General features: G+C 73.4%; 51 protein-coding genes and 2 pseudogenes (1 of these 53 only partly in view). 23 read left to right on the forward strand and 30 right to left on the reverse strand.

Going from position 1 to position 56,355, the window contains the following annotated elements:
• Positions 1–256: 256 nt before the first annotated feature.
• The 4 genes from ABD946_RS32330 to ABD946_RS32345 all read right to left on the reverse strand — a co-directional run bounded on the left by ABD946_RS32330 (position 257) and on the right by ABD946_RS32345 (position 2,499).
• On the reverse strand, positions 257–355 hold the full coding sequence (locus ABD946_RS32330) for a hypothetical protein (protein ID WP_345289188.1): 99 nt from the start codon (positions 353–355) through the stop codon (positions 257–259).
• 96 nt (positions 356–451) lie between these two features.
• Positions 452–694, reverse strand: coding sequence for a hypothetical protein (locus tag ABD946_RS32335; protein WP_345289189.1), 243 nt, complete (start codon positions 692–694; stop codon positions 452–454).
• A gap of 478 nt (positions 695–1,172) precedes the next feature.
• Complete coding sequence (locus ABD946_RS32340; protein WP_345289190.1) at positions 1,173–1,421, reverse strand: YciI family protein; 249 nt, start codon at positions 1,419–1,421, stop codon at positions 1,173–1,175.
• Positions 1,422–1,647: 226 nt separating this feature from the next.
• On the reverse strand, positions 1,648–2,499 hold the full coding sequence (locus ABD946_RS32345; protein ID WP_345289191.1) for a GlxA family transcriptional regulator: 852 nt from the start codon (positions 2,497–2,499) through the stop codon (positions 1,648–1,650).
• 91 nt (positions 2,500–2,590) lie between these two features.
• On the opposite strand from ABD946_RS32345, the gene ABD946_RS32350 reads away from it, so the two are divergent.
• Complete coding sequence (locus ABD946_RS32350) at positions 2,591–3,187, forward strand: MBL fold metallo-hydrolase (RefSeq protein ID WP_345289193.1); 597 nt, start codon at positions 2,591–2,593, stop codon at positions 3,185–3,187.
• Between the two features lie 348 nt (positions 3,188–3,535).
• Here ABD946_RS32350 and ABD946_RS32355 read toward each other — a convergent pair.
• Together ABD946_RS32355 and ABD946_RS32360 are read right to left on the reverse strand one after the other, a co-directional pair.
• Positions 3,536–4,456, reverse strand: a pseudogene (locus ABD946_RS32355) (S8 family peptidase); the annotation flags it as partial.
• Between the two features lie 324 nt (positions 4,457–4,780).
• Complete coding sequence (locus ABD946_RS32360) at positions 4,781–5,641, reverse strand: hypothetical protein (RefSeq protein ID WP_345289194.1); 861 nt, start codon at positions 5,639–5,641, stop codon at positions 4,781–4,783.
• Between the two features lie 237 nt (positions 5,642–5,878).
• Between ABD946_RS32360 and ABD946_RS32365 the strand changes: the two genes are divergently transcribed.
• Positions 5,879–6,775, forward strand: a complete 897-nt coding sequence (locus ABD946_RS32365) for an HhH-GPD family protein (protein WP_345289195.1) — start codon at positions 5,879–5,881, stop codon at positions 6,773–6,775.
• Between the two features lie 71 nt (positions 6,776–6,846).
• Here ABD946_RS32365 and ABD946_RS32370 read toward each other — a convergent pair whose 3' ends face one another.
• Complete coding sequence (locus tag ABD946_RS32370) at positions 6,847–8,415, reverse strand: MDR family MFS transporter (RefSeq protein WP_380149568.1); 1,569 nt, start codon at positions 8,413–8,415, stop codon at positions 6,847–6,849.
• A gap of 133 nt (positions 8,416–8,548) precedes the next feature.
• On the opposite strand from ABD946_RS32370, the gene ABD946_RS32375 reads away from it, so the two are divergent.
• Positions 8,549–9,163 carry a TetR/AcrR family transcriptional regulator gene (locus ABD946_RS32375; protein WP_345289196.1) on the forward strand — a complete coding sequence of 205 codons (615 nt, stop codon included), beginning with the start codon at positions 8,549–8,551 and terminating at the stop codon, positions 9,161–9,163.
• Positions 9,164–9,197: 34 nt separating this feature from the next.
• Here ABD946_RS32375 and ABD946_RS32380 read toward each other — a convergent pair whose 3' ends face one another.
• Positions 9,198–10,001, reverse strand: a complete 804-nt coding sequence (locus tag ABD946_RS32380) for a M23 family metallopeptidase (RefSeq protein ID WP_345289197.1) — start codon at positions 9,999–10,001, stop codon at positions 9,198–9,200.
• A 391-nt stretch (positions 10,002–10,392) separates the two neighbouring features.
• Here ABD946_RS32380 and ABD946_RS32385 point away from each other — a divergent pair, with 391 nt between their 5' ends.
• Positions 10,393–10,914 carry a hypothetical protein gene (locus ABD946_RS32385; RefSeq protein WP_345289198.1) on the forward strand — a complete coding sequence of 174 codons (522 nt, stop codon included), beginning with the start codon at positions 10,393–10,395 and terminating at the stop codon, positions 10,912–10,914.
• A gap of 58 nt (positions 10,915–10,972) precedes the next feature.
• Entirely contained in the window at positions 10,973–12,091 is a 1,119-nt protein-coding gene (locus ABD946_RS32390) for a threonine aldolase family protein (RefSeq protein WP_345289199.1), read from the forward strand.
• 84 nt (positions 12,092–12,175) lie between these two features.
• Here the strand turns inward: ABD946_RS32390 and ABD946_RS32395 are convergent, their stop codons facing one another.
• Both ABD946_RS32395 and ABD946_RS32400 read right to left on the reverse strand, forming a co-directional pair.
• Positions 12,176–14,533, reverse strand: a complete 2,358-nt coding sequence (locus ABD946_RS32395) for an immune inhibitor A domain-containing protein (RefSeq protein WP_345289200.1) — start codon at positions 14,531–14,533, stop codon at positions 12,176–12,178.
• A 361-nt stretch (positions 14,534–14,894) separates the two neighbouring features.
• On the reverse strand, positions 14,895–17,408 hold the full coding sequence (locus ABD946_RS32400; protein WP_345289202.1) for an ATP-dependent Clp protease ATP-binding subunit: 2,514 nt from the start codon (positions 17,406–17,408) through the stop codon (positions 14,895–14,897).
• Between the two features lie 451 nt (positions 17,409–17,859).
• On the opposite strand from ABD946_RS32400, the gene ABD946_RS32405 reads away from it, so the two are divergent.
• On the forward strand, positions 17,860–18,354 hold the full coding sequence (locus ABD946_RS32405; RefSeq protein WP_345289203.1) for a hypothetical protein: 495 nt from the start codon (positions 17,860–17,862) through the stop codon (positions 18,352–18,354).
• Between the two features lie 7 nt (positions 18,355–18,361).
• Here ABD946_RS32405 and ABD946_RS32410 read toward each other — a convergent pair whose 3' ends face one another.
• The 13 genes and pseudogenes from ABD946_RS32410 to ABD946_RS32470 form a co-directional block, all read right to left on the reverse strand.
• Positions 18,362–18,712, reverse strand: coding sequence for a histone-like nucleoid-structuring protein Lsr2 (locus ABD946_RS32410; RefSeq protein WP_345289204.1), 351 nt, complete (start codon positions 18,710–18,712; stop codon positions 18,362–18,364).
• 115 nt (positions 18,713–18,827) lie between these two features.
• Positions 18,828–19,355, reverse strand: a complete 528-nt coding sequence (locus ABD946_RS32415; protein WP_345289205.1) for an amino-acid N-acetyltransferase — start codon at positions 19,353–19,355, stop codon at positions 18,828–18,830.
• Between the two features lie 9 nt (positions 19,356–19,364).
• Positions 19,365–19,784 carry a BlaI/MecI/CopY family transcriptional regulator gene (locus ABD946_RS32420; protein ID WP_345289207.1) on the reverse strand — a complete coding sequence of 140 codons (420 nt, stop codon included), beginning with the start codon at positions 19,782–19,784 and terminating at the stop codon, positions 19,365–19,367.
• A gap of 103 nt (positions 19,785–19,887) precedes the next feature.
• On the reverse strand, positions 19,888–20,037 hold the full coding sequence (locus ABD946_RS32425; protein WP_345289208.1) for a hypothetical protein: 150 nt from the start codon (positions 20,035–20,037) through the stop codon (positions 19,888–19,890).
• Positions 20,038–20,041: 4 nt separating this feature from the next.
• Positions 20,042–21,604 (reverse strand): annotated as a pseudogene (lysX, locus tag ABD946_RS32430) (bifunctional lysylphosphatidylglycerol synthetase/lysine--tRNA ligase LysX); the annotation flags it as partial.
• A gap of 116 nt (positions 21,605–21,720) precedes the next feature.
• Positions 21,721–23,409, reverse strand: a complete 1,689-nt coding sequence (locus tag ABD946_RS32435) for a COG1361 family protein (protein WP_345289209.1) — start codon at positions 23,407–23,409, stop codon at positions 21,721–21,723.
• Between the two features lie 245 nt (positions 23,410–23,654).
• On the reverse strand, positions 23,655–24,329 hold the full coding sequence (locus tag ABD946_RS32440; protein ID WP_345289211.1) for a hypothetical protein: 675 nt from the start codon (positions 24,327–24,329) through the stop codon (positions 23,655–23,657).
• Positions 24,330–24,432: 103 nt separating this feature from the next.
• Positions 24,433–25,227: a type III pantothenate kinase gene (locus ABD946_RS32445; protein WP_345289212.1), complete on the reverse strand. Its 795-nt coding sequence runs from the start codon at positions 25,225–25,227 to the stop codon at positions 24,433–24,435.
• Between the two features lie 24 nt (positions 25,228–25,251).
• Entirely contained in the window at positions 25,252–26,238 is a 987-nt protein-coding gene (gene nadC, locus ABD946_RS32450; RefSeq protein ID WP_345289213.1) for a carboxylating nicotinate-nucleotide diphosphorylase, read from the reverse strand.
• Positions 26,239–26,270: 32 nt separating this feature from the next.
• Positions 26,271–27,932 carry an L-aspartate oxidase gene (locus ABD946_RS32455; RefSeq protein ID WP_345289214.1) on the reverse strand — a complete coding sequence of 554 codons (1,662 nt, stop codon included), beginning with the start codon at positions 27,930–27,932 and terminating at the stop codon, positions 26,271–26,273.
• A gap of 15 nt (positions 27,933–27,947) precedes the next feature.
• Positions 27,948–28,397, reverse strand: coding sequence for an aspartate 1-decarboxylase (gene panD, locus ABD946_RS32460; RefSeq protein ID WP_345289215.1), 450 nt, complete (start codon positions 28,395–28,397; stop codon positions 27,948–27,950).
• 51 nt (positions 28,398–28,448) lie between these two features.
• A complete protein-coding gene (gene panC, locus ABD946_RS32465) occupies positions 28,449–29,345 on the reverse strand; it encodes a pantoate--beta-alanine ligase (protein WP_345289216.1) in 897 nt (298 codons plus the stop codon).
• Complete coding sequence (locus ABD946_RS32470; RefSeq protein WP_380149569.1) at positions 29,345–30,292, reverse strand: Rossmann-like and DUF2520 domain-containing protein; 948 nt, start codon at positions 30,290–30,292, stop codon at positions 29,345–29,347. The genes panC and ABD946_RS32470 overlap by 1 nt, the downstream gene beginning before the upstream one ends.
• Before the next feature lie 153 nt (positions 30,293–30,445).
• Between ABD946_RS32470 and ABD946_RS32475 the strand changes: the two genes are divergently transcribed.
• Positions 30,446–30,670, forward strand: coding sequence for a hypothetical protein (locus tag ABD946_RS32475; protein WP_345289217.1), 225 nt, complete (start codon positions 30,446–30,448; stop codon positions 30,668–30,670).
• Positions 30,671–30,694: 24 nt separating this feature from the next.
• Here the strand turns inward: ABD946_RS32475 and ABD946_RS32480 are convergent, their stop codons facing one another.
• Positions 30,695–31,384, reverse strand: coding sequence for a response regulator (locus ABD946_RS32480; RefSeq protein ID WP_345289218.1), 690 nt, complete (start codon positions 31,382–31,384; stop codon positions 30,695–30,697).
• Between the two features lie 11 nt (positions 31,385–31,395).
• Entirely contained in the window at positions 31,396–32,580 is a 1,185-nt protein-coding gene (locus ABD946_RS32485) for a sensor histidine kinase (RefSeq protein ID WP_345289219.1), read from the reverse strand.
• A gap of 320 nt (positions 32,581–32,900) precedes the next feature.
• On the opposite strand from ABD946_RS32485, the gene ABD946_RS32490 reads away from it, so the two are divergent.
• Both ABD946_RS32490 and ABD946_RS32495 read left to right on the forward strand, forming a co-directional pair.
• The gene (locus tag ABD946_RS32490; RefSeq protein WP_345289220.1) at positions 32,901–33,902 is read left to right on the forward strand and encodes an SAM-dependent methyltransferase; all 1,002 of its coding nucleotides are present in this window, start codon (positions 32,901–32,903) and stop codon (positions 33,900–33,902) included.
• A complete protein-coding gene (locus ABD946_RS32495; protein WP_345289221.1) occupies positions 33,899–35,062 on the forward strand; it encodes an NADH-quinone oxidoreductase subunit D in 1,164 nt (387 codons plus the stop codon). Before ABD946_RS32490 ends, ABD946_RS32495 begins: the two co-directional genes overlap by 4 nt.
• A gap of 48 nt (positions 35,063–35,110) precedes the next feature.
• On the opposite strand, the gene ABD946_RS32500 is transcribed toward ABD946_RS32495, so the two are convergent.
• Entirely contained in the window at positions 35,111–35,896 is a 786-nt protein-coding gene (locus ABD946_RS32500; protein WP_345289300.1) for a DUF3109 family protein, read from the reverse strand.
• A gap of 240 nt (positions 35,897–36,136) precedes the next feature.
• Between ABD946_RS32500 and ABD946_RS32505 the strand changes: the two genes are divergently transcribed.
• From ABD946_RS32505 to ABD946_RS32520, 4 genes are all read left to right on the forward strand, one after another.
• Complete coding sequence (locus ABD946_RS32505; protein ID WP_345289222.1) at positions 36,137–36,496, forward strand: WXG100 family type VII secretion target; 360 nt, start codon at positions 36,137–36,139, stop codon at positions 36,494–36,496.
• A gap of 139 nt (positions 36,497–36,635) precedes the next feature.
• Positions 36,636–37,532 (forward strand): WXG100-like domain-containing protein, encoded by an 897-nt coding sequence (locus tag ABD946_RS32510; RefSeq protein WP_345289223.1) that lies wholly within the window; start codon positions 36,636–36,638, stop codon positions 37,530–37,532.
• Positions 37,477–39,648, forward strand: a complete 2,172-nt coding sequence (locus ABD946_RS32515) for a toxin glutamine deamidase domain-containing protein (protein WP_345289224.1) — start codon at positions 37,477–37,479, stop codon at positions 39,646–39,648. Before ABD946_RS32510 ends, ABD946_RS32515 begins: the two co-directional genes overlap by 56 nt.
• A gap of 43 nt (positions 39,649–39,691) precedes the next feature.
• The gene (locus tag ABD946_RS32520; RefSeq protein ID WP_345289225.1) at positions 39,692–40,960 is read left to right on the forward strand and encodes an SUKH-4 family immunity protein; all 1,269 of its coding nucleotides are present in this window, start codon (positions 39,692–39,694) and stop codon (positions 40,958–40,960) included.
• Positions 40,961–41,097: 137 nt separating this feature from the next.
• Here ABD946_RS32520 and ABD946_RS32525 read toward each other — a convergent pair whose 3' ends face one another.
• Positions 41,098–41,850 (reverse strand): alpha/beta fold hydrolase, encoded by a 753-nt coding sequence (locus ABD946_RS32525; RefSeq protein ID WP_345289226.1) that lies wholly within the window; start codon positions 41,848–41,850, stop codon positions 41,098–41,100.
• Positions 41,851–41,967: 117 nt separating this feature from the next.
• On the opposite strand from ABD946_RS32525, the gene ABD946_RS32530 reads away from it, so the two are divergent.
• From ABD946_RS32530 to ABD946_RS32550, 5 genes are all read left to right on the forward strand, one after another.
• Positions 41,968–42,924, forward strand: coding sequence for a Ppx/GppA family phosphatase (locus tag ABD946_RS32530; protein WP_345289227.1), 957 nt, complete (start codon positions 41,968–41,970; stop codon positions 42,922–42,924).
• Positions 42,925–43,346: 422 nt separating this feature from the next.
• Positions 43,347–44,144 carry a sugar phosphate isomerase/epimerase family protein gene (locus tag ABD946_RS32535; protein ID WP_345289301.1) on the forward strand — a complete coding sequence of 266 codons (798 nt, stop codon included), beginning with the start codon at positions 43,347–43,349 and terminating at the stop codon, positions 44,142–44,144.
• Between the two features lie 20 nt (positions 44,145–44,164).
• Complete coding sequence (locus ABD946_RS32540; RefSeq protein ID WP_345289228.1) at positions 44,165–44,929, forward strand: class I SAM-dependent methyltransferase; 765 nt, start codon at positions 44,165–44,167, stop codon at positions 44,927–44,929.
• 121 nt (positions 44,930–45,050) lie between these two features.
• Positions 45,051–46,895 carry a dihydroxy-acid dehydratase gene (gene ilvD, locus ABD946_RS32545; RefSeq protein WP_345289229.1) on the forward strand — a complete coding sequence of 615 codons (1,845 nt, stop codon included), beginning with the start codon at positions 45,051–45,053 and terminating at the stop codon, positions 46,893–46,895.
• An 83-nt stretch (positions 46,896–46,978) separates the two neighbouring features.
• Positions 46,979–47,485 carry a hypothetical protein gene (locus tag ABD946_RS32550; RefSeq protein WP_345289230.1) on the forward strand — a complete coding sequence of 169 codons (507 nt, stop codon included), beginning with the start codon at positions 46,979–46,981 and terminating at the stop codon, positions 47,483–47,485.
• A gap of 7 nt (positions 47,486–47,492) precedes the next feature.
• Here ABD946_RS32550 and ABD946_RS32555 read toward each other — a convergent pair whose 3' ends face one another.
• The 3 genes from ABD946_RS32555 to ABD946_RS32565 all read right to left on the reverse strand — a co-directional run bounded on the left by ABD946_RS32555 (position 47,493) and on the right by ABD946_RS32565 (position 51,551).
• Positions 47,493–47,945, reverse strand: coding sequence for an SCO2583/SCO2584 N-terminal domain-containing protein (locus tag ABD946_RS32555; RefSeq protein ID WP_345289231.1), 453 nt, complete (start codon positions 47,943–47,945; stop codon positions 47,493–47,495).
• A 58-nt stretch (positions 47,946–48,003) separates the two neighbouring features.
• Positions 48,004–49,818, reverse strand: a complete 1,815-nt coding sequence (locus ABD946_RS32560; RefSeq protein ID WP_345289232.1) for an SCO2583/SCO2584 N-terminal domain-containing protein — start codon at positions 49,816–49,818, stop codon at positions 48,004–48,006.
• A gap of 173 nt (positions 49,819–49,991) precedes the next feature.
• Positions 49,992–51,551, reverse strand: coding sequence for an extracellular catalytic domain type 1 short-chain-length polyhydroxyalkanoate depolymerase (locus tag ABD946_RS32565; RefSeq protein ID WP_345289233.1), 1,560 nt, complete (start codon positions 51,549–51,551; stop codon positions 49,992–49,994).
• Between the two features lie 202 nt (positions 51,552–51,753).
• On the opposite strand from ABD946_RS32565, the gene proC reads away from it, so the two are divergent.
• The 5 genes from proC to ABD946_RS32590 form a co-directional block, all read left to right on the forward strand.
• Positions 51,754–52,578 (forward strand): pyrroline-5-carboxylate reductase, encoded by an 825-nt coding sequence (proC, locus tag ABD946_RS32570; protein ID WP_345289234.1) that lies wholly within the window; start codon positions 51,754–51,756, stop codon positions 52,576–52,578.
• 10 nt (positions 52,579–52,588) lie between these two features.
• Positions 52,589–53,242, forward strand: a complete 654-nt coding sequence (locus ABD946_RS32575; RefSeq protein WP_345289235.1) for an HAD family hydrolase — start codon at positions 52,589–52,591, stop codon at positions 53,240–53,242.
• A gap of 103 nt (positions 53,243–53,345) precedes the next feature.
• The gene (locus ABD946_RS32580) at positions 53,346–53,849 is read left to right on the forward strand and encodes a SigE family RNA polymerase sigma factor (protein WP_345289236.1); all 504 of its coding nucleotides are present in this window, start codon (positions 53,346–53,348) and stop codon (positions 53,847–53,849) included.
• Positions 53,850–53,890: 41 nt separating this feature from the next.
• Positions 53,891–54,694, forward strand: coding sequence for a hypothetical protein (locus ABD946_RS32585; protein WP_345289237.1), 804 nt, complete (start codon positions 53,891–53,893; stop codon positions 54,692–54,694).
• A 43-nt stretch (positions 54,695–54,737) separates the two neighbouring features.
• Positions 54,738–56,355, forward strand: the 5' portion of a protein-coding gene (locus tag ABD946_RS32590; RefSeq protein WP_345289302.1) for a penicillin-binding transpeptidase domain-containing protein. The gene runs 29 nt beyond the window's last position; 1,618 of the gene's 1,647 nt are visible here — the first part of the coding sequence; its start codon is at positions 54,738–54,740; its stop codon lies beyond the right edge, outside the window.

A 56,355-nucleotide genomic window follows, 5' to 3' on the forward strand; every position in this document is an offset into this window, starting at 1 on the left:
CGGCGAGGGCGTCGAGTTCGGCGAGGGCGTGCCTCGGGGCCTGCCACCTCGGCGAGGGCCACGGTGCGGTTGAGGCTGACCATCGGGCCGGGGTCGACGCCGGGTCAGCAGGTCGTAGAGGACGAGGATCTGGGGCCAGTCGGTGGCGGCCACGTCGGCGCCTCGTCGTGCACGGCGGCGATCGCGGCCTGCACCTGGTACGGCCCGACCCGGCCGACGGCAGCGTGCCGGGCCAGGAGTTGGGTGCCCTCGGCGATCAGGGCGGGCGTCCACGGGAGCGGTCCTGATCGGTCAGCCGCACCAGTTCGTCGGCGGGGCCGGTGCGGGCCAGCCGGCGGGCCTCGGTGAGCAGCATCAGGGCCAGCAGCCCCGGCGGCCTCGGTCTCGTTCCGGGCCAGCCGTAGCAGCAGGCGGGTGAGCCGGATCGCTTCGGCCGAGAGGTCCGGCGCCGTCAGCTCCTCGCCCCCGGAGGCGGTGTAGCCTCGTTGAAGACCAGGTAGAGCACCGCAGGACCTCGCGAGCCGTTCGTCCGCTCGGCGGGGGTGGCACATCCGGAGCCGCGCGCCGCCGCTATCTCCCGGACGGCCTGTTTGGCCGGCTGATCCGCGTGGGCCATCGTCGCCTCGGGCACCAGGAAGGCGGCGGCGATCTGAGCGGTGGTCAGACCGCCGACCGCGCGCAGGGTGAGGGCCACCCGGCTGGGGCGGAGAGCGCGGGGTGGCAGCAGAGGAAGAGCAGGCGAGGGAGTCGTCCCGGCGGTGTCGCATCGGCGGCCGGGGCGAGCAGGCAGACTGCGGGGTGGCGAGCAGCACCCGGTCCTCGCGGTCGCGGCGTGCCCGTTCGCTGCGCACCAGGTCGACCAGCCGCCGGTTGGCGACGTGACCAGCAGCCGCGCGGATTCTCCGGCACGCCCTCGGGGGCCACTGGAGGGCGGCCGCGAGCAGGGCCTCCTGCACGGCGTCCTCGCAGCTGTCGAAGGCCCCGCCGTGGCGCGCAGCAGCGCGCCGAGGACCTGCGGCGCAGTTCGCGCAGCAGGTCCTTCGACGGTGGGGCAGGAGCGTCATGCCTCGGGCGCTGGGCTTCGTGCAGGATCGGCTACGAGCTCGACCGGTCTGTGGTCGGCGAACGCGCATGTCGGCCGCGATTGCTGGGCCCGCTCCAGGTCCTCCACGTCAGCAGGTAGAAGCTGGCCAGGTACTCCTTGGTCTCCAGGTACGGCCCGTCGGTGAGCGGCGGGCGCCGTCCTGACGGCGCACCAGCTGGGCGGAGGCCGCGTCGGCCAGACCGTAGGCGCCAATCAGCTCCCCGGTGGCTGGTACTTCGGTTGAACGCGTCCTGCGGGCGATCGCGGACGGCCACTCCTCGGCCGGGATGGCCTCCCACTTGGCCTGGTTGCCGTAGATCATCGCGACGTACTTCATCTCGGGTCCTCCTCGCTGCGGTGCACTGTCACCCTTCGTCGGAGCCGGCACGGGGGTCTCTACACGCCCGGCGGATTTCCTTCGAAGATCTTTTCAGGAGCTCGCGAAGGTGCGCCGGTAGACCGTCGGCGGGACGCCGCGACGCCTGACGAACTGTTCGCGCAGCACCGCCGCGCTGCGGTAGCCGACCAGGTGGGCGATCTCCTCGACCGCGAGGGCGGTGGTCTCAGCAGTTCCTCGGCGCGGGCGAGGCGCAGCTCCAGCAGCCAGGCGTGCGTGTGGTGCCGGTGGCGGCGGTGAAGCGGCGGGAGCGAAGGAGCGGCGGCTCATCAGGCGCGGCGGGCCAGCTCGCGACGGGGAGCGGCCGGTCGAGGTGGCGCGCGGCCCAGGCGAGCACCTCGGCGAGGCGTTCGTCCTCGGTGTCGGCGGGGACGGGGGCGGCCACGTACTGGGCCTGGCCGCCGGCCCGGTGCGGGGGGAGGACCAGGTCGCGCGCGATGGCGTTGGCGGTGGCGGCGCCGTACTCGCGGCGCAGCAGGTGCAGGCTGAGGTCGAAGCCGGCCGCCGCGCCCGCGCCGGTGACGATGCTGCCCTCGTCCACGTAGAGCGCCTCGGGCTGGACGGAGACCTCGGGGTGACGGTCGGTCAGGAGCCCGGCGAAGCGCCAGTGGGTGGTGGCCCGGCGGCCGTCCAGCAGACCGGCGGCGGCCAGCGCGAAGCTGCCGACGCAGTGCGCGCCGACCAGGGCGCCGCGGGCGTGGGCGGCGGTGAGGGCGGCCAGCACGGCGGGCGGCGGCGGGGTGCGGAAGTCGGACCAGGGGAGGAAGAGCACCAGGTCGGCGGTGGTGAGGCGGTCCAGTCCGTGCGTGACCTGGACGGGGACGCCGACGTCGGTGGGCACCGGGCCGGGCCGCTCGGTGCAGAGCGCGAAGTCGAACCGGGGCAGCCCGCCGCCGCGCTCGGCGAACACCTCGGCGATCACGCCGACGGCGAGCAGCCCGACCCCGGGCGGGGCGTAGGCGGCGACGGAGCGGAACGGCGTGGCGGGGGCTGGGGCTGGGGCGACGGGCGCGGGCATCCGGGCAGTGTGGCACGGTTGGCACGAAACCCGCGATCGGTGGCATCACGGCCACTCGTCGGGAAGCCGCAGGTCGGCGAGGCTCTACGGCATGACCACTGACGCACCCGCGGGCCGCAGCGCCTCCTTCACCGTCCTGACCACCGGCTACACCCTCTCCACCGGCCCGGGCGTGGCCGCCACCGTCTCGTACGTGACCGACGGCGGCCGGCACGTGGTGGTGGACCCGGGAATGGTGGCCCACCGCGACCGCATCCTCGGCCCGCTGGCGGAGCTCGGCCTGACGGCGGACCAGGTCACCGACGTGGTGCTGAGCCACCACCACCCGGACAACACCATGAACGTCGGCCTGTTCGGCGAGCGCGGCCGTCCACGACCACAAGGCCGAGTACCGGGGCCGACCAGTGGACCGACCGGGACGCCGCACGGTCACGAACTCACCCCCCTCCCTGCGCCTGATCGCGACCCCGGCCACAGTCCGGAGGACATCACCCTGCTGGCCGGCACCCGGACGGCGTGGTGGCCTTCGTCGGCGACCTCTGCGTGGCGCCCCAACGGCCCGGTCGAGGACCCGGTCTCCCCGGACCAGGCGGTCCTGCGGGCCTCCCGCGAACGCGTGCTGGCCGTCGCCGACCTCATCGTCCCGGGCCACGGCGCCCCCTTCCGGGCCGTGGACGCGCTGCTCTGAGCAGGCCACTGCCCGCCGCGGCGAGGAGGGCCGGGCGGGGCAGCGGGTGAGGGGCGTCAGCTGGTGACGCGGAGCAGCTTGTTGGGGCTGCCGGTGCCGATGCCCGTGAGGACGTTGGAGGTCGCCGCCGCGAGCAGCGGCCGAGGTGACCGCCGCCGGGGTGGCGGTGGTGTGGTACGAGAGGTAGACGGCGGGCGGCGCCGGCCACGTGGGGGGTGGCCATCGAGGTGCCGGAGATGGTGTTGGTGGCGGTGTGTCGCCGGTGCCCCAGGACCGAGGTGATGTTGGAGCCGGGGCGAAGAGGTCGACCCGGGTGCCGTAGTTGGAGAAGCTGGAGCGGGCGTCGGTGTTGGTGGTGGAGCCGACGGTGATGGCGGTCGGGACGCGGGCCGGGGAGTAGTTGTTGGCGTTGGCGTTGGAGTTCCCGGCGGCCACCGCGTAGGTGACGCCGGAGGCGATCGAGGCGGCCACCGCGTTGTCCAGGGTGGTGGAGGGGCTGCCGCCCAGGCTGAGGTTGGCCACGGCGGGCTTGACCGCGTTCTTGGTGACCCACTCGACGCCGGAGACCACCCCGGCGGTGGTGCCGGAGCCGTTGTTGTCGAGCACCCGGACGCCGACCACCTTGGCGGCCTTGGCCACGCCGTACTTGGTGCCGGCGATGGTGCCCGCCACGTGGGTGCCGTGGCCGTTGCCGTCCTGGGCGACGGCGTCGTTGTCGACGAAGTCCCAGCCGTTGGCGGCGCGCGGGGCCAGGTCGGTGTGGCTGATCCGGACGCCGGTGTCGATCACGTACGCGGTGACCCCGGCACCGGCCCGGTCCGGGTAGGTGTAGCTCTGGTTCAGCGGCAGCGCGGCCTGGTCGATCCGGTCCAGGCCCCAGGACGGCGGGTTGGCCTGGGTGGCGGTGACGGTGAAGACCTGGTTCTGCTCGACACCGGCCACCGACGGGTCGGCGGCCAGGCGGCGGGCCTGAACGGCCGTCAGGCCCTCGACCGCGTAGCCGTGCACGGCCTTGTCCCAGACCTGGGTGATCCGGCCGCCGCGCTGGACGGCCAGGCCCTGGGCCTTGGCCGAGGCGGGCGCCAGGCCGGAGCCGGGCTTGAGGGTCACCAGGTAGCTGCCCGGTATCGCCGAGGGGGAGCCGGCCTGGAGCACCACGCCCTCGGCGGGGGCCGCGAAGGCGGGGGCGGTGACGGCACCGGAGAGGGCCGCGGTGGCGACGGCGGCGGCCAGGACGGCGAGTGCGCGGCGGCGGGGGAGCTGTGCCATGAGAGGGGTCCTCCTCGTCGGTGGTGCGGGGTGAGTGAGGACCAGCCTGCGGGCTTGACGGTGCACCGACGAAGGGGCTTTCCCGTCGTCATGTCCCCGACATGCCACCGTGGTTCGGGGTTGGCCGGAGGCCGGGCGAATGCACTCCAAGCGGGCCGCCGGACGGGCCGCGGAAGGGCTCCGTTCACGGCGGCGTGACGCCGCGGACGCACGGCGGCGCCCCGTTCTGGCCGGAACCCGACGGAACGCGACGGAACCCGCCCCCGGGAACGGCGAGAGCCCCGCCGGACCGGGGTCCGACGGGGCTCAACGGAGCGCGAGCGGTCAGTTCTCCAGGCGGATCAGGGCGCGGGCCGAGACCGGGCCGCCGGCCGGGCCGGTCAGGGCGGCCTGCACCAGGTAGCGGCCGAGCGGTGCGGGCGTCGCGTCCGGGGTGGCGCACTGCTGCTTGGAGCGGCCGCGCTCCCAGGTGAAGGTCTCGGTCAGGCCGGTGCCCGCGCCGACCTGCACCCAGGTGTCCTGACGGTCCGTCGGGCAGTCGCCGGAGGACCAGACCCGCTCGTTGGACTCGGCCAGCGTCACGGTGACGGTCGAGGCCAGCCGGCCGAGGTTGACCCGGCACGCGCCGGTGGAGGTGTTGCGCACGGTGAGGGAGAGCCGGGGCTTCTCCTTGGCCTTGTACGTCTCCTGACTGCCCGCCAGCTCCAGCGAGAGCTGTCCGGCCGAGCAGACCTGGAGCGCCATCACCTCGGCGGTGTTCACCGGCAGGGGGCTGCCCGCGCCGCCGGTGCCGCCCGAGCCGCCGCCCGCGCCGCCGCCCGTTGCGCCGCCCGTACCGCCGCTGTCGGCACCGCCGGTGCCGCTGCCGCCGCCCGTGCCGGTGCCGCCGGTGGTCAGGCTGACCTCGCCGCCGCCGGAGCCGGAGACCCCGCCGCTGCCCGAGGAACCGCCCGAGCCACCGGTGCCACTGCCGCCGCCGGGGCGGCTGTCCACGGCCGGGCCGGTCGGCGAGGCACCCGGGGTGATCGACTGCACCGGTGCGGGCTGGGCGGTGCCCTGCTTGCCCGACTTCCCGTCGCCCCCGGATCCGGAGAACAGCCAGAAGACCAGCGCCGACACGACGGCGAGGGCTACGAGCACGACGATCCGCCGGCGCCAGTAGATCGAAGCCGGCAGCGGTCCCACGGGTTGACGCAGAGAAGGCACGGGCAAACTCTACGAGACCCGGAGGACCCGATGGTGCATCAACACCGGTCTGGCGTCGCTTCCTTCACATCATCCGTGTTTTGCTCCGGCCGGGTGAGGCCCCGGGGCCGCCCGGGTGACCCGTCGGCGCGCGCTCCCGCCCGCCGGTCCGGCTGCCGGGCACGGCCACCGGGCCGTTTGTCGGCCCGCCGAGCCCGGTGCGAGGATGGCCGGGCCATGGCTGCCACCACCACTGAGACCTCCGCCCCGCTGCTCCACTCGACCGTGCTCGACTGGTACGCGGCCAACGCCCGCGACCTTCCCTGGCGCACGCCCGAGGCGAGCCCCTGGGCCGTCCTGGTCAGCGAGTTCATGCTCCAGCAGACCCCGGTGAAGCGGGTGCTGCCCGCGTACGCCGCGTGGCTGGAGCGCTGGCCCACCCCCGCCGCGCTGGCCGCCGACGCACCGGGCGAGGCGGTCCGGATGTGGGGCCGGCTCGGCTACCCGCGCCGGGCGCTGCGGCTGCACGCCGCCGCCACCGCGATCACCGAGCAGCACGGCGGTGAGGTGCCCGAGGACCACGCCGCGCTGCTGGCGCTGCCCGGGGTCGGCGAGTACACCGCCGCGGCCGTCGCCTCCTTCGCCTTCAAGCAGCGCCACGTGGTGCTCGACACCAACGTCCGCCGGGTCTTCGCCCGCGCGGTCACCGGCGTCGAGTACCCGGCCCAGGCCACCACCGCGGCCGAGCGCCGCACCGCCACCGCACTGCTGCCCGAGGACACCGCCACGGCGGCGGTCTGGGCGGTCGCGGTGATGGAGCTCGGCGCGCTGGTCTGCACCGCGCGCGGCCCCGAGTGCGGGGCCTGCCCGCTGCGGCGGCGGTGCGCCTGGCAGGCGGCGGGACGCCCGCCGTACGAGGGCCCGGCCCGGCGCGGGCAGACGTACGAGGGGACGGACCGTCAGGTCCGGGGCAAGCTGCTGGCGGTGCTCCGCGAGGCGCACGGCGAGGTCCCGCAGGCCCGGCTGGACGAGGTCTGGCCGGACCACGTGCAGCGGGCCAGGGCGCTGGACGGGCTGGTCGCCGACGGGTTGGTCGAGCCGGTCGCGCAGGGCGTCTACCGGCTGCCGCAGTAGCCCGGTGGCCCGGTACGACGGAGGGCCCGGTCCGTACGGACCGGGCCCTCCGTCTCGCTGACGCGGCGTCACTACTCGGAGAGCACCGGCTCCCCGGCACCGCGCAGCGGCACCTCGCGCAGGAAGACCGAGGCGGCCACCGCGACCAGGCTGATCACCGCGCCCCAGATGAAGACGGTGTGGATGCCGTTGGCCACCGCGTGGTGGAAGGTGTCCTGCACCGGGGCGGGCAGCGCCCGGACGGCCTCCGGGCCGAGCTGGGCGATGTTGCCGTGGCCGCCGCCCTGACTGCCGCCCTGGGCACCGGCGGCGCCGGCCATGGTCGAGGTGACCCGGTCGTTGAAGAGGGCGCCGAACAGGGCCACGCCGAAGGAGCCGCCGATGGTGCGGAACAGGGTGGCGGTGGAGCTGGCCACGCCCATGTCCTTGAGCTCCACGCTGTTCTGCGCGACCAGCATGGTGACCTGCATCAGGAAGCCCATGCCCGCGCCGAGCACGACCATGTAGCAGGACGAGACGAAGCGGTCGGTGTCGGTGGAGAGGGTGGAGAGCAGCAGCGAACCGCCGGCCATCACCGCGGTGCCGATGATCGGGTAGATCCGGTACTTGCCGGTCTTGGTGATGGCCTGGCCGACCACCAGCGAGACCACCAGCATGCCGAACATCATCGGCATCAGCTGGAGGCCGGAGGAGGTGGCCGAGGCGCCCTGCACGTGCTGCTGGTACAGCGGCAGGAAGGTGACGGCGCCGAACATCGCGAAGCCGACGATGAAGCCGATCAGCGAGACCATGGTGAAGTTGCGGTTGCGGAACAGCTCCAGCGGGAGCATCGGCTCCTCGGCCTTCTGCTCCGCGTAGACGAAGGCGATCAGCGAGGCGACCGCGAGCGCGCCCAGGCCGAGGATCTGCTTCGAGGCCCACTCGTACTCCTGGCCGCCCCAGGTGGTGATGAGGACCAGCGAGGTGATGCCGACGGTGAGCAGTGCCGCGCCCAGGTAGTCGATCTTCGCCTTGGAGCGGACCGAGGGCAGCTTCAGGGTGATCACGATGAAGGCCAGCGCGACCACGCCGAGCGGCAGGTTGATGTAGAAGGTCCAGTGCCAGCTGAGGTGGTCGGTGATGAAGCCGCCGATCAGCGGGCCGCCGACGGTGGCCAGCGCCATCACGGCGGCGAACATGCCCTGGTACTTGCCGCGGTCGCGCGGCGCCACCAGCGCGCCCATGATCGACATGACGCCGACCATCAGACCGCCCGCGCCCAGGCCCTGCACCGCGCGGAAGGCGATCAGCTGGCCCATCGTCTGGGAGAGGCCGGAGAGCGCCGAGCCGAGCAGGAAGATCGCGATCGAGATGACGAAGGTGCCCTTGCGGCCGTAGAGGTCGCCGAGCTTGCCCCAGATCGGGGTGGAGGCGGCGGTCGCCAGGGTGTAGGCGGTCACCACCCAGGAGAGGTGCTCGGCGCCGCCGAGGTCGCCGACGATGGTCGGCATCGCGGTGCCGACGATGAGGTTGTCCAGCATCGCCAGCAGCATGGCGACCACCAGACCGATCATCACCAACCGGATCTCGCGCGGGCTGCGCGGGGTCGGGTCGGCGGCCGCTGCCGGCGGCTCCACGGTCTCGACCTGCTGTTTCGACATGGGTGGGGGCTCCCTGCACTACCGCTGCCGGGGAACTTACTTGCCGCCCGGCTAGTTGACTGACCTGTGGCACGGTAAGGTGTCCGTATCCTGGCGTCAAGCCGATTACTGACGGAGTCGAGGCCGCCCACCGATGAGCACGACGCAGAGCCCGCGCAGCGGCACCAGGGGGCGGATCGTCGAGGTCGCCCTGGAACTGTTCTCGGAGCAGGGGTACCAGGAGACCTCGCTGCGGGAGATCGCCGACCGGCTGGGTGTCACCAAGGCCGCGCTCTACTACCACTTCAAGACCAAGGACGACATCGTCCACGGCATCATCGAGCAGGCCGCGGCGCCGATCGACGAGGTGATCGCCTGGGGCGAGGGGAAGCCCTGGACGCCCGGGCTGCGGGACGAGCTGATCCGCCGCTTCGCGGCCGGCGCCGCCGACCGGGCCCCGCTGCTGCGCTTCTTCCACGAGAACCAGCCGGCCCTGCGGGACTCCTCGGCCGGGCTGGAGTTCAAGGAGCGCATGGTCTCCATGATCAAGCTCGTGCACGGCCCGGAGGCGGGCCCCGAGGACCGGCTCCGGGCGGCGATGGCGCTGTTCTCCTTCCACACCGCGCTCTTCCTGCTCAAGCAGGACCTGGCGGCCGGGCCGGAGGCGGCCTGCGCGACCGGCACGGTGACCAGCCTGGCGCAGGCGACGGAGGCGGCCCTGGTGGTCGCGCTGGAGATCGCCGAACGGATCGAGCCCCCGCGCGCCTGAGCGTCACGGGGGCCCGGTCGGGTCTGCCGGTGCGTCAGAAGCCGACGGCGCCGTGGCCCTTGAGGTACGCGAGCGGGTCGATCACGGCCGCGTAGCGGTTGGCCGAGCGGATCTCGAAGTGCAGGTGCGGACCGGTGGAGTTGCCGGTGGAGCCGGCCTTGCCGATCTGCTGGCCGGCCTTGACGGTCTGACCCGCCTTCACGCCGATCGAGGACAGGTGCGCGTACTCGGCGAACTTGCCGTCGGGCAGCTTCAGCACGACCTCGTTGCCGTACGCGCCGTCCGGGCCGGCCGAGACCACGGTGGCGTCGGCCACCGCGAGCAGCGGGGTGCCGGTGCTCACCGCGAAGTCGGTGCCGGTGTGGTAGCCGGCCGCGTAGCTGGCGTTCTTGCCGCCGTAGGGGTTGCTGATCCGGGCCCCGGGGGCGGGGGAGGTCCAGGACGGGGCGGGGGCCGGCTCGGGCTGCGCGGCGGGGGCCGGCGCCTCGGCCCGGGCCTCCGAGCGGTCGGCGGCGGGGGCGCTGTCGTGGGCCTCCGCCTCGGCCGGGGCCGGGCTCTGGGCGAGGTTGTCCGCGACCGAGACGGCGGCCTGCGCGGAGGCCGAGTGCGGCAGCTCGTACGTGCCCGGCCGGGTGACCTCGACGGAGGCGTTCTCGTCGGTGTAGGCCGCGGCGGTGAAGAGCGAGGAGCCGGGGGTGGTCGGGTGCACGGTCTGCGCGGCGGCGGTGCCGGGCACCAGCAGCGCGCCGGAGCCGATGGCCAGGGCGCCGGTCCAGAGCGCGACCGTGCGGTGGGTGGTGAGCCAGCTCTTGGCGGCGTGGCGGGCGGACGTCGTCATGGTGGCAGCACCTCGGGGCGGCAGGAACGGATGGGGACCAGTCAGGTCTAAACGGACACCGGTGGCCGCCCCAAACGGTGTGACGTACGACGGCGGGTAGTGCGTCGGCCGGGCCCTTGACGGATCCGCCGGGCCGGACGCGCCGCTGCGGGGCGGTCGCCGGCTACTACCACCGCTCGTAATCCCGTCCGGCCTGTGACGAGGCCCACCGCCCTACCCCCTCCGGCCGGAGCCCAATCGTGAGGGCGGTCACAGGGCTGACGGAGTCGTGCGGACTTTCCGGGCAAGCCGGACCGATGTGCGGAACTTGTGAACCCGTGTGCGAACCGCGCGATAGCCTCCGCGCACCCAGAGCTTCGGGACATCCCCCGACCGAGCCGGAACAGGTCGCATGAGACACCTCCGCACCGCCCTCCGCACCGCCTTCCTCGCGGTGGCCGTCACCGCCCTCGCCGCCTGCGGGCCGGGCACCGTCACCCCCGCCAAGGCCCCGACGAGCCCGGCCGCCGCCTCCAGCCCGGCCGCCACGCCGACGCCGACGGCCACTCCCTCGCCGACGCCGACGCCGACGCCGACGCCGACGCCGACCGTGACGGAGACGCCGACCCAGGCCCCCGCCGCGGTGACCCCGGCCGCCGCCCCGCCGGCCACCACCAAGGCGCCCACCACCAAGGCGGCCACGCCGAAGCCGGCCACCACCGCGCCCGCCGCGCCGAGGACCACCGCGCCCGCCGCGCCGAAGACCACGGCCCCCGCCGCGCAGGTCTGCGAGATCAAGTCCAACGCGGGCAACTGCTACAACGACGGCCAGTTCTGCCGGAAGGCCGACCTCGGGCGCTCCACCCACGACCGCAACGGCGAGTGGATCACCTGCAAGGTGGACGGTTCGGTCTACCGCTGGATCGCCGCCTGACGCCGTGCCCCCGCCGTGAGCCTGTCGCTCCGACCGGTGCTGAGGCAGCATCGTTCGTATGACCGATTCCTCGCTCGCGGCCCTGCGGGACCGCCGCTTCACCGCCTTCCGCCGCTGCGGGCGGCTGCTCTCGGGCAGCCGCCCGCTGTCGCTCCGGGAGCGCATGGCCACCCTGGCCGTCGAGGCCGAGACCGTCGGGGTCGACCTGGACGTCCGCCCCGACATGTACGGCGACGGCGTGGTCCGCGCCCTGGAGCAGCGGGTCGCCGAGCTGCTCGGCAAGCCCGACGCCGCCTTCTTCCCGACCGGCACGATGGCCCAGCAGATCGCCCTGCGGTACTGGGCCGACCGCACCGGCAGCTCCGTGGTGGCCATGCACCCGCTGGCCCACCCCGAGCGCTGGGAGCGCCGCGCCTACCAGCGCCTCACCGGCCTCTCCGCGGTCTGGCCCACCAAGGAGCCCCGGCTGCCCACGGCGGACGAACTCCTGTGCTGCGAGGAGCGGTTCGGCACCCTGATGCTCGAACTCCCGCTCCGCGACGCCGGGTTCGTGCTGCCGAGCTGGGAGGAGCTGACCGCCGCGGTCGGCGCGGTGGAGGGCGTGCGGGTGCACCTGGACGGAGCCCGGCTCTGGGAGTCGGTACCCCATCTGGGCCGCTCGCTGCCGGAGATCGCCGCCCTGGGCGACTCGGTGTACGTCTCCTTCTACAAGACCCTGGAGGGCATCAGCGGCGCCGCGCTGGCCGGGCCCGAGGACTTCGTGCGCGAGGCCAAGGTCTGGCGCCACCGCTACGGCGGCCAGCTCTTCCAGCAGTGGCCGGCGGCGCTGTCGGCACTGGCCGGGCTGGAGCGGGTGCTGCCCGAGCTGCCGGCCTACGTCGCGCACGCGAAGGTGGTGGCCGCCGCACTGGTGCGCGCGCCCGGGGCCAGAGTGGTGCCCGAGGTGCCGCACACCCACCAGTTCCAGCTCTGGCTGCCCTACGGGGCGGGGGAGTTGAACGAGGCCACGGTCCGGCTGGCGGAGGAGCAGGGCGTCGGGCTGTTCGGCCTGTGGATCGACGGGCCGGTGCCGGGCTGCGCGCTGACCGAGGTGACGGTCGCCGCCGAGGCGCTGGAGTGGACGGCCGAGGAGATCGAGGAGGCCCTCGCCGACCTGCTGGCGCTGCTGGGGAAGTGACCGGGCGCGGAAACACTCCGGCCCCGCCGGGACGAATCCCGGCGGGGCCGAAGTCACCTGCTTACCACGTCAGTTGAGCGAAGCTCACTTGCCGGGGCTGACCAGGACCAGGGTCTCGAGCTTGTTCCAGCTCTCGTAGAGGACCGAGATCGCGGTGTTGGTGTTCGGGACCTGGACGGAGGAGAACTGCGTCGAGGCGTCCCAGTACTTGTTCTTCGCGTCGTTGAAGGACGAGACGCCCTTCGAGGACGGGATGGTGGTGAGGACGTCCGCCTTGTGGAGCTTCAGGCCGTCGGTGCGGTCGAAGCCGAAGGTGGAGTCGTAACCCTGCAGACGCGGACGCATGGTGCTGCCGTCGGCCCACTTGAGCGGGGTCGGGTGCGAGTCGACCGGCAGGATGAGACCGGCGCCCGGGTGGTTGGTGACGTTGTTGTCGGTCTGCGACTCGTCCCACAGCCAGATCAGAAGACCGTTCTGGTTGGCGTAGTGGTCGACCCAGTCCGGCTTCACGGCGGAACCGAAGACGTACGGACCGGTCTTCAGCATCTCGTCGTAGGAGACGTACTGACGGTTCTCCACCAGGTAGTGCTGGGCGTAGTCCTTGGAGAACTTGCCGTTGATGCGGGAGAAGCCGTCGGCCTTCCAGCCGTTGTCGCCGTTCTCCACCGTGTCGGAGAAGACCGACGCGCCATCGGCGGTGATGCCGATGTTGTCGAGGGCCAGGCCCTTCTCGTGCACGCCACCGTCGGTGGTGTAGTGGAAGCGGACCTTGACGGCCTTGCCCACGTACGGGTTCAGGTCGTAGGCCAGGTCGCCCCACTGACCGCCCGAGTTGCCGGTCAGACCGGCCTTGTTGCCCGGGTTGAGCGGGATCGCCGTGCCGTTCCAGGTGCCGTTCAGGCCGACCCAGTTGGCGCCGCCGTCGGTCGAGACCTCGGCGTAGGCGTAGTCGTAGTCCTGCTCGATCTCGTACCAGCCCTTGGCCGTCAGCGAGGCCGAGGTCTTGCCGGTGAGGTCGACGTCGCGGGTGAGCGCGACGTTCAGGTCGTCGGCCGAGCCGCTCCACCACTCACCGCTGCCCTGGAAGGGGGTGTTGATCTCGGTGGTGATGGTCTTGCTCGGGAGGTCGACGACCAGGCCCTGCGGGCGCTTGTTGTTGTACTCGGCCGGGCCGAGGAGGTGGGCGGAGAACTTGCCCGCCTTGGCCTTCTCGAAGTCGAACCAGCCCAGCTTGAGCTTGGACCAGGCGTCCAGGTCGGCCGGCTTGTCGCCGATCGAGTCCTTGCCGGTGCCGAGCCAGGAACCGGACGACATCAGCGACCAGAAGCCGACCGAGTTGTCGTTGCCGGAGCCGGTGGTGTCGTAGAGGTCCGGCAGACCGAGGTCGTGGCCGTACTCGTGGGCGAAGACACCGAGGCCACCGTTCTCGGCCTGCATGGTGTAGTCGCCGACCCAGATGCCGGTGTCGCCGGCCTGGGTGCCACCGAGCTTGTTGTTCGCCGGGCCGGTCTGGCCCTGCAGCGCGCCGTAGGCGTATGAGCGGTGGGCCCAGAGCGCGTCGGTGCCCTGGGCACCGCCGCCGGCGGACTGGTCCTCACCGGCGTGCACGATCTGGAAGTGGTCGACGTAACCGTCGGGCTCGTTGAAGTTGCCGTCGTGGTCGAAGTCGTACCGGTCCCACTGGTCGTACTGCGCCAGGGTGGCCTTGATCTGGGCGTCCGTCTGGCCCTTGGCCTTCTGGTCGGCGACCCAGGCGTTGACGCCGTCGCGGATCAGGTCCTGGGCGTTGTTGCAGACGTGCTGGCCGCAGTAGTCCGAGCCGTAACGGGCCTCGTTCCACGGCACCTTGACCCAGTCGGTGACCTGACCGTCGACCGAGTAACGGCCGGAGGACTGGCGCTCGTAGTAGGTCTTGAGCGAGTCCTGGGTCTTGCTGAAGTACATGTCCTGGTAGTGCTGGCGGTTGTAGTCCGCCCGCCAGTCCGTGGAGTTGTCCTTCGTGCGGTCCGGCTGCGGGATCTGGTTCCGCTGCGGGCCCGGGGTGCCACCGTACTTGAGCTTGCCGTCGGGCAGCTTGGTGGTGTTGTCCACCTGGTCGGAGAACTCGACCAGGATGGTGAAGATCTTGTCCGTGCGCTCGCGGGCGAGCTCCACGTACTTGTCGCGGCCGAGCTTGATGCTGGTGCCGCCGTTGTGCTTCTCGATCTTCGCGGTGCCGGCGAGCAGCTGGTCCAGAGCGGCCTTCTGCTCGGCCTCGACCTTGGCGCTCAGCGGACCCTCAAGGTTGTGGTCCACGGACGCGAGCTGCACCGCGTCGGCCGGGTCGTTGCTGACCGGGACGACCGGGGCGGCCGTGGCGGAGGCCGGCAGGAGCCCCGCGCCGAGGGCGGTGATGACCGCCGCGGCCGCGGTCGCCGAGGCAACCTTCTTGGATATGTTCAACGTGGTGACGTCCTCCCCATACCGGCCAAGCTCTTGGCTCCGCCGGTGAACCAATGAAAGACAGGTGGACGTCATTTGATCCAAGCGTGGATGAAAAAGAAAGACCTTGACCATGACATGGTCACGGCGCTATGCTCCGGCGCCCCGATCACCTGATCATGTGTCAAATCCCGGGGCCACCCCGGCTGCTGGGGCCGTCCATCGCGTACGGAGTACCACCGCCACCCGTCGAACGGCGGGGATCGGCGTGCGGTTCATCACAGGAATTGTGACCTGGAGATGAAGCGGCGGGCATAACGAAAGGGCCCCCGCACCGGTGTTATGACCGGTGCGGGGGCCCTTTCGGAACGTGCAACAAACCTTACTTGGTGAGGTCCGGACCCGCCGTCACGGCGGCCGGGGAGTCGGCCACGGGGGACTTCTCCTCGCCGCGGAAGGTGAACTTCGCTTCCTTGCCCTCGCCCTCGACGCCGACGACCACGATGTGGCCGGCGCGCAGCTCGCCGAAGAGGATCTTCTCGGACAGGTGGTCCTCGATGTCGCGCTGGATGGTGCGGCGCAGCGGACGGGCACCCAGGATCGGGTCGTAACCGCGCTTCGCCAGCAGCTTCTTGGCCTCGACGCTGAGCTCCAGGCCCATGTCGCGGTCCTTGAGGCGGCCGTCCACCTTGTCGATCATCAGGTCGACGATCTGGATGATGTCGTCCTCGGACAGCTGGTGGAACACCACGATGTCGTCGACGCGGTTCAGGAACTCGGGGCGGAAGTGCTGCTTGAGCTCCTCGCCGACCTTCGCCTTCATCCGCTCGTACCCGGTGGTGCTGTCACCCGTGGCCGCGAAGCCGAGGTTGAAGCCCTTGGAGATGTCCCGGGTGCCGAGGTTGGTGGTCATGATGATGACGGTGTTCTTGAAGTCGACCACCCGGCCCTGGGAGTCGGTCAGGCGACCGTCCTCCAGGATCTGCAGCAGCGAGTTGAAGATGTCCGGGTGCGCCTTCTCGACCTCGTCGAAGAGGACGACGGAGAACGGCTTGCGCCGCACCTTCTCGGTGAGCTGGCCGCCCTCCTCGTACCCGACGTAGCCGGGCGGGGAGCCGAACAGCCGCGAGACGGTGTGCTTCTCCGAGAACTCCGACATGTCGAGCGAGATCAGCGCGTCCTCGTCGCCGAACAGGAACTCGGCCAGCGTCTTGGACAGCTCGGTCTTACCGACACCGGACGGGCCGGCGAAGATGAACGAACCGCCGGGACGCTTCGGGTCCTTGAGGCCCGCACGGGTGCGCCGGATCGCCTGGGAGAGCGCCTTGATGGCGTCCTTCTGGCCGATGACGCGCTTGTGCAGCTCGTCCTCCATGCGCAGCAGGCGGGAGGACTCCTCCTCGGTCAGCTTGAAGACCGGGATGCCGGTGGCGGTGGCCAGGACCTCGGCGATGAGCTCCTCGTCCACCTCCGCGACGACGTCCATGTCGCCGGCCTTCCACTCCTTCTCCCGCTTCGCCTTCGCGGTGAGGAGCTGCTTCTCGTCGTCGCGCAGCGAGGCGGCCTTCTCGAAGTCCTGCGCGTCGATCGCGCTCTCCTTCTCCCGGCGCACGTCGGCGATCTTCTCGTCGAACTCGCGCAGGTCCGGCGGCGCGGTCATCCGGCGGATGCGCATCCGGGAGCCGGCCTCGTCGATCAGGTCGATCGCCTTGTCCGGCAGGAAGCGGTCCGAGATGTACCGGTCGGCCAGGGTCGCGGCGGCGACCAGCGCGGCGTCGGTGATCGACACCCGGTGGTGCGCCTCGTAGCGGTCCCGCAGGCCCTTGAGGATCTCGATGGTGTGCGGCAGCGAGGGCTCGGCGACCTGGATCGGCTGGAAGCGGCGCTCCAGCGCGGCGTCCTTCTCCAGGTGCTTGCGGTACTCGTCCAGCGTGGTGGCACCGATGGTCTGGAGCTCACCGCGGGCCAGCATCGGCTTGAGGATCGACGCGGCGTCGATCGCGCCCTCGGCGGCGCCCGCGCCGACCAGGGTGTGCAGCTCGTCGATGAACAGGATGATGTCGCCGCGGGTGCGGATCTCCTTGAGCACCTTCTTCAGGCGCTCCTCGAAGTCACCGCGGTAGCGGGAGCCCGCGACCAGCGCGCCGAGGTCCAGGGTGTAGAGCTGCTTGTCCTTGAGCGTCTCGGGAACCTCGCCCTTGACGATGGCCTGGGCCAGGCCCTCGACCACGGCGGTCTTGCCGACGCCGGGCTCACCGATCAGCACGGGGTTGTTCTTGGTGCGGCGGGACAGCACCTGCATGACCCGCTCGATCTCCTTCTCGCGCCCGATGACCGGGTCGAGCTTGGCCTCGCGGGCGGCCTGGGTGAGGTTGCGCCCGAACTGGTCCAGGACCAGCGAGGTGGAGGGGGTGCCCTCGGCCGGGCCGCCGGCGGTCGCCGACTCCTTGCCGCCGGACTGGTAGCCGGAGAGCAGCTGGATGACCTGCTGGCGCACCCGGTTGAGGTCGGCGCCGAGCTTCACCAGGACCTGGGCGGCGACGCCCTCGCCCTCGCGGATGAGGCCGAGCAGGATGTGCTCGGTGCCGATGTAGTTGTGACCGAGCTGGAGGGCCTCGCGGAGCGAAAGCTCCAGCACCTTCTTCGCCCGCGGGGTGAAGGGGATGTGGCCGGACGGGGCCTGCTGGCCCTGGCCGATGATCTCCTCGACCTGCTGGCGGACGGCCTCCAGGGAGATCCCGAGGCTCTCCAGGGCCTTGGCGGCGACGCCCTCGCCCTCGTGGATCAGACCCAGGAGGATGTGCTCGGTGCCGATGTAGTTGTGGTTGAGCATCCGGGCTTCTTCCTGAGCCAGGACGACAACCCGCCGCGCGCGGTCGGTGAACCTCTCGAACATCGTTTATCGCTCCTCAGAGCGGTCGGGCAGTTCGGGGACTGTCCCCGCCCTGTCCTTCCGCATGCTAGTCCCGCTCAGCGGCGCGGCTCACGGATCGGCTCCACTCGCGTGGAGCCCTTATCAGCTGCGCGACCAGCCGACACCATTCCCAACCTGATGCTGGGTGACGGTGTTCCCACGGTCGGGCCCGATGCACCCGATTCCGCTACGCCAACGGCGAACAAGGTCCGTCGTGGACGCGTCGGTAGGCCCCGCGATCTGCTCGGCCGGGGCCCTCTGCCCCACCCACCTGCATTCATACCCGGTATTCCGGCGAGTTTCGCGCAGTTTCCCCGGTGGCGGTGTTCGCCTGGCGAGAAGTCCCCCCGGGGTGACGGGGGATCAGCTCGGGCCGGGGGCCGTCCGGGTGGTGCCCGCGTGACCGCCGTGCCCCTCCAGCGTTGCACAGCCCATGACCGTCCAGCCGGGCCGGACAGCGGCCGCCGCGGTGCTGCTCGGCTCGGACCGGGTCGAACTGGCCCGCCCCGCCGGGCTGGCCGCGCTCGGCCGGCTGGACCGGCTGGGGCGGCCCACCGGGCCGGTGCTGGCCCGCGGCCGCCGGGCCGTCTTCCTGCTCGCCCCGGGCACCGCCGAGCAGGTGCCGGAGCTCCTGGACTGGCTGGGCTGGGGCCCCGGGCTCGGCCTCGACCTGGTGCCGCTGACGGCCGGGGAGCCCAGGGTGCCGCCGCCCAGGCCGCCGCGGGCGGACCGCCCCGGTCCGCCCCGGGCCGGGGTACGGCCGCGGGGCGCGGAGGAGGACCCTCCGCGCCCCGATGACCGACGGGCGGTCTGGCTGCGTCACGGCGGGCACGGACCGGGCCTGGACCTGCGCTCGCCGGACCTGCTCCGCCTGCTGGACTGCCTGGCCGACGCCTGCGCCCGGGCCCGGCTGGGCCTGGCGCCCTGACGGAGGGTCAGGACGGGTTCTCCCGCTCGTACGCCTCGCGCACGTTGCTCGGGACGCGGCCGCGGTCGTTGACCTCGTAGCCGTTCTCCTTCGCCCAGGCGCGGATCTTGGCGGTGTCCGGGGCGCCGGCCGCCGGGCGGCCCGTGCTTCGGCCCGCGCTGCGCCGGCCACCGGCCAGGCGACCGCTCTGCTTGCGGCCCTTGTCCACGTACGGGGCCAGCAGCCCGCGCAGCTTGTCCGCGTTCGCGCTCTTCAGGTCGATCTCGTAGGCCACGCCGTCCAGGGCGAACGTCACGGTCTCGTCCGCCGAACCGCCGTCGAGATCGTCTTCAAGAATGACCTGCACCCTCTGTGCCACGGGCTTCCCTTTCCGTGTAAACGACCCATTGCCTGAGGAAAGGAAAGCGTCTTTTCCGTGAAAACACAAACCCCTGGCTGCTCCGAAGGTGTCCGATGGCCTGTTCCGTACGTGTTCAGAGGCGCAGCAGCATGCGCGAGTTGCCCAGCGTGTTGGGCTTCACACGCTCCAGGTCGAGGAACTCCGCGACACCTTCGTCGTACGAACGTAGAAGCTCCTCATAGACATCCGTAGCGATGGCCGCCGGGTCTGAGGTACCGTCGTCGGTTTCGCCGATCTCCACGAAACCGTGTTTCGCGAAGAAGGGGACCTCGAACGTCAGGCAGAAAATCCGACGGACGCCGAGCCAGCGGGCGGTGGCCACCAGCTTCTCCAGCAGCAGGTGTCCGATGCCCTGACCGTGGCAGACCGGGTCCACCGCGAGGGTGCGCACCTCGGCCAGGTCCTCCCACATCACGTGCAGGGCACCGCAGGCGACGACCAGTCCGTCCTCGTCGCGTTCCGCGACCCAGAACTCCTGGACGGACTCGAACAGTGTGACGGTCGGCTTGTCGAGCAGAATGCCGTTGCGCGCGTAGCCGTCGATCAGCCGCCGAACGGCACGCACGTCGCTGGTCCGCGCCCGGCGGATGGTGACCTCCATGGCGGGACGCTATCGCGCCCGGGGCCGCCCGGTCTCGCCGGTATCCCCTTCCTCCCCCGCCTGCGCGGAGTCGGGGTCGGTGACCCGCAGGGCGTCGCGGAGTGCCTCGCGCTGCTCCGGGGACATCAGGCCGAAGAAGTGCACCAGGGCCGCCGCGGGATTGTCGCTGGTTGCCCAGGCGTCGTTCATCAGGGCCGCGGTGTACGCCTCCCGGGAGGAGACCGGCTCGTACACATAGGCCCGGCCGGCCCGCTCGCGGCGGAGCCAGCCCTTTCTGTGGAGCTTGTCGAGCACCGTCATGACGGTGGTGTACGCGATTTCGCGTTCCTCCCGCAGATCCAGCAGAACCTCGCGAACGGTGACCGGCCGGTTCCACCGCCAGACCCGGGTCATGATGGCGTTCTCGAGTTCTCCGAGTTGCCGCACCATAGTCCGGCCAGGATAGGGGGGAGAACCGGACAAATTTTGCTTATCCGGTGCAAAGCGGCGCGCCGCCACCCCGAAGGGTGACGGCGCGTCAGGGGGCGTCCGGTTATTCGGCGTTCCGGGGTGCCAGCGCGTCGGCGGCGGCGTCCTCCTTGGCGCGCTGGGCGCCGCCCTGGGAGCGGATGATGGCCCGCACCAGGAAGCCGAAGCCGATCGCCATCACCAGCGGGGGAACGATCGCGCTCACGTAGTCCATCGGGTCACTCCTCGTCAGAGCCGGTGGCGTCGTCGCCGGCGCCCTTGGGGTTCTTCGGTGCCCCGCCCAGGTCGGGCTTCACGATCGGGAAGAGCACCGTCTCGCGGATGTTCTTGCCGGTCAGCAGCATGATCAGGCGGTCCACGCCGAGGCCGAGGCCACCGGTCGGCGGCATCGCGTACTCCAGCGCGCGCAGGAAGTCCTCGTCCACCTGCATCGCCTCGACGTCGCCGCCGGCCGCCAGCAGCGACTGCGCGGTGAGCCGGGCCCGCTGCTCGACCGGGTCGACCAGCTCCGAGTAGGCGGTGCCGATCTCGGTGCCGAAGATGACCAGGTCCCACTTCTCGGCCACGCCCGGCTCCGAGCGGTGCTGACGGGTCAGCGGGGAGACCTCGGTCGGGTAGTCCTTGATGAAGGTCGGCTTGATCGCGTGGTGCTCCAGCAGGCGCTCCACCATCTCCAGCACGATCTGGCCGTGGCCCCAGTCCTTCTCGAACGGGATGCCGGCCTTCTCGGCCAGCGCCCGCAGCTCCTCCACGGAGGTGTCCGGGGTGACCTCGGTGCCCAGGTGCGCGGAGATGCCCGGGTAGACCCGGACCTCCTCCCACGGCTCGGCCAGGTCGATCTCGTGCTCCTCGCCGTCCGGGCCGATGCCGCGCACCACGGTGGTGCCCAGCGCGTCCCGGGCCGCGTTCACGATGGTGGCGCGGATCAGCTCGGCCTGGGTGTCGTAGTCGCCGTAGGCCTCGTACGACTCCAGCGAGGTGAACTCCGGGTTGTGGGTGGAGTCGGCGCCCTCGTTGCGGAAGTTGCGGTTGATCTCGAAGACCTTCTCGGCGCCGCCGACCACCAGTCGCTTGAGGTACAGCTCCGGGGCGATGCGCAGGAAGAGGTCGATGTCGTACGCGTTGATGTGGGTGGTGAACGGGCGGGCGTTGGCGCCGCCGTGCACCGGCTGCAGCATCGGGGTCTCGACCTCGATGTAGCCGCGCTCCTCGTAGGTGCGGCGGATCGAGCGGACCACCTTGGAGCGCAGGTAGAGGACGTCGCGCGCCTCCTGATTGACGATCAGGTCGACGTACCGCTGGCGGACCCGGGCCTCCGGGTCGGTCAGGCCCTTGTGCTTGTCGGGCAGCGGGCGCAGGCACTTGGCGGTCAGCTCCCAGCGGTCCACCATGACGCTCAGCTCGCCGCGCTTGGAGGTGATCACCTCGCCCTCGACGCCCACCTGGTCGCCCAGGTCGATGTCGGACTTCCACGCCGCCAGCCGCTCCGGGCCCAGCTTGTCCAGGGAGAACATCACCTGGAGGTCGCCGGAGCCGTCCCGCAGGGTGGCGAAGCAGAGCTTGCCGCCCGTCCGGGCCAGCACCACGCGGCCGGTCACGCCGACCCGCTCGCCGGTCGCGGTGTCCGGCTCCAGGTCGGGGTGCTTGGCACGCAGGTCGGCGATGGTGGTGGTGCGGGGGAAGCCGACCGGGTACGGGTCGATGCCGGCGGCCCGGAGCCGGTCCAGCTTCTCGCGCCGGACGCGCATCTGCTCGGGGAGGTCGTCGGTCGCGGGGACGCTGATCTGATCGCTCACCACACCAGGGTATCGACCGTTACGGGCCGCCCGGCCCCGGGATGACGGCAGCGGCCCCGGGGGTGTCGCGCGGCCGCCGCGCCCGCCCGGTGGCCGGGCCCTCAGGCGCGCCGGCGGCGGTGGGTGCCGGCCCGGCGGCGGCGGGCCACCACCACCAGCAGGACCGCGCCGAGGGTGAACGCCGCCCCGCCGGCGGCGGCCGTCGGGCCGGCCGAGGCACCGCCGCCGGTGGAGGCGAGCGGGGCGCCGGCCGGGGCGTGCGGGGCGGCGGGGCCCCGGGCGGGGGTGTCCGCTCCGCCGCCGGGGGCGGGCGCGGAGGCACTCGGCGCCGGGGTGGCGGAGGAGTCCGGCGCGGCGTGGGCGGCCGGGGACGGGGCGGTGGACGGCGGGGCGCTGGAGGCCGCTTCGGCGAGCCGGACCTCGACCAGGTCGTTGGCGGGGTTGTGGTCCCAGCTCATCGCGGCCGAGGCGCGCCCCGGCTCGCCGTGGGCGACGGAGTTCCGCAGCGCGACGGTGAGCCCGGTGCCGCCGGCCCCGGCGGAGAGCTCCAGCGGGAAGTCGTAGCGGGCCCGCAGGCCGTTGGGGGCCCAGCTGTCCTGCCGGCAGCTGTAGCTGCGGCCGTCGCCGCCCGGACGGCAGCCCGCCGGGACGGCGGCGGCCCGGGCCCCGGCGGGGAGGGTGAACCCGACGGTGGGCATCACGTCCCCGCCGGTGCGGTCGACGATCGAGGCCGGGCCGTTGTTGTGCAGCCCGACGGTCAGCACCCCGCCGCGGCCGCCCGCGGCGGGGGCCCACCTGCCGGTGGCCTCGAAGTCCGCGCTGTTCTCGGCGAGGACCGCCAGCTCGGTCTCACCGTCCTGCCCCGGGAGGCCCGCCAGGCTCGGCCCGCCCGGCTCGGCGGCCGGCGCCTCCGGCTTGCCGACCGTCAGGCGGGGGCCCGAGCCGCGGGTGAACTCGTGCTCGCGGCGCGTCCGTTCGGTCCCGGTCTCCTGGTCGGCGAGCACCGAGAAGGCGACGCGGCCGTCGTACGCGGCGGGGGTGACGCCGACCCGGACCGGGTCCAGCCGGACCGTCTCGCCCGGTGCCACGGTGGAGTCGACGGCGCAGATCACCGCGGTGGTGGCGGGCCGGCTGCCCTCGCCCTCCGGGCCGCGGGGCCGGGTGCCGTACTCGCAGTTGGCGAAGCGCTGGTCCAGGCTGAGCAGCTCGTCGGTGCGCATCACCAGGTGGATGCGGCGGGCGGGCAGCGAACCGGTGTTGGTGATCTCCAGGACGGTGTCCAGGGTGCTGCCCGGCGGGACGTGCTCGGCCTTCGGGAGCTGCTTGACCGTCAGCCGCGGGCCGCCCGCGTACACGGTCACCTCCAGCGCGGCCGGGGCCGCGCCGGGGCCGGTGGCGGTGATCCGCAGGGTGCCCCGGGAGCCCGGAACGGCGCCCTTGGCGACCGTCAGCTCCGGGGTGTCGGCGAGGCCGGCCGGCCCGGTCGCGCTCCGCCGGGGGCAGCTGTGCACGGTGCCCGAGACGGTGCACCCCCGGACGCCCAGCCCGGCGACCCCGGCCAGGCCGGCGGTGTCGAAGGTGAGCACCACGTCCCGGGCGGTCTCCGCGCCCGGCAGCCGGAGCGAGAGCGGCAGGCCCGCGCTCGCGCCGGGCTCCACCGCGAGCGCCGAGGGGCCCGAGAGCTCCAACCGGGGCCGGTCGTCGGCGGTGGCGGGGAGGGCGGTGACGGCCACCGCGAGGGCGAGGGCGGTGACGAGCCCGAACGAACGGGCCGGGCGGGTGGGGGCCACTGCTGTCCTTAGGTCACGGGGTGCGCCCCAGCACCCTAGGTTCCGGACACCACGGGAAGGTGAAGGGCAAAAGGGGTGATCATGACCATGGGCGGACAATCGGCCACACGGTATGCGCAATCGTTATGCCCTCGTCCGGCCCGCCGCCTTCCCCCGTCTCCAACTGCGGCCCGCCGGTGCGGAACTGTCGTGACGTCAGCCCCCCGTCGGGGGAGGCCGGTTGTCCGGCCTCCCCCGGCCTCCCCTCAGCCGGTGGCGAGTTCGAGCTCGTCCTGGGTGGGGGCGGGAGCCGGCTCCGGGTGGTTGCGGCGGCCGAAGAGTTCGGCGGGGGTGGGCATCCGGCGGGGCTGGGGGCGGCCGTCGGCGGGGGGCTTGGCTTCGGTCATCGGGAACCGTCCTCCTACTGGGGTGGGAGTGCCGTCGCTCGGGGGAGCGGCGGGGCTCGGTACGGCCGCGAGGTGCCGCTGGCCGGTGCTCAGGGCGAGGCGTTCGCGGACGTCGGCCTCGGCGAGGGCGTGGCAGCGCCCGGCCAGCCGGGACCTGCGGGCGCGTTCGCCGCCCCCGCAGGGCATCCGGGTCAGCGCGCGCAGGGCGGTGAGGTCCTCGGCGGTGGGGAGGTAGCCGTCGGCGATGGCCTCCTCCAGGCGTTCCAGGTAGCCGCTGGCACTGCCCGGGAGGGCGGTGCGGTAGCGGGCCAGGTCGGCCAGCAGGAAGGTGCGCAGACGGCCGCCCTCCTGGACGGCCTCGTCCACCGCCTCGGCGAGGCGCAGGGCCTCCTGGACGTCCTCCGCCCAGAGTTCGCCCGCCGGGCTGTGGGGCAGGTGGACCGGGTACAGCGCTTGGGCGAGGGCACGGCGCAGCACGCGGACTTCGTCGGCGCTGAAGGCCATGCCGCCGCGGGATCCGTGTGGCGTCGGCATGGCTCGACAGTACGTGGCGTACGTCCGATTTATGGCGATTGGCGCTCGTGGTCGGCCCGATTGGCGGATGGTGGGCTGATCCGACCGGGGGCCTGACGGGCGGTCAGGCGGTCTGCGGGCGGTTGCGCTCGTAGACCAGGCGCAGGCCGATCAGGGTGAGCCAGGGCTCGTGCACGTCGATGCTGCTCGCCTCGCCGAGGACCAGCGGGGCCAGGCCGCCGGTGGCGATCACCTGGACGTCGTCCGGGTCCTTGCTGAGCTCCTTGGCCATCCGGTCGACCAGGCCGTCCACCTGGCCGGCGAAGCCGTAGAGGATGCCGGACTGCATGCCTTCAACGGTGTTCTTGCCGATCACGTTACGGGGCCGGGCCAGCTCGATCTTGCGGAGCTGGGCGCCGCGCACCCCGAGCGCCTCGACCGAGATCTCGATGCCGGGGGCGATCGCTCCGCCGACGTAGTCGCCCCGCTCGTTGATGGCGTCGAAGGTGGTGGCGGTGCCGAAGTCGACCACGATGCACGGGCCGCCGTAGAGGTGGTTGGCGGCCAGGGCGTTGACGATCCGGTCCGCGCCGACCTCCTTGGGGTTGTCCATCAGGACGTGCACCCCGGTCTTCACCCCGGGCTCCACGATCACCGCGGGGACGTCGCCGTAGTAGCGGCGGGTCACCTCGCGCAGCTCGTGCAGCACCGCGGGGACGGAGGAGCAGATGGCCAGGCCCTCCACCCGGTCCTCGGCCGAGACGACCGGGTGGGAGCCCATCAGACCCTGCATCAGCACCGCGAGTTCGTCCGCGGTGCGGCGAGGATCGGTGGAGATCCGCCAGTGCTCCACGATCTCCTCGCCGTCGAACAGGCCGAGCGTGGTCTGGGTGTTGCCGACGTCGATGGTGAGGAGCACGGGGAGCCTTCTGGTGAGGAGTTGTCAGGAGGAGCGGAGGTCCAGGCCGATGTCGAGCACCGGCGAGGAGTGGGTGAGGGCGCCGACGGCCAGGTAGTCGACCCCAGTCTGGGCGACCTCGCGGGCGGTGGCCAGGGTCAGCCCGCCGGAGGCCTCCAGCTTGGCCCGGCCGTTCACCAGCTCGACGGCCTCCTTCAGCTGCGGGACGGTGAAGTTGTCCAGCAGGATCAGGTCGGCGCCCGCCTCCAGCACCGGCGGGATCTGGTCCAGGCGGTCGACCTCGACCTCGACGTCCAGGTGCGGGAAGGCCTCCCGGACGGCGTTGAACGCCTCGGCCACGCCGCCCGCGGCGACCACGTGGTTGTCCTTCACCAGGGCGGCGTCGGAGAGCGCCATCCGGTGGTTGACGCCGCCGCCCGCGCGGACCGCGTACTTCTGCAGGGCGCGCAGGCCCGGCAGGGTCTTGCGGGTGTCGCGGACGGCCGCGCCGGTGCCCTCCAGGGCGTCGGCCCAGGCCCGGGTGGCGGTGGCGATGCCGGACAGGTGGCAGAGCAGGTTGAGCGCGCTGCGCTCGGCGGTCAGCAGGTCGCGGGTGCGGCCGCGGACCGAGAGCAGCACCTGGCCGGCCTCCACCAGGTCGCCGTCCTCGACGTGCCGCTCGACCTCGAACTCCTCCTCGCAGACCAGCGAGACCACGGCCTCGGCGATCCGCAGGCCCGCCACCACACCGGCCTGACGGGCCGTGAAGTCGGCGGTGGCCACGGCCTCGGCGGGCACGGTGGCGACCGAGGTGACGTCGTCGCCGCCGGCCAGGTCCTCGGCCAGCGCCAGGGTGGCGATGTCCTCGACCTCGACCGGGTCCAGGCCGGCCGCCTCCAGCAGCTCGGCCAGCGCCGGGTCCAGGCCGGTCTCGTACGCCTCGCCGTCGCCGCAGGCGCAGCCGTCGCCGCAGCCGCCCGCCATCGGCAGCTCGGCGTGGGTGTGGCCGTCGTGGTCGTGGTCGTGGGACATCGGTGCTGCTCCTAGGGGGTGGTGAGGGGTCGTCAGACGGTGCGCAGGGCGCCGTCGACGTCGAGGGTGGTGGTCAGGTGGCGCTGCCACCGCTGGTCGTCCCGGTCCGGGAAGTCCTCCCGCCAGTGGCAGCCCCGGGTCTCCTCGCGGAGCGCGGCGGCGGCCACCAGGGCGGTGGCGACCAGGTGGAGGTTGGTGGCCTCCCAGGTCTCCACCCGCGGGTCGGCGGGCTTCTCCTCGGCGGCGTGGGCCAGGGCGTCGGCGGCCAGTGCGGCCAGGCCCTCGGCCGCGCCGGCCATCGAGGCGGCCGAGCGCAGCACGCCCGCGCCGGTGGACATCAGCCGCTGGACCTCGGCCCGGGCCTCCGGGGCGAGCAGCGGCACGGCCGCGCAGGCCTTGGCGGCGGCCACGTCCACCGAGCGCTCGGGGAGCTCCCCGGCGGTGTGACGTTCCGTCAGGTCGGCGGCGATCGCCTCGGCGAAGACCAGGCCCTCCAGCAGGGAGTTGGAGGCCAGCCGGTTGGCGCCGTGCACGCCGGTGCAGGCCACCTCGCCGCAGGCGTACAGGCCGGGCACCGTGGTGCGGCCGGAGAGGTCGGTGCGGATGCCGCCGGAGGCGTAGTGCGCGGCGGGCGCGACCGGGATCGGCTCGGTGACCGGGTCGATCCCGTGCGAGCGGCAGGAGGCCAGGATGGTCGGGAAGCGCTCGGCCCACATCTCGGCGCCGAAGTGCCGCCCGTCCAGGTACATGTGCTCGGCGCCCTGCTCCTGCATCCGCCGGGTGATCGCCTTGGCGACGATGTCCCGGGGGGCCAGCTCGGCCAGCTCGTGCTGCCCGAGCATGAAGCGCACGCCGTCGGCGTCCACCAGGTGGGCGCCCTCGCCGCGGACCGCCTCGGAGACCAGCGGCTGCTGACCCTCGGCCTCCGGCCCGAGCCAGAGCACGGTGGGGTGGAACTGGACGAACTCCAGGTCGGTGACCTCGGCCCCGGCCCGCAGCGCCAGCGCCACGCCGTCGCCGGTGGAGACCGCCGGGTTGGTGGTGGCCGAGAAGACCTGGCCCATGCCACCGGTGGCGAGCACCACCGCGCGGGCCCGGATGGCGCCGACGCCGTCCCGCTGGCCCTCGCCCATCACGTGCAGGGTGAGGCCGGCCGCGTGGCCGTCCGGGTCGGTCAGCAGGTCCAGCACCAGGGCGTGCTCGATGAGTTCGAGGCCCGGGTCCGAGCGGACGGCCTGCACCAGGGCGCGCGATATCTCGGCGCCGGTGGCGTCGCCGCCCGCGTGCACGATCCGGCGGCGGTGGTGGCCGCCTTCCCGGGTCAGCAGGATCTCGCCGTCGGCGTCCTTGTCGAAGGCGGCGCCGGCGGCGATCAGGTGCCGGACGGCGTCCGGGCCCTCGGTCACCAGACGCCGGACGGCGTCCTCGACGCAGAGCCCGGCGCCGGCCACCAGGGTGTCGTCCAGGTGCTGGGCGGGGGTGTCCCCCTCGCCCAGGACGACGGCCACGCCGCCCTGGGCCCAGCGGGTGGAGCCGTCGTCCAGCAGCGCCTTGGTGACCACCGTGGCCCGCAGGCCGGCCTTGCGGACGTTGAGCGCGACGGTCAGCCCGGCCACGCCGGAGCCGACCACCACCACGTCGGTGGTGGCGGTCCAGCCCGGGGCGGGGGCGGTGAGGCGGTGCGTTGCGGACATGGTTCTGACTGCTCCTCAGCTCGCGGCGGCGGTGGCCGCGCCGTGCCCGTCACCGTACGCCCGGTCCCCGCGCAGCAGCCCGCTGCCCTCGGGGGCCTCGGCGGCGTCGGTGCCGTAGCCGGTGATCCGGTTGTCGCCGTCCACGAAGACCACCTTCGGGACGTAGCCCTTGGCCTCGGCGGTCTCCATCTGCCCGTAGGCGATCAGGATGACCAGGTCTCCGGGGTGGACCAGGCGGGCGGCGGCGCCGTTGATGCCTATGACGCCGGTGCCGCGCGGGCCGGCGATGGTGTACGTCTCCAGCCGGGCGCCGTTGTTGATGTCGACGATGTGGACCAGCTCGCCGGGGAGCAGGTCCGCGGCGTCGAGCAGGTCCTCGTCCACCGTGACCGAGCCGACGTAGTGCAGGTCGGCCTGGGTCACGGTGGCCCGGTGGATCTTGGACTTGAGCATGGTGCGGAGCATTGGGTCACGCCTCCTGTGAGTGCATGCCTGAGGGGTTGCTTCTTACCGGTGTTAGCGAACGAGCATGCTGACGTTGTCGATCAGGCGGGTCGAGCCCACCTTCGCGGCCACGGCCAGCACCGCCTCGCCCCGGAAGTCGTCGGACGCCTCGGTGAAGTCGTCCGGGTCGATCAGGGCGAGGTAGTCCAGGGTGACGCCCTCGGCGCCGTCCAGGGCGGTCGCGGCGGCCTCGCGGACCGCCTTCGCGCCGCGCACGGCCGCGTCGCGGCCGGCGAACAGCGCCCTGGACAGGGCGAGGGCCTGCTCCCGCTCGGTCTCCGAGAGGTAGCGGTTGCGCGAGGACAGCGCCAGGCCGTCCTCCTCGCGGACGGTCGGGACGCCGATGACCTCGACGTCGAAGTCCAGGTCGGCCACCATCCGGCGGATCACCGCCAGCTGCTGGGCGTCCTTCTCGCCGAAGAAGGCGAAGTCCGGGTCGGTGATGTTGAGCAGCTTGGCCACCACGGTCAGCACGCCGTCGAAGTGGCCCGGGCGGGAGGCGCCCTCGTACCGCTCGCCCATCGGGCCCGCGGTGATCCGCACCTGCGGGGTGCCGTTGGGGTAGACCTCCTCCGGCAGCGGGGCGAACACCACGTCGGCACCGGCCTCCTCGGCCAGCCGGACGTCGGCGGCCAGGGTGCGCGGGTAGCGGTCCAGGTCCTCGCCGGCACCGAACTGCAGCGGGTTCACGAAGACGGTCACGGCGACCCGGCCGTCCCGGCCGACCTGCTTGCGGGCGGCCCGGATCAGGCTGGCGTGGCCCTCGTGCAGGGCGCCCATGGTCATCACCACGGCGTTGTCCACCGGCTCCTCGTCCGGCCAGAAGGCGGACTCGAAGTCGGCGACGGAGTGGGTGAGCTCGGCCTTGCGGACCTGGGGGGTCTTGGTCGGCTGCTTGCCACGGGCCATCAGATGTTCTCCTCGTTCAGTACGTCCAGCAGCGCGGCCGCCGACGCCTCGTCGATCGTTCCGTTCCTCAGCGCCCGCTGCGCGGTGGCGCGGGCCATCGCCCGGTAGGACTGCCCGATGTCGGGGGCCACCGTACCGAGTTCGCGCAGGTGGCGGCTGACGGTGCCGACGTCGCCCCGGGCCACCGGGCCGGTGAGCGCGGCGTCGCCCGAGCGCAGGCTGTTGTCCAGGGCCGCGCCGAGCAGCGGGCCCAGCAGGCGGCCGGGCTCGGAGACCCCGGCGGTGCGCAGCAGTTCCAGCGACTGGGACACCAGGGTCACCAGGTGGTTGGCCCCGTGCGCGAGGGCCGTGTGGTAGCGGGCCCGCTGCTCCTCCGGCACCCACTCGGGCTCGCCGCCCATCTCCACCACCAGCGCCTCGGCGACGGGGCGCAGCTCCTGAGGGGCCGTCACCCCGAACGGGCAGCCGGCCAGCCGGGCCAGGTCGACGCCCGTCCCGGTGAAGGTCATCGCCGGGTGCAGCGCCAGCGGCAGGGCGCCGGCCCGGGTGGCGGGCTCCAGCACCGCGACGCCGTGCGCGCCCGAGGTGTGCACCACGATCTGCCCCGGCCGCACCGCCCCGGTCTTGGCCAGCCCGGCCACCAGCTCCGGCAGCACGTCGTCCGGCACGGTCAGCAGCACCAGGTCGGCGGCGGCCAGCACCTGCGGCGGGGTGACCAGCCGCACCCCCGGCAGCAGTGCCTCGGCCCGCCGCCTGGAGGTCGCGGACACTCCGGAGGCGGCCACCACCTTGTGCCCCGCCAGCTGCAGCGCGGCCCCCATCGCCGGACCCACCCGCCCGGTCCCGACCACGCCCACGGCCAACCTGGCCGGCCGGTTCCCCGGATCCCCCGGATCGCCGAACGGGTCGGCCAACACCCCGAACCCGAACTCCTCGGAGCTGCTCACGGCTCGCCCTCGTCCCTGATTCCCGTTCCAGTCCGCTGCCGGTACCAGACGTACCGCGTCATTCTACGGCCGCGCGGGGAGGCGCCTCATCCGATCGGGTGGCCCCGGGCGGACGCCCGCACCGGCCGGAGGCGCGGCTGCCACCATGCGGACATGGCAGCGAAACCCACCGATGGTCCCGACCCCGCGAGCCCGGCGCCCGGGCGGCCCGGCGGCGTGCGGACGGTGACGCTCGGGGACCTGCGGATCCCGGGGGCCCTGATCCGGGAGCTGACGGAGACCGGAGAGGTCGGCCGGATCACCGACCGGGGCCGGCTGGTCGCCTGGCTGGTGCCCGCCGACGGCCCGTCCGGCGACGCCCGGCGGCCGGAGGCCTGACGCCCGGCGGCCGGAGGCTGACGGTCAGTCGGTGGCGCCGGCGCGGATCAGGCCGGCCTCGTAGGCGAGGACGACGGCCTGGACGCGGTCGCGGAGGTTGAGCTTGGCCAGGATGCGGCCGACGTGGGTCTTCACGGTGGCTTCGGAGAGGGTCAGCTTGGTGGCGATCTCGCCGTTGGACAGGCCCTGGGCCACCAGCAGGAAGACCTCGCGCTCGCGCTCGGTGAGGGGGGCCAGCACCGGTGAGCCGGGGGTGGAGTGGGGGAGCGGGAGGACGTCGGCGAAGCGGTCGATCATGCGGCGGGTGGTGGTGGGGGCGACCACCGCGTCGCCGCCGTGGACGGCCCGGATGGCGGCGACCAGTTCGGTCGGCGGGACGTCCTTGAGCAGGAAGCCGCTGGCGCCGGCCTTGAGCGCGGCGAAGGCGTACTCGTCCAGGTCGAAGGTGGTGAGGATGAGGACGTGCGGGGCGCCGGGGACGGGCGAGCCGCTCTCGTCCAGACAGATCCGCCGGGTGGCCTGGACGCCGTCCAGGCGGGGCATCCGGACGTCCATCAGGATCACGTCGACCTGGGTGTGGGCGAGGGTGTCGACGGCCTGCTGGCCGTCGCCGGCCTCGGCGGCGATCTCGATGTCCCCCTGGGACTGCAGGATCATGCGGAAGCCGGTGCGGAGCAGTTCCTGGTCGTCGACCAGCATCACCCGGATGGTCACAGCTGCGGTCCTCACTTGGTGGTCTTGTAGGGGAGCACGGCCCGGATCCGGAAGCCTCCGCCCGGCCGCGGCCCGACGTCGAGGCTGCCGCTGACCATGCCGACCCGCTCGCGCATGCCGATCAGACCATGGCCCTGCCCGTCGGTACCACCGGCGGTCAGCTGCTCGGCGGTGGAGCCGCGGCCGTCGTCCTCGATCAGGACCTCCAGCTCGCGGTCCCGGAAGTCGACCGCGACCTTGGCCCGGGCGTCCGGGCCGCCGTGCTTGCGGACGTTGGTGAGCGCCTCCTGGACGATCCGGTACACCGTCAACTCGACGCCCCGGGGCAGCTCCTGCACCTCGCCGGTGGCGGCGTACTCGACCGGCAGACCCGCCACCCGGACCTGGTCGAGGAGCTCGGGGAGCTCGGCCACGCCGGGCTGCGGGACGTACTCGTCGGTGGTGTCGGTGGTGCGCAGCACGCCGAGCAGGCGGCGCATCTCGACCAGGGCCTGACGGCCCGTCGAGGCGATCGTGGAGAGCGCCTCCTTGGCCTGCTGCGGGGAGTTGTCGAGCACGTAGGCGGCGCCGTCGGCCTGGACGATCATCACCGAGACGTTGTGCGCCACCACGTCGTGCAGCTCGCGGGCGATCCGGGCCCGCTCCGCCGCCACCGCGACCTTGGCCTGGGCGTCCCGCTCGCGCTCCAGCCGGGCGGCCCGGTCCTCCAGCTCGACCAGGTACGCGCGGCGCACCCGGGTCAGCCGGCCCCAGGCCCAGCAGAGCACGAACGGGGTGGACATCAGCACGGCCAGGAAGACCCGCTCGGCGTTGCTGACGTTGTCGGTGGCGGCGGGTCCGAAGCGGAGCGCGGTCAGCGGCCCGGCGGCCAGGCCGGCCGTGAAGGACAGCCGGGAGACCCAGGGGCTGCCGAACGCCGCGCCGGTGTAGGCGAAGAGCAGGTAGCCCACGCTCTCCACCTGCGGGTCCACACCGGCCGCCAGCTGGCTCAGGCCGAGCAGGGTCGCCGCGACGGTGGTCAGGTCCGGGTGCTTCCGCCGGAAGACCATCAGCCAGGCCATCACCGCCCCGAGCACCAGGCTCTCCCTGTTCCCGCCGCTGACGAATCCCAGCAGGCAGAACAGGAGGAGCAACAGTGCCCAGGCGGAGTCGACCACCATCGGGTGGCGGCGGAACCAGGCGTTGAGTCGATGCACGGGTCAAGCCTAGGCAGTCGGGGAAGCCCGCCAGGTCAGCCGTAAGGGCGATCCGTCCTACTCCGCAGGGTGGAGAAGGAGGTACACGGACCGGCAGGGTACGGAGGGGGATCGGCCCGGGCAGGCGGTCCCCCCGTGCGCGGGGTGGTGGTCACCCCGGGGGCGCGAGGAACTGCGCGAATCGGAAGAAGCGGACCCATGTGCCGGGTACGGACAGCCACTTGCAAGTGAAGCTCCGTACCCGGCACACGGGTCGGCACCTCCCGCAGCGCGCAGTTCCTCGCGCCCCTGACCGCCCTCCGGGCGGGTAGCGTCCCCGCATGGAGTGGATGCGCTGGCGGCCCGCCACGGAGCGGGCGTTGTACGGCCCGGAGGGGTTCTACCGGAGGCCGGAGGGCCCGGCCGGGCACTTCCGGACCTCGGTGCACGCCTCGCCGAAGTACGCCGCGGCGGTGGCCCGGCTGCTCGCGGAGACGGACGCGGCGCTCGGCCGCCCCGCGGAGCTCGCGCTGGTGGACGTCGGGGCCGGGCGGGGCGAGCTGCTCGCCGGGGTGCTGGCGGCGGTGGGGCCGGAGCTGGCGGGGCGGCTGCGCCCGTACGCGGTGGAGCTGGCGGAGCGGCCGGCGGGCACGGACCCGAGGATCGTCTGGACGGACCGGGTGCCCGACGGGGTGTCAGGTCTGCTGTTCGCCAACGAGTGGCTGGACAACGTGCCGCTGGACCTGGCCGAGCGGGACGAGGACGGGCGGCTGCGGTACCAGGAGGTGACGGTCCGCGGGGAGCGCCGGCTCGGTGCGGAGGTCGACGCGGGGGACGCGGAGTGGGCGGCCGCGTGGTGGCCCGAGGGCGAGGTGGTCGAGCTGGGCGGGCCCCGGGACGCGGCCTGGGCGGGGGCGGTCGGCGCGCTGGAGCGCGGCCTGGCGGTCGCGGTGGACTACGCGCACACCCTGGCCTCCCGCCCGTACGGGGAGACCCTGACCGGCTTCCGGGAGGGCCGCGAGGTGCGGCCGGTGCCGGACGGCTCCTGCGACGTGACCGCGCACGTGGCGCTGGACGCGGTGGCGGTGCCCGGCCTCCACACCCTGTGGACGACGCAGCGGGAGGCACTGCGGGCGCTGGGGGTGCACGGGGCGCGCCCGCCGCTGGCGCTGGCGTCCACCGATCCGGTGGCCTACCTGCGGGCGTTGGGCGGGGCCGGGGAGGGGGCCGAACTGACCGACCCGTCCGGGCTCGGGGCCTTCGGCTGGCTGGCCCAGGCCGTCCGCATGCCGGTACCGGAGAGCCTGGCGGGGCTGCCGGGATGGCAGACTCTCACCCCATGAGGGAGACCACGGTCGGCGTCGGTGCGGGTGCCGAGAATCTTGTCGGCGAGCTGGGCACCAGCGACATGGTGCTCAACATCGGCCCGCAGCACCCGTCCACGCACGGCGTGCTGCGGCTGAAGCTGGTGCTGGACGGCGAGCGGATCGTGGCCGCCGAACCGGTGGTCGGCTACATGCACCGCGGCGCGGAGAAGCTCTTCGAGGCCCGCGACTACCGGCAGATCGTCATGCTGGCCAACCGCCACGACTGGCTGTCGGCCTTCTCCAACGAGCTGGGCGTGGTGATGGCGGTCGAGCGGATGCTCGGCATGGAGGTGCCCGAGCGGGCGGTCTGGCTGCGCACCCTGCTGGCCGAGCTGAACCGGGTGCTCAACCACCTGATGTTCCTCGGCTCGTACCCGCTGGAGCTCGGCGGGATCACCCCGGTCTTCCACGCCTTCACCGGCCGCGAGGAGCTCCAGCACGTGCTGGAGGAGGCCAGCGGCGGCCGGATGCACTACATGTTCAACCGGGTCGGCGGCCTCAAGGAGGACCTCCCGGCCGGCTGGCTGGGCCGCTGCCGCGCCGCGGTCGGCAGCGTGCGCGCGCAGCTGCCGGTCTTCGAGGAGCTGGTGCTCGGCAACGAGATCTTCCGGGGCCGCACCGCCGGGGTCGGCGTGCTCTCCCGCGAGCACGCGCTCGCGTACGGGGTCAGCGGCCCGATCGCCCGGGCCAGCGGGCTGGACTTCGACCTGCGCCGCGACGAGCCCTACCTGGCGTACGGGGAGCTGGCGGACGTGCTGCACGTCGCGGTCCGCGAGGAGGGCGACTGCCTGGCCCGCTTCGAGTGCCTGCTCGAACAGACCGTCAACTCGCTGGAGCTGGCCGAGGCCTGCCTGGACCGGCTGGCCGAACTGCCGCCCGGCCCGGTCAACCAGCGGCTGCCCAAGGTGCTCAAGGCACCCGAGGGCGCCACCTACGCCTGGACCGAGAACCCGCTCGGCGTCAACGGCTACTACCTGGTCTCCCGGGGCGACAAGACCCCCTGGCGGCTCAAGCTGCGCTCCGCCTCGTTCAACAACATCCAGGCCCTGACCGAGCTGCTGCCCGGCACCCTGGTCGCCGACATGGTGGCGATCCTGGGCTCGATGTTCTTCGTGGTCGGCGACATCGACAAGTGACCCCGGGGCGCCCCACCGGCCAGGCGGGGCGCCGGAGTTGAGCGGCCGTCAGACCTTCGGGTCGGCCGGGTGCGGGGCCACCGTGATGCCGGCCCCGATCCGCTGCTCGCACAGCCCGGCCAGCACCGCGTAGCCCTCGGGGCCCATCAGCTCGGTGAGTTCGGGCCGGTACGAGACGTAGACCGGGTCGGCGGCCTGGTGCGCGTCCGGGCTGCCGGTGCACCACCAGTGCAGGTCGTGGCCGCCGGGGCCCCAGCCGCGGCGGTCGTACTCGCCGATCGAGACCTGCAGGTAGCGGGTGTCGTCCGGGCGGTCGATCCAGTCGTAGGTGCGGCGCACCGGCAGCTGCCAGCAGACGTCCGGCTTGGTCTCCAGCGGCTCGCGGCCCTCCTGGAGGGCCAGGATGTGCAGCGAGCACCCGCCGCCGCCGGGGAAGCCGGGGCTGTTGCGGAACAGGCAGGCGCCGTCGATCCGGCGGGTCTGCCGGTCGCCGTCCTCGTCGAACATGGTGATGCCGCCGTCGAGCACGATCCGGCCCTCGGCGTCGGTGCCGTGCGCGAAGTTCTCCCAGATCTCCGGGGTCAGCCGGGCGGCGTGCTCGGCCACCCGCTGCTCGTCGTCCTCGTCCGAGTAGTGCGCGCCGAGCGTGCAGCAGCCGTCGGACTCGCCCCGGCCCTCCCGGATGCCCTGGCAGCCCTGGCCGAAGATGCAGCTCCAGCGCGAGGTGAGCCAGGTCAGGTCGCAGCGGAAGACCTGCTCCTCGTCGGCCGGGTCGGCGAACTCCACCCAGGCCCGGGCGAAGTCGAGCGGGACCTCGGGGCGCATGCCCGGCATGCCGAGGTCGGTCTTCTTGGAGGGCTTGTCGGCCTTCGGCTTCTTCTTGCCGTGCTGCTTGCTCTGCTTGCTCTCTGCTGCCACCCGGTAAGGGTATGGCCTGGGCGGAAGGATGCCAGGTGACGGGCCCGGGGCTGGTGAAGCCCGTGTGTGGAAGCGGCACGTGCCCTGGGGTGGCGGGTGGGCTGGCCCTAGGATGACTGCCTGGTATTCGCACGGGGGCGCTGGGGGAGTGGGCGGATGAGTACGGGTGGAACGGGTGACTTCCTGATCAAGCCGTGGGAAGTGCGCGGCGAGGGTCGGGAGTTCGGGAAGATCTCGCAGGACTTCGAGGCCGCGGCCGAGGCCCTGGAGCAGGGCATGGCCGGGCTCGGCGCGCCGTGGGGCGGCGACGCCCCCGGCAGCGGCTTCGGCACGCAGTACACCGAGGCGCAGGGCATGCTGCTGGCCGGGCTGCACGGCCTGGCCGGCCGGCTCGGCCAGGTCGGTGCCAACCTCAACACGATGGCCGACTCGTCCGAGCGGACCGACGGGGACGTCAGCGCCGACCTGGGCAGAGCGCACCCCGACGTGGCCCCGGTGGCCCCGCCGAAGCTCTGACGCACCGTCCGGTGCGGCCCGCGGCGGGGAACCGCGGCGGGCCCGCGCTCGTGTACGTCTCCGTTCCCCGCCGCGCGCCGCGGCCGGACGGCCTGTCCTGCTGAACGTCCCCGCTCGACCGGAATGAAGGAGGGACCCGGTGTCCCGCAACGTGCCCGAGGAACTCGCCCCGGTGCTGGCCAGGTTGGGCCACCAGTGGCCGCAGGCCGACGAGGAGGGGCTGCGCCGCGCGGCCGGCGTCTGGCGCGAGTTCGGCGCCGAGGCCGACCGGCTGGGCCGCCGGGGCGGGGACTCCGCGCAGCGGGTCACCGGGGAGAACAAGGGCCGGGCGGTGGACGCCTTCGCCGAGCACTGGCGCGGCTTCGCGGGCGGCGGCCGGGGCAGCCTGGACGACGCGCACGGCGCCGCCGAACTGCTGGCCGGGGCCTTCGAGCGGGCGGCCCGGGCGGTGGACTCCTGCAAGGCGGAGATCATCGCGGTGCTCCGCGAGCTGGCCGAGGAGATCAAGCTGGCCGAGAAGGTCGAGGCGGCGGCCAAGGCCGTGCTCGGCACGGTCGGCGGCGCGGTGGCCGACGCGGTGGTCGGGGTCGGCGAGAAGGTCGCGGTCGAGCTGGCCCGGCACAAGGTCGGCAACCTGCTGGAGGAGCTCGGCCGGGAGATGAAGGAGGGGCTCCAGCAGGCGCTGAAGGAGCCCGCCGTCACCACCCTGGAGCGGATCGCCGTGGCCGACGGCTACCAGTCGGTCCGGGCCGTCTCCGCAGCGGGTGGCGGGGTGGCGGCCGGGGCGCTGCTCGGCGGCCGCGCGGTGGCCAAGGTGCGCGGGCTGTCGGCGGTGGTCGGCCGGGACGGCGAGGTGGTGAAGGACGGTCAGGGCCGGCCGGTGCTGGTGGACGAGAGCGGCAACCGGGTGGAGGGCGTCGACGGCGTCGTCCCCCCAGGTCGGTGCGGACGGCAAGCCGCTGGTCGGGCCGGACGGCAAGGTGGCCGTGGTCGGCGAGGACGGCAAGCCGGTGGTCGGCCTGGCCTGCGGCAGTGACGGCAAGCCGCTGCGGGACTCCACCGGCGCCCTGGTGGTGGTCGGCGCGGGCGGCCTGATCGCCGCCGCCGGGGTGACCGTGGCGCTCGGCCGGGACGGCAAGCCGGTGACCGGCACCGACGGCGAGGTGGTGGTGCTGGACCGCGAGGGCCAGCCGGTGCGCGGCAGCGACGGACACACCGCCAAGGTGGACCGTTCGGGCGAGTTGGTGACCGACCGCAGCGGCCACGTGGTGATGGTCGACGACGACGGCCGGACCGCCGGGCCGGAGACCGCGCACGGCAAGAAGCCGGGGACGGGCCTCGGGCTCGACCTCGGCGGCGTCGGGGCGGACGTGCAGGTCGGGCCGGGCGGCCTGGAGGTGGACGCGCACCTCGGCGGCAACGGGCACGGGAACAGGCACGGTCAGGAGGACGCGTACGGGAACGGCCAGGGCAACGGCCGGGGCGGCGTCCAGGTGCAGGTCGGCCCGGTCTCGGCCGGGGCGGGCTCCTACGACCCGCGCCACGACGACCCGTACGACCGCAACGGCCAGGGCTCGGTCCACCAACAGGACACCTGGCGCCAGGGCGGCAGCGGCGGCACCCAGCCGCGGACCGTGGTCTCGGTGGACGCGGATCCCGGCTACCAGGGCGGCGGGTACGACCGGGGCGAGGACGACCGCCCGGTGCACCGGCCCCTCGGGACCCTGCGCACCGACTCGGTGGCGGTGGCCCCGCCGCAGAGCGGTCCCTCCTCGGCCTTCGGTGACGGACCGTCGACCGGGACGGGCTGGGGGCGGCACGAGCCCTCGGCGCCGAGTGCGGCCGGTGGTGCCGGTGGCTCCGGCGCGTCCGGCGGGTCGTTCGGCTCCGGTGGTGCCTCGGGCGGGCTCGGCCCGGTCGGCGGTCAGTCCGGGCTCGGCACCCCGCCGATGGGCATGGGTCAGCCGACGCCCGCCGCGCCCGCGTCCCCGGCCGCTCCGGTGACCGCGGCCCCGCCTGCCGCCGGTGCCGCCGGTGCTCCCGTGGCGGGTGGTGCGGGTGGTGCGGCCGCCGTGGCCTCGCCCGGTGCCGCCGGTGCTCCCGGGGCGGGTGGCCAGGCCGGTGCGGTCGGCGCGGTCGGTGCCGTGGCCGGTCCGCAGCAGCCCGGCGCGGCCGCCCCGCGCGCCGCGCAGCCCGTCGGGCTGGTGCCCAACCCGGTGCCCGCCCCGGCGGCGCCCGCGCCTCCGGCCGCCGGTGCGGTGGTGGTCGGCCCGGTCACCGGGCGGACCTTCGACCTGCCGCCGGTGGGCCGCCGTGAGGACGACTCGCCGGTCGCCGTGGCCCAGGCCGCGCCGCTGGCCGCGATGTTCCTGCTGCTGCACGACTACCGCCGCACCGCGCCCGAGCAGCCCGGCGAGCGCGCCCGCCCGCGCGTCATCGCGGACGGGCGCCCGTACGGCGCGGCCGGCGGGCTCGGGCCGGTCGACCCGGCCCACCAGGCCGAGGTGGAGCGCCGGGTGCCCCGCACCGAGGAGGGCGAGCCCGCCGCGCCGGCCGACCCGAGGCTGGGCGACTGGCCGGAGGCGCTGAACGGTGGCGGCTTCCGCGAGCCGGGCCGCTCCAACAACGCGCTCGACCTCTCGCTCTCCGCCCTCGACAGCTACCTGGGCAACCCCACCTGCGGTGCCCCCCGGCTGCCCGACGGCCCGGCGGGGGAGTACGGCGGCCGGGACCGCGCCGAGCGCGAGCTCGGCACCCAGTTCAAGGACCTGGGCTACGGTGACGACGCCCTCGGGCAACTCGCCGACCTGCTCCGCCAGTTGGGCACGGGCGCGCAGGCGGTGCTGCTCACCCTGGACGCGTACGGCCGCTCGCACCTGTGGAACGCGTTCGTGGCCGGTGCCACGATCAGCTACCTCGACCCGCAGACCGGCTACCGCTCCTCCGCCCCGCTGCACCCGGCCGACCACGGCCTCTGGGCCATCGCGCTGGAGGCCGGCGGGCGCCCGGTGGACCTCTCGACCCTCCAACCCGCCATCCCAGTCGTCGAGTTGACCCCGGCGCCCGCACTCGATCCGCTGGTCAAGCCGGTGCCGGAGCCTCCCGCGCCGCCGCGCTCGCGGCTCACCATCCACCGGGGCAGCTCCCGTTGACCGTCCGCACATCGAACGCCCGTACCACTGCCAGGAGTTGCCGATGACCACCCTCGCGCAGGCCCTTGAGGCCGCCCACCGCTGGGTGAACGCCGAGCTCTCCCCGGAGGCCGTCCGGCCGGTCAAGGCACACGAGTTCGACCTCGGCTGGGTGGTCTGGCCGGAGCCCGCCCCCGTCCGGGTCGACCCGCTCACCGGCGAACGCCGCGCCCCCGAGGAGCTCGGCGCCGCCTGCGCGGTCATCGACCGGGCCACCGGTGAGCTCACCGTCTGGCCCTCCGTCCCCGTCCCGCAGGTGATCGAGCTCTACCGTGACCGGCTCGGCGCGGGCCACTACGACCCGGCCCTGCCGCCCGCCACCGGCCCCGGCTGCCGCGCCCAGTTCGTCTACCGCGACGCCCTCGGCGAGCAGCGCACCCTGGTGCTCCGCTCCGCCCCCGGCCGTCCCCACCCCGCGCTGCGCGCCTGGGCCCAGCTGAGCGAGCAGGGCGTCCAGCCCGAGGACGTGCTCGCCGTCCACACCGACCTGCGCCCCTCGATGCTCCCCGGCGGCTACGTCGCCGCCTCCCTGCTGGCCGAACTCCCCGGCACCCGGCACAGCCACGACCTCGCCTACGGCCCGCGCTTCGACGGGCGGGCCCGGGCCGTGCGGACCCTCGACTCCACGCCCCGGATCAACCGGGTGCCCTTCCCGGCGAACGTCCCGCCCGCCCAGCCCGAGGCGGAGGCGGCACTGGCGGCCCGGCTGACGGCTCAGTTCGGCGAGGGCGGGGTGCGGCGCTTCGACCCGGCGGCGGTGCTCGCGGCCGACCTGCCCGAGGCGGTCGGCCGGCCGCTGGTCCGGGTCGGGCTGCCGGTCGGGGTGCGGGGCTTCTTCGAGCTCTACCACCCGGTCTCGGACGGGGTGTCCGGCGCGGCGCCGGTCCTGCCGGAGCTGGCCGAGGTGCTGGCGGAGGACGGGCGGGCGAGCCGCGCCACCGAGGCGGCCCGGCGGGACCTGCTCGGCCAGGTGCTGATCGGCACCGACGGGTGGGCCCGGTTCACCGTCGACACCGCACGGGGCCGGGTCCGGGCGGTCGACCCCGACACCGCGGAGTCCCGCTACGTCAACGCCGACCTCACCGCCTTCGCCCGCTCCCTCGCCCTCCTCGCCGACCGCTACCCCCGCCTCCGCGACCTCCACCCCCTGGCGGCCGGCCAGGCCGTCGCCGAACTCCAGTGGTCCCTCGCGGGCCTGGACCGCACCGTCTTCTCGGACCCCGAGAACTGGTGGTCCGTCATCGTCGAACAGCTCTGGCACGGCCTCCTCTAGGAAAGTGGTCACACCGGGGGCGCGAGGAACTGCGCGAGTCCGGAAGGCGGCCCAGCGCTCGATCGGGGCAGGCGAGCCAGTTGCACGTGCTGCCGTTCCCCTGCGCGCAGTTCCTCGCGCCCCTGGGTCACTGCCACTTACTCGCCGAGGAATCGCTCCAGCGTGGTGGCGAAGGCGACCGGGGTCTCCTGCATGGGGTAGTGGCCCGAGGCGGGGAGGAGTTCGAGGTCGCCCTCGGGGTAGTGGGTGAGCCAGGTGGAGCGGTAGTAGTCCTCGTTGAGGGCCAGGTCGTGCTCGCCGACGAAGGCCCGGGCGGGCAGCCGCAGGCCGGAGACCTCGGCGCTCAGGTCGACGGTGGTCCACTGCTCCAGGTAGGAGGCGAAGGCCTCGGGCCGGGAGGCCCCGAGCGAGTTGGCGACCATCCGGTCGAGCCAGACGCCGGTGGCCCGGTTGCCGGTGACCAGGTCGATGATGGCGCGGCGGTTGCCGGGCTCGGCGGCGGCCCCGTGGAAGAGGTCGTACGCCTCGCCGAGCTCGTACGCGGAGGCGGCCACCGGCGCGACGCCGGCCAGCTTGCGGACCCGCTCGGGCGCCCGGGCCAGCACCTGCTGGGCCGCCTTGCCGCCCATCGAGTGCCCCACCAGGGAGAAGGTCTCCCACCCCAGCTGGTCGGCCAGCGCCAGGGCGTCCCCGGCGATCTCGGCCAGGCTGTACTCGCCCTCGACCGCGGCCCGCTCGCCGTAGCCGCGGTAGTCGAGGAAGGCGTAGCTGAAGGCCGAGCCGTCGAGGTACTCGGGGAACGGGCCCCAGCCGGCGCTGGTGCCGAACCAGTCGTGCAGCACCAGGACGCCGTGTTCGCCGGAGCCCACCAGGCGGTGAGTGATCGTCATCTCGGTCTCCTCCACGTCGAGTTGATCCAGGCGACGCTAGCGGCAGCGGGCCGGTCCCGGGGCCGGTGAGGTGTTATCCGGCCACCTGTGCGGCCGGATCGCGTAGCGTGGGCGGTTATGCGACTCGGTGTGCTCGACGTAGGTTCCAACACCGTCCACTTCCTCGTGGTGGACGCCCACCCCGGTGCTGCCCCGCTGCCCGCGTACTCCCACAAGGCGGAGCTGAGGCTGGCGGAGCTGCTGGACGGGGACGGTGCGATCACCGACGTCGGGGTGGACAAGCTGGTGGCCATGGTGGCCTCCTCGATCCGGGTGGCCGAGGACAAGGGCGTGGTGGACCTGCTGCCGTTCGCCACCTCGGCGGTCCGGGAGGCGGCCAACGGCGAGGCGGTGCTGCGCCGGGTGGCCGAGGAGACCGGGGTGGAGCTGCGGGTGCTGTCGGGCCCGGACGAGGCCCGGCTGACCTTCCTGGCGGTGCGGCGCTGGTACGGCTGGTCCTCCGGGCGGCTGCTGGACCTGGACATCGGCGGCGGCTCGCTGGAGCTGGCGGCCGGCCTGGACGAGCAGCCGGACGTGGTCTGTTCGCTGCCGCTGGGCGCGGGCCGGCTGACCGCCCGGCTGCCCGGGGACGTCGCGGACCCGGAGGACATCCGGGAGCTGCGCCGGTACATCCGGGCCGAGATCGCGCAGGTGGTGGGCGAGTTCACCCGGCGCGGGGCGCCGGACCACGCCGTCGGCACCTCGAAGACCTTCAAGCAGCTGGCCCGGATGACCGGCGCGGCGCCGGCCGAGGCGGGGCCGCTGGCGGTCCGCAAGCTGACCCGGGCCGGGCTCTCCGCCTGGGTGCCGCGGCTGGCCGGGATGACGGTGGCTCAGCGGGCGCAGATCCCGGGCGTCTCCGAGGGGCGGGCGAGACAGCTGCTGGCGGGCGCCCTGGTGGCGGACGCCGCGATGGACCTGTTCGGGCTGGAGGAGCTGGACATCTGCCCGTGGGCGCTGCGCGAGGGCATCATCCTGCGCCGCCTGGACACCCTCGACAGCCCCTCGGACCGGCACCCCGCGCTGACGGGGTGACAGACCTGCGCGGGTCGGCGGCGTGACGGGGCGCACACCATTACCGGCGCGCGCCGCTTACGCTGTCTCCCGTGGCGGAAGCAGCGGACGAGGACGGGTCGCGGCGGGGCCGCGCGGCCGGTGACAGCACCCGGCAGCCGCGCAGGGCCCGCAAGGCGCCTGCGCCGGAGACCACCGGCTCCGACGACCTGCAGCCGGTGAAGAAGGCCGCCAAGAAGGCCGCGAAGCGGGCGGAGAAGGCCGAGGCGGCCAAGGCCACGAAGCCCGTCGAGGGGAGGAGGGCCGCCAAGCCGCCCCGGCAGTCGCAGCTGGCCCTCGCCACCCAGGCGGTCAAGGCCGTCCGGGCGGCGAAGAAGCCGGCCCTGCGGGCCCCGCTGCTGCGCACCACCGACCGCCTGGTGCTGCCGCCGCACGCCGACGGCCTGCACGTGCCGGACACCAAGGTGGTGCTCTCCACCGCCTCGGTCTACCCGGAGAACACCGCCACCGCCTTCGAGCTGGCCGCCCGGCTCGGCTACGACGGCGTGGAGGTGATGGTCTGGAACGACCCGGTCAGCCAGGACATCGAGGCGCTGCGCCGGCTCTCCGACGAGTACCGGATGCCGATCCTGGCGGTGCACGCCCCCTGCCTGCTGATCACCCAGCGGGTGTGGAGCACCGACCCGTGGACCAAGCTGGTCCGCGCCCGGGCCGCCGCCGAGAAGCTCGGCGCGGACACCGTGGTGGTGCACCCGCCGTTCCGCTGGCAGCGCCAGTACGCCCGGGAGTTCGTCGAAGGCGTGCACCGGATGGCCGGGGAGACGGACGTCCGCTTCGCGGTGGAGAACATGTACCCGTGGCGCTACCGGGACCGCGAGATGCTCGCCTACGCGCCGGGCTGGGACGTCACCGAGGAGGCGTACCGGCACTACACGGTGGACCTCTCGCACGTGGCCACCTCGCGGGTGGACGCCTTCGAGATGGTGGACCGGATGGGGGAGCGGCTGGCCCACGTGCACCTGGCCGACAGCCTGGGCTCCGCCAAGGACGAGCACCTCATCCCGGGCCGGGGGAACCAGCCCTGCGCCGAGCTGCTGGAACGTCTGGCCCGCACCGGCTTCGAGGGCCACGTGGTGCTGGAGGTCAACACCCGCCGCTCCGCCTCCCCCGCCGAACGCGAGGCCGATCTGGCCGAGGCGCTCGCCTTCACCCGGCTCCACCTGGCCACGGTGGCGAAGTAAGCCCGGGCTACCGTGGGTCCATGACGTCCTATCAGTTGCACGACCACGCGAACTCGTTCGGTGCGGTGGCGGCCGAGTACGACGCCGCCCGCCCCTCCTACCCGGCCGAGCTCTTCGACCGCCTGGAGGAGTTGGCCGGCTTCCCGCTCAAGGGTGCCGAGGTGCTGGACGTCGGTGCGGGCACCGGCATCGCCACCCGCCTGCTGGCCGCCCGGGGCGCCCGGGTCACCGCCGTCGAGCCCAGCCCGGGGATGGCGGCGCGGCTGCGAGCGGTCAGCCCGGAGCTGCCGCTGGTCAAGGGCACCGGGGACGAGCTGCCGTTCCACGACGCCACCGCGGACCTGATCACCTACGCCCAGGCCTTCCACTGGACCGACCCGGGCCGCTCGATCCCGGAGGCCCTGCGGGTGCTCCGCCCGGGCGGCTCGCTGGCGGTCTGGTGGAACGTCAGGGATCCGGAGGTCCCGTGGGTCCGGGCCCAGGGCGAGCGGCTGAAGGCCGGCACCCCGGAGAGCTACCACGGGTACGGAGCGGTGAAGGAGGTCACCGTGGAGTTCGCCCCGTACGGGCTGCCGAGCGGCCACGCGGTGCTGCGCTGGGACCGCCGGATCACGGTGGACGCGATGCTCACCGACCTGCGGTCCCGCTCCTACGTCGCGGTGCTGCCGGAACGGCGGCGGGAGGAGCTGCTGGCGGCGGAACGGGACGCGCTGCTCGCCGAGTTCCCGGACGGCGAGCTGGTCGACCCGTACGTGCTCGACCTCACGGTGCTCACGAAGGAGTGACCGGATGGCGGACGGAGTGTCCGTCCGCTGGAACCGAGGCGTAGGCTCGACAGCCACGGCGGCCCTGCACCCTCCCACCTGAGCGGGGCCCGCCCCGGAGCCTCCGAAGGAGTGGAGCACAGTGCCCGAGCTGAAGTCCCGTACGGTCACCCACGGTCGCAACATGGCAGGCGCCCGGGCGCTTCTCCGGGCCGCGGGCGTAGCCCGGGAGGACTTCGGCAAGCCGATCATCGCGGTGGCCAACTCCTTCACCGAGTTCGTCCCCGGGCACACCCACCTCCAGCCGGTCGGCCGGATCGTCTCCGAGGCGATCAAGGAGGCGGGCGGCATCCCCCGCGAGTTCAACACCATCGCGGTGGACGACGGCATCGCCATGGGCCACCACGGCATGCTCTACTCGCTGCCCTCGCGCGACCTGATCGCCGACTCGGTGGAGTACATGGTTTCCGCGCACTGCGCGGACGCGCTGATCTGCATCTCCAACTGCGACAAGATCACCCCCGGCATGCTGATGGCCGCGCTGCGCCTCAACATCCCGACGGTCTTCGTCTCCGGCGGCCCGATGGAGGCCGGCCAGGCCGTCCTGGTGGACGGCACGGTGCGCAAGCTCGACCTGGTGAACGCGATCTCCGACGCGGTGAACGAGAACGTCTCCGACGAGGACATCGCGATCATCGAGGAGAACGCCTGCCCGACCTGCGGGTCCTGTTCGGGCATGTTCACCGCCAACTCGATGAACTGCCTGGCCGAGGCGATCGGCCTGGCCCTGCCGGGCAACGGCTCGGTGCTGGCCACCCACACCGCCCGCAAGGCGCTGTACGAGGACGCCGGCCGCACGATCGTCGACATCACCAAGCGGTACTACCACCAGGACGACGCCACGGTGCTGCCCCGCTCGGTGGCCTCCCGCGCCGCGTTCGAGAACGCGATGGCGCTGGACATCGCGATGGGCGGCTCGACCAACACCATCCTGCACCTGCTGGCCGCCGCCCAGGAGGCCGAACTCGACTTCGACATGCGGGACATCGACGCCATCTCGCGCAAGGTGCCCTGCCTCTCCAAGGTCGCGCCGAACGGCAAGTACTACATGGAGGACGTGCACCGGGCCGGTGGCATCCCCGCCATCCTGGGCGAGCTCTACCGCGGCGGGATGCTGAACGAGGACGTGCACACCGTGCACTCCGCGACGATGGCCGAGTGGCTCAAGTCCTGGGACATCCGCGGCGGTTCGCCCTCCCCGACGGCGGTCGAGCTGTTCCACGCGGCCCCCGGCTGCGTCCGCTCCGCCACCGCCTTCTCGCAGTCCGAGCGCTGGGACACCCTGGACACCGACGCGGCGAACGGCTGCATCCGCTCGGTCGAGCACGCCTACTCGGTGGAGGGCGGCCTGGCCGTGCTCTACGGCAACCTCGCCGAGGACGGCTGCATCGTGAAGACCGCCGGTGTCGACGAGTCGATCTGGACCTTCTCCGGCCCGGCCGTCGTCCTGGAGTCGCAGGAGGACGCGGTGGACGCGATCCTCACCAAGCGGGTCAAGGAGGGCGACGTGGTGGTCATCCGCTACGAGGGCCCCAAGGGCGGCCCCGGCATGCAGGAGATGCTCTACCCGACCTCCTTCCTCAAGGGCCGCGGCCTGGGCAAGGCCTGCGCGCTGATCACCGACGGCCGCTTCTCCGGCGGCACCTCGGGCCTGTCCATCGGCCACGCCTCGCCCGAGGCGGCCTCCGGCGGCACCATCGCGCTGGTCGAGGACGGTGACGTCATCGCGATCGACATCCCCAACCGCTCGGTCGAGCTCAAGGTCTCCTTCGAGGAGCTGCACGAGCGGCGCCTCAAGCTGGAGGCGGAGACCGGCTACCGGCCCAAGGACCGGGTCCGCCCGGTCAGCGCGGCGCTCAAGGCGTACGCGGCGATGGCCACCTCGGCCGACAAGGGCGCGGTGCGCGACGTCAGCAAGCTGGGCTGACCCGACGTCAGGCGGCCGCTCCCGGGTGATCCGGGAGCGGCCGCTTCGTCGTTCCCGGGGTGCCCCGTGTCATCATCGGAGCCGTGAGCGAGCAGACTGAGCACCCCGACGGCACTCCCGAGCCGATCCGCTGGTTCGGCACCAGCTGGGTGGAGCGCGGCTCCGGCTACTGGGCCCGCCGGGTCGCGGTGCCGCTCGGAGCCCTGGCCGCCGCCGCGGCCGGCGCCCTGCTGCTGCGCTTCGCGGTGGAGGGCGTGCGGGACTCCGAGGCCGGCGGGGTGGTCTACGGGCTGCTGGTGGCCGCCATCGGGCTCTGCTCCCTGCTGGCCGGGCTGCGCACCTGGAAGGTGCTGAGCGAGGGCAAGGAGAGCCTCACCGGCTGGATGACCGAGGAGAAGTCGCTCGGCGCGGTCTGGCTGATCGGCTTCGTCGGCGCGCTGGTCGCCTACTTCCTGCGCAGCCTGCTGGAGGCTCCGGGCGAGAGGGTGAAGCGGGCCCGGTACGAGGAGGCCCTGGCCGCCGTCGACCGCCGCCGGGCCGCGAAGGCCGCGCGCAGCGGCAATCCCGGGCGGCCGAAGAAGCGCCGCTGAGGCTCCGTCAGACCGGTTTGGGCACGTCCTGCGCGGGCGCCGTGGGATCGGCCGGGGCGGTCGGGGTCGGTTTCGGCTGAGGTGTCACGGGGGTGGCCGGCTCCCGTACGGTGTCGGCCGCCACCTTCAGGCTGAACAGCACGATCGCGCAGACCGCGACCACGATCAGCCAGGTCTGCCACGAGGCCCCGGCACCTCCGGCGCCCCGGCGGATCCCCCGGCGGCCCCGGGCCCCGGACTTCCGGCGGGCCGCCTTCGGCCCGTCGTTGACCGAGCGGCGGCCGCCCGGGTCGTGCGGCGGGGTGTGCTTCCACCGGGCGGCCAGCATCCTGGTCCGGCCGCTGGCCTCCTTGACGGTGGCAGCCCGGACGAAGGCCTCGTCCAGGACGAGACCCTCGAACGGGTCCTTCTCCGACGGTTCGTCGGCTGAGCGCGGCTCTGGCTCATCGGCTATCGGCACGCCGTCAGTATGCCCCCCGCCCCCGTCGGGGACGCGTGAATTCGATCAGCCGGGGGACTCAGCTGCGGGTGGTGGTCCCGCACTCCTCGTGCTTCTCGATGTCCTTGCTGCGGTCGTACGGGTCGCTGCTCGGGCCGGTCGGCTCCGGCCGGGTGCCGAAGCTCATGTTGAACTGGGCGAACTGCGGGTGGAAGAAGCCGTCGTAGACGTCGCAGGCGCTGTTGCCGACGTCGCTGTCGGTGTCCGCGAAGCGGATCTTCTTGCTGTCCACGTCGTACCGGGCCGGGTCGTAGAACCGGAAGGCCATCACCCGTCGGACGATGGTCCGGGCGGTCCAGGTGTTCGGAGCGACGTCCTCGGTCGTGAAGCCGGCCGGCTTCACGGTGCCGGCGGCGGGCGAGGGCCGCTTCTTGCCGGCCTCCGGGCCGGGGCGCAGCGCGTAGACGAAGGTGTAGTCGGTGCGGACCAGCAGGCCCTTCTCGCCGTCGCCCTCGAAGCTCATCCGGCCCTGCACCTTCACGGTGTCGTTCACCGGGATCGCGTCGCGCGGGTCGAAGCGGCTGAACACCGAGGTCGCGTCCCCCTTCTCGGAGGGCGCGCGCAGCCAGCCTTCGGTCTGCCGGCGCGGATCGGTGTCCAGCATGGACAGCGCGGTGTCGGTCTGCCCGCCCGCGACCATCGCGTGGTCCAGGTTCGAGGCCACCAGGAAGTCCTTGACCAGCTTGAGCCGGGCGGCCACCTGGTCGGCGTCGAAGGTGCCGACGGCCTGGGCCTGCGGCAGCAGGATCGCGTCCGGCCCGGCCGGCCAGCCCTCGGCCGGGGAGCCGGCCCAGGGGCGGGCCACGGTGGGCTGCTGCTCGTCCACCTGCGGGGCGGCCGCGGTCGGCTTCGCGGTCTCCGGGCCGACGGTCGGCACCGGGCGGGCCGCGGTGCCGTCGGCCGTCCCGGTGTCGCCGCGCCAGTCGGCGTACCAGCCGCGCAGCGACTCGACGTTGAGCGCGGCCAGCACCAGTGCCACGGCGAGCGCCACGTAGAGCGGCGCCTGCCAGTTCGGCCTGCTCCGGCGGACGTTGCCCCAGGGGTCGACGGGCTTCGGCTTGCGGCCGAAGCGGCGCTTCGGCCTCGGGCCGTCGTTGACGGAGCGGCGGCCGCCCGGGTCGTGCGGCGGCTGCTCCTTCCAGCGGGCGGTGAGCATCCGGGTGCGTCCGGACTGCTCCTTGACCTCGGCGGAGCGGACGAACTCCTCGTCCAGGACCAGGTTGTCGAACGGGTCCTCGGCGGGACGCGGCTCGGGCTCTTCGGCTATGGGCACGCGCACAGTATGCCGACGCCGTCGAGCGCCCGTTCGGGAGGGCCGGACGGTCCGCCGCTCCGCCGTTCCGGTGCGTACGGGTTGCTGCCGGTTCGTCCGGTGTACGGCCGTCAGCGGGTGCGGCGCGAGCGCTTGACCGAGCCGACCACACCGGCGACCACCAGCAGCAGACCGGCCGGCGCGAGCGAGGAGAACAGCGACTCGAACAGCTCGGTCCCCCCCGAGGAAGGTCAGGTTCACCGTGTTGAGCAGCCAGAACGCGGCCGACGCCGGGAGCGCCGAGCGCCACGGGTGCTCGGCGGCCCAGCGGTGGATCCGGCGGTCGGCCGCGTCCCGGCGCAGCTTCCCGCCCAAGGTCCCCACCAGGAACAGCACGAACAGCCCCAGCCCGGCCGGCCCCGCCACCACGTCCGCACCCCAGTGTCCGGTCACCACGTTCACCCCGAGCGCGGCCGAGCCCACCAGGGCCCCGGCCCCCGCGGCCGTCCGCCACGGCCCCAGCGTCGCCGAAGCCACCGCCAACTGGTTCTTCTCACCACGCGACAGATCTCCGTGTCCCATGCCCTCCACGGTCCTCCCGTCCACCCCCGTAATCCATAGGGGCCACCCCTGACCTTCCCCCTACGGGGAACGACGGCCAGGAGTGGCCCCGAAGAAGGAGGACGCGGCGGCCGGGTGCGGTGGGCCGGGGCCGGGATCGCCGTGGTGCGGAGGAGGAGCTCCTCCTCGTTCCCTCAGGTGCGGTACTCCAGGGTCAGGGTCGCCGCGGTGCCGCGTTGCAGGAAGAGGTAGGCGGTGCTCGAGAGGGGGCGGTCGAAGGCCAGGCGGAGTTGGAGGGGGGTGCCCGGGGTGACGGTGGGGTGGAAGTCGGTGGAGGTGCGGGTGCCGGAGGTGAAGGCGGGGATGGTGGCAGCGTCAGGGGTGTCGGCCGGGGCGGCGTAGTCCTCGGGGGTGGTGGTGCAGCTGGGGCCGTAGCAGCCGGTGCGGGTGGAGACGGTCAACTGGGCTTCGTTCCAGGGGTTTCCGCTGCCGCTGGCGTAGGTGACGGTGAGCCGGGCGGCGGTGACGGTGGCGCCGGCGGGGAGGGCGGCGGTGTCGAAGGAGAGCAGGGCCCGGTTCTGCTTGCCGTCGGTGCCGCGGCCGACGGCCAGGCCGAGTGAGCCGGCCAGGGTGCCGACGGTGGGGGAGGTGCCGTCGGCGTTGGCCTTCACGTAGCCGTCGCGGGTGGTGTCGTCGGAGAGGGTGAGGGTGCCCGTGGAGGGGGAGGGGGACGGGGACGGCGAGGGGGTGGGTGAAGTGCCGTCGAGGGAGAGGAACGTGGCGATGCGGTAGGACGCGCAGAGGTTGACGTCCAGGATGTAGGCGCCGGCCGTGCCGCACTGCTCGGCTCCGCTGCCCGGGTCGACCGGCTGTCCGTGGCCCATCCCGGTGATGGACCAAGTCTCCACCCGGGCCTGCCCGTTGGCGTCGGCGTAGACCTTGTGGGGGTTGCCCGCGACGGTCTCGGTGAGGGCGGGGGTCTGCGGGACGCCGTTGGCGTCCGTCCACTGCTCCATCAGCTCGGTGAGATTCACGGGCTTCACCAGTGCGTCCGAACTCCCGTGCCAGATGGACACCTTGGGCCACGGGCCGGTCCAGGACGGGTGGCCGGAGCGGACCAGGTCGCCCCACTGGGCGGGGGTCAGGTCGCGACCGGTGGTCATGCAGTCCACGCTGGCCTGGGTCTGGGTGGAGGCACAGCGGTACGGCAGTCCGGCCACCACCCCGCCGCCGGCGAACACGTCGGGGTAGTCGGCGAGCAGCGCGGCGGTCATCGCCCCGCCGGCCGAGAGGCCGGTGACGTAGACCCGGGAAGGGTCGGTGGACAGGTCGGCGGTCGCCCGGGCGACCATCTGACGGATCGACAGCGCCTCGCCCTGGTCCCGGGAGTAGTCGCCGGGGACGAACCAGTTGAAGCAGCCGGAGGAGTTGTTGGCCGACTGCTGCTGCGGCAGCACCAGCGCGAAGCCGTACCGCTCGGCCCACCTGGTCCAGCCGGTCTCGTCGTCGTAGGCGGCGGCGGACTGGGTGCAGCCGTGCAGGGCGACCACCAGCGGCCGCCCGGCGGGCAGCCCGTCCGGGACGTAGCGGTACATCAGCAGGTTGCCGGGGTTGGAGCCGAAGCCGGTGACCTGGGTCAGGACGGCGGCGGCCCGGGCGGGGGAGGGGGAGAGGAGGGGGAGCGCGGCGGCGGCGAGCACGGCGAGCAGCGTCAGGACGGCTGCCCACCACGCCCGTTGGGGTCGGACGTGCATGGTGAAGGCTCCTGGGTGGGGGTGAAGCCGGGTGGGGGTTGCCGCGACGGTAGTGGCGGGACGGTGGCCCCGGTCACGGTGCGGGCGGACACCGGCGGGCGGCCCGGGTGGCGGTGCCGCACATTGCCCACAGCGTGGACGGCTGCGCCGGACGGGCGCCGCCTGGTGCGAGGATGGCCGTACACGTGAGCAAGGAGCGGCCATGACCAGCAGCGCGTCCGGACAGAAGATCGCCTTCCTCGGCACCGGCAAGATCGGGGAGGCCCTGCTCTCCGGTCTGCTGCGGGCCGGTACCGACCCGGCGGACGTCCTGGTCACCGCCCGCCGCCCCGAGCGAGCCGCCGAACTGACCGAGCGCTACGGCGTCACCGTGGTCTCCAACGCCGAGGCGGCCAAGCTGGCCGACACCCTGATCCTGGCGGTCAAGCCGCAGGACATGGGCACCCTGCTGGAGGAGCTCTCCCCGCACGTCGAGCCCGACCGGCTGGTCATCTCGGCGGCGGCCGGCGTGCCGACCCGCTGGTTCGAGGCCCGGCTGGCCCCCGGCACCCCGGTGGTCCGGGTGATGCCCAACACCCCCGTGCTGGTCGACGAGGGGATGAGCGTGATCTCCGGCGGCTCGCACGCCGAGGAGCAGCACCTGGAGCGGGCCGAGGAGATCTTCCGCTCGGTCGGCAAGGCGCTGCGCCTGCCGGAGAGCCAGCAGGACGCGGCCACCGCGCTCTCCGGCTCCGGCCCGGCCTACTTCTACTTCCTGGTCGAGGCGATGACCGACGCGGGAATCCTGCTCGGCCTGCCCCGGCACGTGGCGCACGACCTGATCGTGCAGTCCGCGATCGGCGCCTCGGTGATGCTCCGCGACTCGGGCGAACACCCCGTCAAGCTCCGCGAGGCGGTCACCTCCCCGGCCGGCACCACCATCGCGGCCATCCGCGAGCTGGAGAACCACGGCGTCCGGGCCGCCCTGCTCGGCGCCCTGGAGGCGGCCCGCAACCGCTCGCAGGAGCTGGCCTCCGGCGGCAAGTAGGCTCACGGGCGTGAGCTACGACTTGGTGGTCTTCGACAACGACGGCGTGCTGGTGGACAGCGAGCCGATCTCCAACCGGGTGCTCGCCGAGTACCTGACCGAGCTCGGCCACCCGACCACGGTCGAGGACTCCTACCGGGACTTCATGGGCTGCGCCGCCCACACCGTGCACGACGTGGTCGGCGAGCGGTACGGGGCACGGCTGCCCGAGGGCTTCGACGAGCTCTTCCACGCCCGGGTGTTCGCCGCCTTCGAGCGCGAGCTCACCCCGGTGCGGGGCGCCGAGGAGCTGCTGAAGACCCTTCAGCAGCGCGGCGTCCCGTACTGCCTGGCCTCCTCGGCCCACCACGCCTGGATCCGCACCGCGCTCGACCTCACCGGGCTGCGCGGCCACCACGCCGAGGAGCGGATCTTCAGCGCCCAGGACGTCGGCGTCGGCAAGCCCGCCCCCGACCTCTTCCTGCACGCCGCCCGCACCCTGGGGGTGGACCCGGCCCGCTGCCTGGTGATCGAGGACAGCCGCAACGGCGTGCTGGCCGCCCGGGCCGCCGGGATGGACGTGTACGGTTACGCGGCCCTGACCGACCCGGCCAAGCTCACCGGCGCGGGCGCCACCGGCCTGATCACCGACCTCGCCGAGGTGCCCGGGCTGCTCGGCCCCTGACGGGCGGTCGGACGCCCGGAAAACTTTTTCCCCCGGCCTGTAACGCCGCCGGTGCCCCGCGGCGTGGGTACCGCGACGAACGGGATCGGGGAAGGACCAAGTGGTGGGGGAAGCTCCTGCGGACTTCATGGAGTTCGCGCACGCCCACAGCGGCAGACTGTTCAGAACGGCCTGCCTGCTGACCGGTGACTGGCACCTCGCCGAGGACCTGGTCCAGGAGACCCTGGCGAAGATGTACCGCTCGTGGCGGCGGATCGACCGCTCCGAGCCCCCGCTGGCGTACGCCCACACGGTGCTCTCCCGGACCTTCGTCTCCCAGCGCCGGCTGCGCCGCTCCGGCGAGCGCCCCTCCGAGGCACTGCCCGAACCGGACGGCCACCTCGGCGACGACCCGGCCCTGCGGATCGCCCTGCTGGAGGCCCTGGCCCAGCTGTCCCCGAAGGACCGCACGGTGCTGGTGCTGCGCTACTGGGAGGACCGCTCGGTCGAGGAGACCGCCCGGCTGATGGGCATCCGGGTCGGCTCGGTGCGGGTGCGCAGCCTCCGCGCCCGCGACCGCCTCCGGCAGGTCCTCGGACCCGAGTTCGCCGAACTGAGCCGCGCGTGAGGCCCCCGCGCCGTCACCCCCACGACCGAACGGAGAGCACCGTGCCGCATGACCGACCGCCGCAGTCCGAGGCCGAGCTGCACGAGGTCCTCGGTCGGGCCGTCGACGGGTTCGCCCCGCACAGCCACGACCTGGTCCACCGGGCTGCTACCCGAGGGCGCCACCTGCGCCGGATCAGGAACGTCCAACTCGCCTTCGCAGCCGTCGTGTTGGTGGGATCGACCGGATTCGGACTGGCCGCCCTCGGCCCGGCCGCCGAATCCGGCCCGGCCCTGCCGGCCGCCTCGGCCACGCCGACGCCGACCGCGACCCCGACGGCGACGACCGCCGACACCCTGCCGCTGCTCGCCGCGCCCACCTACCAGCCGGGCCGGGCCGACGGGGCGGGGCAGTTCGGCACCCAGTTCGCGGCGATGCTCCCCCGGCGCGGCACGAGCAGCCACCCCGACCAGATCGGGTCGTTCACCGACTGGCGCCTGACCCCGCGGTCGAGCGGGGACGCCCGGGAGCGGCGGGAGGTAAGGGCCATGCTGTCCTTCCAGGACGGGAAGCGGCGCACGGCCCTGAGCCTGACACTGGCCGACCTCACCGCGCAGGAGGTCATGGCCTGGCCGTGCACCACGGACGCGTACGGGGCCTGCGCGAGGCTCGCCGACGGATCGCGGGTGAGCACCATCCAGGAGGCCACCGGCTCCAAGCCCTTCCGTTGGGCGGTCGCCGTGCTCCGCCCTGGCGGCCGGCTGGTCCGGTTCGAGCAGTTCAATCCCGACGGGCAGCAGGAGGCGATGACGGTGAGTCTCGACGAGATGACCGCCATCGCCTTGGATGCGCACTGGTCCAAGTGACCCACGAGCACCGCAACGACAGGGGGAGTCAGCAGTGAGCAGAATGGCGGCCGGAATGGGGTTCGCGGTGGCGGGGGCCATCGTGTGCGGGGCCGGGGGGTACGCGGCCTACGCCCTGGTGGGCGGCCCGACTCCGGGGGGACCGAAGGTCCCGGCGGTGGTGGTCACCGGGCCGCCGACGGCGGCGGAGGCGGCGAAGGGGGCCGAGGCGTTCCTGAAGGCCTGGGCGGACGGCGACTACGAGGAGGCCGGGCGCCTCACCGACCGCCCCGAGCCCGCGATCGTCGCCCTGACCAGGTTCCGGACGGAGCTGAAGCCGACGGCGGTCTCGCTCGCCCTGGGCGGCCCGGTGCCGTCCGCCTCGCCGTCGCCGTCCTCCTTCGTGACGACTCCGCCGGTGTCGGACCGCGAGGTGCCGCTGGCCTTCCGGGCCGAGGTGCGGCTGCCCGACGCGGCCCAACCCTGGCGGTACGAGGGCGCGTTCACCATGGTGCGGGGCCGGGACGGGCGGGTGGTGGTGCACTGGAGTCCTGATGTGGTCCACCCCAAGCTGACCGGCACCAAGGAGCTGTCGGTGCGTCCGATCTCCTCCTCACCCTCCCAGGTGGTGGACCGAAAGGGTCGGCCGGTCGGTGAATTCCCCTCCGTGAGAGCGGTGTTGGGGCAGATCAGGTTCACCGGGACGGAGGACCCGGGCAGTGCGGGCCGCGGGGTGGTGGCCTTCGCGCAGGGCAGCTCGTCGCCCGGCGAGCAGCTGTTCACCATCACCGAGCCGAAGAGCGGTGCCCAGCGGCGGCTGACCCTGGACGCCGACCTGCAACGGGCGGCCGAGGCGGCGGTCGCGGCCCGGACCACACCGGCCTCGATCGTGGCCGTCGAACCCAGCACCGGTCACGTGCTCGCCTTCGCCAACAACCCGGCGCAGGGCCAGAACCGGGCCTTCGGGGCCAACCAGGCCCCGGGGTCCACCATGAAGGTGGTCACCGCCGCCGGGCTGCTGGAGGCCGGCCTGACGCCGGACAGCCCGCTGCCCTGCCCGCCGACCACCACCGTGTCCGGCCGGACGGTGCGGAACGACTTCACCGATCCGCGCCCGGGCTACACCTTCAAGGACGACTTCGCGCAGTCCTGCAACACCGCCTTCCTGGACGCGGGCGGCGACCGGCTCAAGGGTGCGGCCATGCCCACCCTGGCGCGGGAGGTGTTCGGCCTCGGCCTGGTCTGGCAGACCGGCATCGACACCTTCGACACCGCCGTACCGGTCGAGGGCAACCCGGCCGAGGCCGCCATGGCCCTGATCGGGCAGGGGCGGGTCCAGACCAACGCGCTCGCCATGGCCTCGGTCTCGGCCACCGTCCAGAGCGGCACCTTCCGCCAGCCGGTCCTGATCCCCGGCCTGCCCCAGCCGAGGTCCGCGCGCACCCTCGGTGCACAGCCCCTGAAGGACCTGCGGTCGATGATGCGTCGCACCGCCGAGAGCGGTACGGCCGCCGGGGCGCTGCGCGGCATCTCCGGCGCGGCCGGCAAGACCGGTACCGCCGAGGTCAACGGGCAGCCCAAGCCCAACAGTTGGTTCACCGGGTACTGCGGCGACCTCGCGGTGGCGGCCGAGGTCCAGGCGGGCGGGCACGGGGCGGAGGCCGCCGCACCGGCCGCGGCCG

The sequence above is a fragment of the Kitasatospora albolonga genome, assembly GCF_039535905.1.
Classification (GTDB): domain Bacteria; phylum Actinomycetota; class Actinomycetes; order Streptomycetales; family Streptomycetaceae; genus Kitasatospora; species Kitasatospora albolonga.

What these genes read in the sequence shown, in the direction of transcription:
- ABD946_RS32330 (WP_345289188.1), bottom strand. Translation starts at nt 355, where the DNA reads ATGCTGCTCACCGAGGCCCGCCGGCTGGCCCGCACCGGCCCCGCCGAC.
- ABD946_RS32350 (WP_345289193.1), top strand. Translation starts at nt 2,591, where the DNA reads ATGACCACTGACGCACCCGCGGGCCGCAGCGCCTCCTTCACCGTCCTG.
- ABD946_RS32405 (WP_345289203.1), top strand. Translation starts at nt 17,860, where the DNA reads ATGACCGTCCAGCCGGGCCGGACAGCGGCCGCCGCGGTGCTGCTCGGC.
- ABD946_RS32345 (WP_345289191.1), bottom strand. Translation starts at nt 2,499, where the DNA reads ATGCCCGCGCCCGTCGCCCCAGCCCCAGCCCCCGCCACGCCGTTCCGC.
- ABD946_RS32505 (WP_345289222.1), top strand. Translation starts at nt 36,137, where the DNA reads ATGAGTACGGGTGGAACGGGTGACTTCCTGATCAAGCCGTGGGAAGTG.
- ABD946_RS32365 (WP_345289195.1), top strand. Translation starts at nt 5,879, where the DNA reads ATGGCTGCCACCACCACTGAGACCTCCGCCCCGCTGCTCCACTCGACC.
- ABD946_RS32375 (WP_345289196.1), top strand. Translation starts at nt 8,549, where the DNA reads ATGAGCACGACGCAGAGCCCGCGCAGCGGCACCAGGGGGCGGATCGTC.
- ABD946_RS32370 (WP_380149568.1), bottom strand. Translation starts at nt 8,415, where the DNA reads ATGTCGAAACAGCAGGTCGAGACCGTGGAGCCGCCGGCAGCGGCCGCC.
- ABD946_RS32530 (WP_345289227.1), top strand. Translation starts at nt 41,968, where the DNA reads ATGCGACTCGGTGTGCTCGACGTAGGTTCCAACACCGTCCACTTCCTC.
- ABD946_RS32340 (WP_345289190.1), bottom strand. Translation starts at nt 1,421, where the DNA reads ATGAAGTACGTCGCGATGATCTACGGCAACCAGGCCAAGTGGGAGGCC.
- ABD946_RS32525 (WP_345289226.1), bottom strand. Translation starts at nt 41,850, where the DNA reads ATGACGATCACTCACCGCCTGGTGGGCTCCGGCGAACACGGCGTCCTG.
- ABD946_RS32560 (WP_345289232.1), bottom strand. Translation starts at nt 49,818, where the DNA reads ATGGGACACGGAGATCTGTCGCGTGGTGAGAAGAACCAGTTGGCGGTG.
- ABD946_RS32540 (WP_345289228.1), top strand. Translation starts at nt 44,165, where the DNA reads ATGACGTCCTATCAGTTGCACGACCACGCGAACTCGTTCGGTGCGGTG.
- ABD946_RS32425 (WP_345289208.1), bottom strand. Translation starts at nt 20,037, where the DNA reads ATGGACTACGTGAGCGCGATCGTTCCCCCGCTGGTGATGGCGATCGGC.
- ABD946_RS32440 (WP_345289211.1), bottom strand. Translation starts at nt 24,329, where the DNA reads ATGCCGACGCCACACGGATCCCGCGGCGGCATGGCCTTCAGCGCCGAC.
- proC (WP_345289234.1), top strand. Translation starts at nt 51,754, where the DNA reads ATGACCAGCAGCGCGTCCGGACAGAAGATCGCCTTCCTCGGCACCGGC.
- ABD946_RS32455 (WP_345289214.1), bottom strand. Translation starts at nt 27,932, where the DNA reads ATGTCCGCAACGCACCGCCTCACCGCCCCCGCCCCGGGCTGGACCGCC.
- panC (WP_345289216.1), bottom strand. Translation starts at nt 29,345, where the DNA reads ATGGCCCGTGGCAAGCAGCCGACCAAGACCCCCCAGGTCCGCAAGGCC.
- ABD946_RS32380 (WP_345289197.1), bottom strand. Translation starts at nt 10,001, where the DNA reads ATGACGACGTCCGCCCGCCACGCCGCCAAGAGCTGGCTCACCACCCAC.
- ABD946_RS32390 (WP_345289199.1), top strand. Translation starts at nt 10,973, where the DNA reads ATGACCGATTCCTCGCTCGCGGCCCTGCGGGACCGCCGCTTCACCGCC.
- ABD946_RS32565 (WP_345289233.1), bottom strand. Translation starts at nt 51,551, where the DNA reads ATGCACGTCCGACCCCAACGGGCGTGGTGGGCAGCCGTCCTGACGCTG.
- ABD946_RS32420 (WP_345289207.1), bottom strand. Translation starts at nt 19,784, where the DNA reads ATGGTGCGGCAACTCGGAGAACTCGAGAACGCCATCATGACCCGGGTC.
- ABD946_RS32385 (WP_345289198.1), top strand. Translation starts at nt 10,393, where the DNA reads ATGAGACACCTCCGCACCGCCCTCCGCACCGCCTTCCTCGCGGTGGCC.
- ABD946_RS32520 (WP_345289225.1), top strand. Translation starts at nt 39,692, where the DNA reads ATGACCACCCTCGCGCAGGCCCTTGAGGCCGCCCACCGCTGGGTGAAC.
- panD (WP_345289215.1), bottom strand. Translation starts at nt 28,397, where the DNA reads ATGCTCCGCACCATGCTCAAGTCCAAGATCCACCGGGCCACCGTGACC.
- ABD946_RS32500 (WP_345289300.1), bottom strand. Translation starts at nt 35,896, where the DNA reads ATGCCGGGCATGCGCCCCGAGGTCCCGCTCGACTTCGCCCGGGCCTGG.
- ABD946_RS32495 (WP_345289221.1), top strand. Translation starts at nt 33,899, where the DNA reads ATGAGGGAGACCACGGTCGGCGTCGGTGCGGGTGCCGAGAATCTTGTC.
- ABD946_RS32415 (WP_345289205.1), bottom strand. Translation starts at nt 19,355, where the DNA reads ATGGAGGTCACCATCCGCCGGGCGCGGACCAGCGACGTGCGTGCCGTT.
- ABD946_RS32400 (WP_345289202.1), bottom strand. Translation starts at nt 17,408, where the DNA reads ATGTTCGAGAGGTTCACCGACCGCGCGCGGCGGGTTGTCGTCCTGGCT.
- nadC (WP_345289213.1), bottom strand. Translation starts at nt 26,238, where the DNA reads ATGTCCCACGACCACGACCACGACGGCCACACCCACGCCGAGCTGCCG.
- ABD946_RS32475 (WP_345289217.1), top strand. Translation starts at nt 30,446, where the DNA reads ATGGCAGCGAAACCCACCGATGGTCCCGACCCCGCGAGCCCGGCGCCC.
- ABD946_RS32490 (WP_345289220.1), top strand. Translation starts at nt 32,901, where the DNA reads ATGGAGTGGATGCGCTGGCGGCCCGCCACGGAGCGGGCGTTGTACGGC.